The 54,965-nt window shown below is 60.9% G+C and carries 60 protein-coding genes and 1 pseudogene (2 of these 61 only partly in view); 23 read left to right on the top strand and 38 right to left on the bottom strand.

The window, feature by feature from the left end; all coding sequences use genetic code 11:
* The 11 genes from PH552_RS10430 to sdhC all read right to left on the bottom strand — a co-directional run.
* Positions 1–2,159, bottom strand: partial view of a 2-oxoglutarate dehydrogenase E1 component gene (locus PH552_RS10430; RefSeq protein ID WP_112341361.1) — the 5' portion only. The gene continues 826 nt to the left of window position 1, outside the view; the window shows 2,159 of its 2,985 coding nt (coding positions 1–2,159); the start codon lies at positions 2,157–2,159; the stop codon falls past the left edge of the window.
* 175 nt (positions 2,160–2,334) lie between these two features.
* Complete coding sequence (gene sucD, locus PH552_RS10425; RefSeq protein ID WP_095432963.1) at positions 2,335–3,237, bottom strand: succinate--CoA ligase subunit alpha; 903 nt, start codon at positions 3,235–3,237, stop codon at positions 2,335–2,337.
* A gap of 12 nt (positions 3,238–3,249) precedes the next feature.
* Positions 3,250–3,741: a DUF1579 family protein gene (locus PH552_RS10420; protein WP_112341362.1), complete on the bottom strand. Its 492-nt coding sequence runs from the start codon at positions 3,739–3,741 to the stop codon at positions 3,250–3,252.
* Positions 3,742–3,746: 5 nt separating this feature from the next.
* Positions 3,747–4,940, bottom strand: a complete 1,194-nt coding sequence (sucC, locus tag PH552_RS10415; protein WP_285165914.1) for an ADP-forming succinate--CoA ligase subunit beta — start codon at positions 4,938–4,940, stop codon at positions 3,747–3,749.
* A gap of 27 nt (positions 4,941–4,967) precedes the next feature.
* Positions 4,968–5,930: a malate dehydrogenase gene (gene mdh, locus PH552_RS10410; RefSeq protein WP_015341411.1), complete on the bottom strand. Its 963-nt coding sequence runs from the start codon at positions 5,928–5,930 to the stop codon at positions 4,968–4,970.
* Positions 5,931–6,110: 180 nt separating this feature from the next.
* The gene (gene zapE, locus PH552_RS10405) at positions 6,111–7,274 is read right to left on the bottom strand and encodes a cell division protein ZapE (RefSeq protein ID WP_113249139.1); all 1,164 of its coding nucleotides are present in this window, start codon (positions 7,272–7,274) and stop codon (positions 6,111–6,113) included.
* Between the two features lie 61 nt (positions 7,275–7,335).
* On the bottom strand, positions 7,336–7,863 hold the full coding sequence (locus tag PH552_RS10400; RefSeq protein WP_112341365.1) for a protease inhibitor Inh/omp19 family protein: 528 nt from the start codon (positions 7,861–7,863) through the stop codon (positions 7,336–7,338).
* A gap of 325 nt (positions 7,864–8,188) precedes the next feature.
* A complete protein-coding gene (locus PH552_RS10395) occupies positions 8,189–8,968 on the bottom strand; it encodes a succinate dehydrogenase iron-sulfur subunit (protein WP_075853671.1) in 780 nt (259 codons plus the stop codon).
* A 17-nt stretch (positions 8,969–8,985) separates the two neighbouring features.
* Positions 8,986–10,842 carry a succinate dehydrogenase flavoprotein subunit gene (gene sdhA, locus PH552_RS10390; RefSeq protein ID WP_112341366.1) on the bottom strand — a complete coding sequence of 619 codons (1,857 nt, stop codon included), beginning with the start codon at positions 10,840–10,842 and terminating at the stop codon, positions 8,986–8,988.
* 7 nt (positions 10,843–10,849) lie between these two features.
* Positions 10,850–11,230, bottom strand: a complete 381-nt coding sequence (sdhD, locus tag PH552_RS10385) for a succinate dehydrogenase, hydrophobic membrane anchor protein (RefSeq protein WP_112341367.1) — start codon at positions 11,228–11,230, stop codon at positions 10,850–10,852.
* Positions 11,231–11,295: 65 nt separating this feature from the next.
* The gene (sdhC, locus tag PH552_RS10380; RefSeq protein WP_112341368.1) at positions 11,296–11,694 is read right to left on the bottom strand and encodes a succinate dehydrogenase, cytochrome b556 subunit; all 399 of its coding nucleotides are present in this window, start codon (positions 11,692–11,694) and stop codon (positions 11,296–11,298) included.
* A gap of 302 nt (positions 11,695–11,996) precedes the next feature.
* Between sdhC and PH552_RS10375 the strand changes: the two genes are divergently transcribed.
* Positions 11,997–12,395, top strand: a complete 399-nt coding sequence (locus tag PH552_RS10375; RefSeq protein ID WP_113249140.1) for a hypothetical protein — start codon at positions 11,997–11,999, stop codon at positions 12,393–12,395.
* Between the two features lie 6 nt (positions 12,396–12,401).
* Here PH552_RS10375 and PH552_RS10370 read toward each other — a convergent pair.
* The 7 genes and pseudogenes from PH552_RS10370 to tsaD all read right to left on the bottom strand — a co-directional run.
* A pseudogene (locus tag PH552_RS10370) lies at positions 12,402–13,052 on the bottom strand (class I SAM-dependent methyltransferase); the annotation flags it as partial.
* Positions 13,053–13,068: 16 nt separating this feature from the next.
* The gene (locus PH552_RS10365; RefSeq protein ID WP_113249142.1) at positions 13,069–13,500 is read right to left on the bottom strand and encodes an EVE domain-containing protein; all 432 of its coding nucleotides are present in this window, start codon (positions 13,498–13,500) and stop codon (positions 13,069–13,071) included.
* Positions 13,501–13,503: 3 nt separating this feature from the next.
* On the bottom strand, positions 13,504–13,797 hold the full coding sequence (locus tag PH552_RS10360) for a YciI-like protein (RefSeq protein ID WP_112341372.1): 294 nt from the start codon (positions 13,795–13,797) through the stop codon (positions 13,504–13,506).
* 65 nt (positions 13,798–13,862) lie between these two features.
* Positions 13,863–14,297 carry a PIN domain-containing protein gene (locus tag PH552_RS10355; protein WP_113249143.1) on the bottom strand — a complete coding sequence of 145 codons (435 nt, stop codon included), beginning with the start codon at positions 14,295–14,297 and terminating at the stop codon, positions 13,863–13,865.
* Positions 14,294–14,593, bottom strand: coding sequence for a hypothetical protein (locus tag PH552_RS10350; RefSeq protein WP_113249144.1), 300 nt, complete (start codon positions 14,591–14,593; stop codon positions 14,294–14,296). The genes PH552_RS10355 and PH552_RS10350 overlap by 4 nt, the downstream gene beginning before the upstream one ends.
* 52 nt (positions 14,594–14,645) lie before the next feature.
* The gene (locus PH552_RS10345; protein ID WP_113249147.1) at positions 14,646–15,635 is read right to left on the bottom strand and encodes an NAD(P)H-dependent glycerol-3-phosphate dehydrogenase; all 990 of its coding nucleotides are present in this window, start codon (positions 15,633–15,635) and stop codon (positions 14,646–14,648) included.
* On the bottom strand, positions 15,632–16,729 hold the full coding sequence (gene tsaD, locus PH552_RS10340; protein WP_113249148.1) for a tRNA (adenosine(37)-N6)-threonylcarbamoyltransferase complex transferase subunit TsaD: 1,098 nt from the start codon (positions 16,727–16,729) through the stop codon (positions 15,632–15,634). Before tsaD ends, PH552_RS10345 begins: the two co-directional genes overlap by 4 nt.
* Positions 16,730–16,813: 84 nt before the next feature.
* Between tsaD and hemC the strand changes: the two genes are divergently transcribed.
* The 6 genes from hemC to PH552_RS10310 all read left to right on the top strand — a co-directional run bounded on the left by hemC (position 16,814) and on the right by PH552_RS10310 (position 22,764).
* Positions 16,814–17,743 carry a hydroxymethylbilane synthase gene (hemC, locus tag PH552_RS10335; protein WP_113249150.1) on the top strand — a complete coding sequence of 310 codons (930 nt, stop codon included), beginning with the start codon at positions 16,814–16,816 and terminating at the stop codon, positions 17,741–17,743.
* Positions 17,744–17,749: 6 nt separating this feature from the next.
* Entirely contained in the window at positions 17,750–18,478 is a 729-nt protein-coding gene (locus PH552_RS10330; RefSeq protein WP_113249151.1) for a uroporphyrinogen-III synthase, read from the top strand.
* Between the two features lie 80 nt (positions 18,479–18,558).
* Positions 18,559–19,824, top strand: a complete 1,266-nt coding sequence (locus tag PH552_RS10325) for a COG4223 family protein (protein ID WP_113249153.1) — start codon at positions 18,559–18,561, stop codon at positions 19,822–19,824.
* Positions 19,825–19,839: 15 nt separating this feature from the next.
* Complete coding sequence (locus tag PH552_RS10320) at positions 19,840–21,447, top strand: heme biosynthesis protein HemY (RefSeq protein ID WP_113249154.1); 1,608 nt, start codon at positions 19,840–19,842, stop codon at positions 21,445–21,447.
* Between the two features lie 113 nt (positions 21,448–21,560).
* Positions 21,561–22,046, top strand: a complete 486-nt coding sequence (locus PH552_RS10315) for a tellurite resistance TerB family protein (protein ID WP_113249156.1) — start codon at positions 21,561–21,563, stop codon at positions 22,044–22,046.
* Positions 22,039–22,764, top strand: coding sequence for a glutamine amidotransferase (locus PH552_RS10310; protein WP_113249181.1), 726 nt, complete (start codon positions 22,039–22,041; stop codon positions 22,762–22,764). The genes PH552_RS10315 and PH552_RS10310 overlap by 8 nt, the downstream gene beginning before the upstream one ends.
* 67 nt (positions 22,765–22,831) lie before the next feature.
* On the opposite strand, the gene PH552_RS10305 is transcribed toward PH552_RS10310, so the two are convergent.
* Positions 22,832–24,088, bottom strand: a complete 1,257-nt coding sequence (locus tag PH552_RS10305; protein ID WP_113249157.1) for an MFS transporter — start codon at positions 24,086–24,088, stop codon at positions 22,832–22,834.
* Between the two features lie 143 nt (positions 24,089–24,231).
* On the opposite strand from PH552_RS10305, the gene PH552_RS10300 reads away from it, so the two are divergent.
* Positions 24,232–24,525 (top strand): YggT family protein, encoded by a 294-nt coding sequence (locus PH552_RS10300; RefSeq protein ID WP_112341383.1) that lies wholly within the window; start codon positions 24,232–24,234, stop codon positions 24,523–24,525.
* A complete protein-coding gene (locus tag PH552_RS10295) occupies positions 24,522–24,836 on the top strand; it encodes a DUF167 domain-containing protein (RefSeq protein WP_112341384.1) in 315 nt (104 codons plus the stop codon). Before PH552_RS10300 ends, PH552_RS10295 begins: the two co-directional genes overlap by 4 nt.
* On the opposite strand, the gene ppa is transcribed toward PH552_RS10295, so the two are convergent.
* The 4 genes from ppa to PH552_RS10275 all read right to left on the bottom strand — a co-directional run bounded on the left by ppa (position 24,837) and on the right by PH552_RS10275 (position 28,954).
* Positions 24,837–25,373, bottom strand: a complete 537-nt coding sequence (gene ppa / locus PH552_RS10290; protein WP_112341385.1) for an inorganic diphosphatase — start codon at positions 25,371–25,373, stop codon at positions 24,837–24,839.
* Positions 25,374–25,506: 133 nt separating this feature from the next.
* Complete coding sequence (locus tag PH552_RS10285) at positions 25,507–26,013, bottom strand: GNAT family N-acetyltransferase (protein WP_113249159.1); 507 nt, start codon at positions 26,011–26,013, stop codon at positions 25,507–25,509.
* Positions 26,014–26,214: 201 nt separating this feature from the next.
* Entirely contained in the window at positions 26,215–28,032 is a 1,818-nt protein-coding gene (gene typA / locus PH552_RS10280) for a translational GTPase TypA (protein ID WP_069613361.1), read from the bottom strand.
* Between the two features lie 238 nt (positions 28,033–28,270).
* Positions 28,271–28,954, bottom strand: coding sequence for a glutathione S-transferase family protein (locus PH552_RS10275; RefSeq protein WP_113249160.1), 684 nt, complete (start codon positions 28,952–28,954; stop codon positions 28,271–28,273).
* 92 nt (positions 28,955–29,046) lie between these two features.
* On the opposite strand from PH552_RS10275, the gene PH552_RS10270 reads away from it, so the two are divergent.
* Complete coding sequence (locus tag PH552_RS10270; protein ID WP_113249162.1) at positions 29,047–29,511, top strand: MarR family winged helix-turn-helix transcriptional regulator; 465 nt, start codon at positions 29,047–29,049, stop codon at positions 29,509–29,511.
* 76 nt (positions 29,512–29,587) lie between these two features.
* On the opposite strand, the gene PH552_RS10265 is transcribed toward PH552_RS10270, so the two are convergent.
* The gene (locus PH552_RS10265; RefSeq protein WP_113249163.1) at positions 29,588–31,651 is read right to left on the bottom strand and encodes a M3 family metallopeptidase; all 2,064 of its coding nucleotides are present in this window, start codon (positions 31,649–31,651) and stop codon (positions 29,588–29,590) included.
* A 98-nt stretch (positions 31,652–31,749) separates the two neighbouring features.
* Positions 31,750–32,391 (bottom strand): LysE family translocator, encoded by a 642-nt coding sequence (locus PH552_RS10260; protein WP_112341391.1) that lies wholly within the window; start codon positions 32,389–32,391, stop codon positions 31,750–31,752.
* A 158-nt stretch (positions 32,392–32,549) separates the two neighbouring features.
* Between PH552_RS10260 and PH552_RS10255 the strand changes: the two genes are divergently transcribed.
* A complete protein-coding gene (locus PH552_RS10255; protein WP_112341392.1) occupies positions 32,550–33,032 on the top strand; it encodes a MarR family winged helix-turn-helix transcriptional regulator in 483 nt (160 codons plus the stop codon).
* A 78-nt stretch (positions 33,033–33,110) separates the two neighbouring features.
* Here the strand turns inward: PH552_RS10255 and PH552_RS10250 are convergent, their stop codons facing one another.
* From PH552_RS10250 to PH552_RS10240, 3 genes are all read right to left on the bottom strand, one after another.
* Positions 33,111–34,334: an argininosuccinate synthase gene (locus tag PH552_RS10250; protein WP_113249183.1), complete on the bottom strand. Its 1,224-nt coding sequence runs from the start codon at positions 34,332–34,334 to the stop codon at positions 33,111–33,113.
* 117 nt (positions 34,335–34,451) lie between these two features.
* Entirely contained in the window at positions 34,452–34,739 is a 288-nt protein-coding gene (locus PH552_RS10245) for a type II toxin-antitoxin system RelE/ParE family toxin (RefSeq protein WP_112341393.1), read from the bottom strand.
* Positions 34,729–34,971 (bottom strand): type II toxin-antitoxin system ParD family antitoxin, encoded by a 243-nt coding sequence (locus PH552_RS10240; protein ID WP_112341394.1) that lies wholly within the window; start codon positions 34,969–34,971, stop codon positions 34,729–34,731. Before PH552_RS10240 ends, PH552_RS10245 begins: the two co-directional genes overlap by 11 nt.
* Positions 34,972–35,056: 85 nt before the next feature.
* Between PH552_RS10240 and PH552_RS10235 the strand changes: the two genes are divergently transcribed.
* Both PH552_RS10235 and PH552_RS10230 read left to right on the top strand, forming a co-directional pair.
* Complete coding sequence (locus PH552_RS10235) at positions 35,057–35,911, top strand: SDR family NAD(P)-dependent oxidoreductase (RefSeq protein ID WP_285165913.1); 855 nt, start codon at positions 35,057–35,059, stop codon at positions 35,909–35,911.
* A gap of 168 nt (positions 35,912–36,079) precedes the next feature.
* On the top strand, positions 36,080–36,721 hold the full coding sequence (locus tag PH552_RS10230) for a LysE family translocator (protein WP_112341396.1): 642 nt from the start codon (positions 36,080–36,082) through the stop codon (positions 36,719–36,721).
* Here PH552_RS10230 and PH552_RS10225 read toward each other — a convergent pair.
* The 5 genes from PH552_RS10225 to PH552_RS10205 form a co-directional block, all read right to left on the bottom strand.
* Positions 36,705–37,133 (bottom strand): hypothetical protein, encoded by a 429-nt coding sequence (locus PH552_RS10225; RefSeq protein WP_112341397.1) that lies wholly within the window; start codon positions 37,131–37,133, stop codon positions 36,705–36,707. The genes PH552_RS10230 and PH552_RS10225 overlap by 17 nt on opposite strands.
* 5 nt (positions 37,134–37,138) lie before the next feature.
* Positions 37,139–38,374, bottom strand: coding sequence for a dual-specificity RNA methyltransferase RlmN (gene rlmN, locus PH552_RS10220; protein WP_112341398.1), 1,236 nt, complete (start codon positions 38,372–38,374; stop codon positions 37,139–37,141).
* Between the two features lie 266 nt (positions 38,375–38,640).
* Positions 38,641–39,195 (bottom strand): invasion associated locus B family protein, encoded by a 555-nt coding sequence (locus PH552_RS10215; protein ID WP_112341399.1) that lies wholly within the window; start codon positions 39,193–39,195, stop codon positions 38,641–38,643.
* 332 nt (positions 39,196–39,527) lie between these two features.
* Entirely contained in the window at positions 39,528–39,917 is a 390-nt protein-coding gene (locus PH552_RS10210) for a YkvA family protein (RefSeq protein WP_112341400.1), read from the bottom strand.
* 66 nt (positions 39,918–39,983) lie between these two features.
* Positions 39,984–40,289, bottom strand: a complete 306-nt coding sequence (locus PH552_RS10205) for a 4a-hydroxytetrahydrobiopterin dehydratase (RefSeq protein ID WP_112341401.1) — start codon at positions 40,287–40,289, stop codon at positions 39,984–39,986.
* 136 nt (positions 40,290–40,425) lie between these two features.
* Here PH552_RS10205 and PH552_RS10200 point away from each other — a divergent pair, with 136 nt between their 5' ends.
* Complete coding sequence (locus tag PH552_RS10200) at positions 40,426–40,908, top strand: low molecular weight protein-tyrosine-phosphatase (RefSeq protein WP_112341402.1); 483 nt, start codon at positions 40,426–40,428, stop codon at positions 40,906–40,908.
* Here the strand turns inward: PH552_RS10200 and thpR are convergent.
* Positions 40,839–41,435, bottom strand: a complete 597-nt coding sequence (gene thpR, locus PH552_RS10195; RefSeq protein WP_112341403.1) for an RNA 2',3'-cyclic phosphodiesterase — start codon at positions 41,433–41,435, stop codon at positions 40,839–40,841. The genes PH552_RS10200 and thpR overlap by 70 nt on opposite strands.
* 68 nt (positions 41,436–41,503) lie before the next feature.
* A complete protein-coding gene (locus PH552_RS10190; RefSeq protein ID WP_112341404.1) occupies positions 41,504–42,154 on the bottom strand; it encodes an arylesterase in 651 nt (216 codons plus the stop codon).
* An 81-nt stretch (positions 42,155–42,235) separates the two neighbouring features.
* On the opposite strand from PH552_RS10190, the gene PH552_RS10185 reads away from it, so the two are divergent.
* The 4 genes from PH552_RS10185 to PH552_RS10170 all read left to right on the top strand — a co-directional run bounded on the left by PH552_RS10185 (position 42,236) and on the right by PH552_RS10170 (position 47,099).
* Positions 42,236–42,946 carry an ABC transporter ATP-binding protein gene (locus PH552_RS10185; RefSeq protein WP_112341405.1) on the top strand — a complete coding sequence of 237 codons (711 nt, stop codon included), beginning with the start codon at positions 42,236–42,238 and terminating at the stop codon, positions 42,944–42,946.
* Positions 42,943–45,489 (top strand): ABC transporter permease, encoded by a 2,547-nt coding sequence (locus PH552_RS10180; RefSeq protein WP_112341406.1) that lies wholly within the window; start codon positions 42,943–42,945, stop codon positions 45,487–45,489. The genes PH552_RS10185 and PH552_RS10180 overlap by 4 nt, the downstream gene beginning before the upstream one ends.
* A 195-nt stretch (positions 45,490–45,684) precedes the next feature.
* On the top strand, positions 45,685–46,425 hold the full coding sequence (locus PH552_RS10175; protein ID WP_095433002.1) for a Bax inhibitor-1/YccA family protein: 741 nt from the start codon (positions 45,685–45,687) through the stop codon (positions 46,423–46,425).
* Between the two features lie 116 nt (positions 46,426–46,541).
* Positions 46,542–47,099 carry a GNAT family N-acetyltransferase gene (locus tag PH552_RS10170; protein WP_112341407.1) on the top strand — a complete coding sequence of 186 codons (558 nt, stop codon included), beginning with the start codon at positions 46,542–46,544 and terminating at the stop codon, positions 47,097–47,099.
* A gap of 100 nt (positions 47,100–47,199) precedes the next feature.
* Here PH552_RS10170 and PH552_RS10165 read toward each other — a convergent pair whose 3' ends face one another.
* From PH552_RS10165 to acnA, 3 genes are all read right to left on the bottom strand, one after another.
* Positions 47,200–47,598, bottom strand: a complete 399-nt coding sequence (locus tag PH552_RS10165) for a DUF2794 domain-containing protein (RefSeq protein WP_112341408.1) — start codon at positions 47,596–47,598, stop codon at positions 47,200–47,202.
* 338 nt (positions 47,599–47,936) lie between these two features.
* The gene (locus PH552_RS10160; RefSeq protein ID WP_112341409.1) at positions 47,937–48,680 is read right to left on the bottom strand and encodes a DUF1223 domain-containing protein; all 744 of its coding nucleotides are present in this window, start codon (positions 48,678–48,680) and stop codon (positions 47,937–47,939) included.
* Positions 48,681–48,939: 259 nt separating this feature from the next.
* On the bottom strand, positions 48,940–51,630 hold the full coding sequence (gene acnA, locus PH552_RS10155) for an aconitate hydratase AcnA (protein WP_112341410.1): 2,691 nt from the start codon (positions 51,628–51,630) through the stop codon (positions 48,940–48,942).
* A gap of 263 nt (positions 51,631–51,893) precedes the next feature.
* Here acnA and ccmA point away from each other — a divergent pair, with 263 nt between their 5' ends.
* The 5 genes from ccmA to PH552_RS10130 form a co-directional block, all read left to right on the top strand.
* Positions 51,894–52,541, top strand: coding sequence for a heme ABC exporter ATP-binding protein CcmA (gene ccmA, locus PH552_RS10150; protein WP_112341411.1), 648 nt, complete (start codon positions 51,894–51,896; stop codon positions 52,539–52,541).
* 352 nt (positions 52,542–52,893) lie between these two features.
* Positions 52,894–53,553, top strand: coding sequence for a heme exporter protein CcmB (gene ccmB, locus PH552_RS10145; protein ID WP_113249165.1), 660 nt, complete (start codon positions 52,894–52,896; stop codon positions 53,551–53,553).
* Positions 53,554–53,632: 79 nt separating this feature from the next.
* The gene (locus PH552_RS10140; protein WP_112341413.1) at positions 53,633–54,391 is read left to right on the top strand and encodes a heme ABC transporter permease; all 759 of its coding nucleotides are present in this window, start codon (positions 53,633–53,635) and stop codon (positions 54,389–54,391) included.
* Position 54,392: 1 nt separating this feature from the next.
* On the top strand, positions 54,393–54,566 hold the full coding sequence (gene ccmD / locus PH552_RS10135) for a heme exporter protein CcmD (protein ID WP_285165912.1): 174 nt from the start codon (positions 54,393–54,395) through the stop codon (positions 54,564–54,566).
* Positions 54,563–54,965: the 5' portion of a DsbE family thiol:disulfide interchange protein gene (locus PH552_RS10130; RefSeq protein ID WP_112341415.1), read on the top strand. The gene runs 209 nt beyond the window's last position; the window shows 403 of its 612 coding nt (coding positions 1–403); the start codon lies at positions 54,563–54,565; its stop codon lies off the right edge, out of view. The genes ccmD and PH552_RS10130 overlap by 4 nt, the downstream gene beginning before the upstream one ends.

Genomic DNA, 54,965 nt, shown 5'->3' with positions numbered 1-54,965 from the left:
TAGCCGTATTCGAAGCCGAGAACCGCTTCTTCCGAGAGCATCGAGTTGATGACTTCGTAGCGGGCCTGGGTGGGCGAAAGATTGGCGAGCGGAATGTAGCGCTCTTCGGTCTCCTGATCGTAGAGAACCGAATGACGCTGCGAGAAGGTGCCGCGTTCGCAATCCTGACCGGACAGGCGGATCTTGTGGCCTTCGACCACGAGCGAACCGAATGCCAGGGCTTCCGCCATTGCCCAGTCGATGCCTTCGCCCGTCTGCACCATGTTGGCGCGGTTTTCCATGAAGCGCTGGATGGTGCGGTGGGCGTGGAAGCCGGCCGGGATTTCCGACAGCTTACGGCCGATTTCCTTCAGCGACTTCATCGGCACGGCGGTCTTGCCGCGGCGCTGCTCGTCGGCATTGTCGGCCGTATGCAGGCCGGACCACTCGCCGTCAAGCCAGTCGGCCTTGTTCGGCTTGTAGGACTGGCCGGCCTCGAACTCCTGCTCGAGGTGGGCGCGCCAATCGGCCTTCATCTTCTCGACTTCGCCTTCGGTCAGCACGCCTTCGCTGATCAGACGCTGCGAATAGATCTGCAGCACCGTCTTGTGGGCGCGGATGACCTTGTACATGTTCGGCTGCGTGAAGGACGGCTCATCGCCTTCATTATGGCCGTACCGGCGGTAGCAGAAGAGGTCCACCACAACGGGCTTGTGGAACTTCATGCGGAATTCGGTCGCGATCTTCGCGGCATAAACAACCGCTTCCGGATCGTCGCCGTTGACGTGGAAGATCGGCGCTTCGATCATCTTGGCGACGTCGGACGGATAGGGCGACGAGCGCGAGAAGGCCGGATTGGTGGTGAAACCGATCTGGTTGTTGATGATGACATGCATCGTGCCGGCAACGCGGTGACCGCGCAGGCCGGAGAGGCCGAGGATTTCGGCAACAACGCCCTGGCCGGCGAAAGCCGCGTCACCATGGATCAGCAGCGGCACGACCTTGGCGCGTTCGGAGAGCGGGATGATATCGCCGTCCCACTGGGTGGCGCCCATGTCCTGCTTGGCGCGGGCCTTGCCCATGACCACCGGATTGACGATTTCCAGATGCGACGGGTTTGCCGTCAACGAGACGTGCACCTTGGCGCCGTCGAAATCGCGGTCCGAGGAGGCGCCGAGATGGTACTTCACGTCGCCCGAACCTTCGACTTCGTCAGGCGCGTAGGAGCCGCCCTTGAACTCGTGGAAGATGGCGCGGTGCGGCTTGCCCATAACCTGGGACAGCACGTTCAGGCGGCCGCGATGGGCCATGCCGAACACGGCTTCCCTGAGACCGAGCTGGCTGCCGCTCTTCAGGATCTGTTCGAGCGCCGGGATCAGCGATTCGCCGCCGTCGAGGCCGAAGCGCTTGGTGCCCTTGAACTTGACGTCGAGGAACTGCTCGTAGCCTTCGGCTTCGATGATCTTCTGGAGGATGGCCTTCTTGCGCTCGGGATTGAAAGCGATGCCCTTGTCCGGCCCTTCGATGCGCTCCTGAATCCAGGCCTTTTCCTCCGGGTTGGAGATGTGCATGAATTCGACGCCGAGGGTGGAGCAATAGGTGCGCTCAAGGATCTCGATCATCTCGCGAAGGGTCGCGAATTCGAGGCCGAGCACGTTGTCGATGAAGATCTTTCGGTCGAGGTCGGCCTCGGTGAAGCCGTAGGCTTCCGGCGACAGCTCCTTGTAGTCTTCAACGGGAGCGGCGATGCCGAGCGGGTCGAGCTTGGCGTGCAGATGGCCGCGCATGCGATAAGCGCGGATCATCATGATGGCGCGCACGGAATCGCGCGTCGCCTGCAGGACATCGGTTGCGCTCGCCGGCGCGCTGGCGGTTTCGGCCTTCGCCTTCAGCTTGGTTTCGATAACCTTCTCGACAACGCCCCAATCGCCGTCGAGCGCGGAAACGAGATCGCCCTTTGCCGGGATCGGCCAGTTCTTACGCTGCCAGGAGGCGCCCTTGGCCGCCCTCTTCACGTCGTCGGGGCTATCCTCGAGCGCCTTGAAGAAAGACCGCCATTCGTCGGTCACCGACGAAGGATCGTCCTCGTAGCGCGCATAAAGCTGCTCGATATAGGCAGCGTTGGCGCCATCCAGGAACGAGGTGATCTGAAATTGCTCGTTGGCTTCTTGCCTTGCCATGGTGAATCTGCGGGCGCTCTCGCCCGTCTCCCAACTTGTTTGCATTGCCGGTTTTCGGGTTCCCGGCGACCGTATTTCATCTGAGGCCATCAAGGCCGTCGGTATGCACTTGCGAATGTCTAAACCGGACGGGACAAGGCGTCTGCCGCCCCGTCCGGCCTTGCTATAGGTAGGCTCAGCCCTTCAGGACTTCCACCAGCGTCTTGCCGAGACGCGCCGGCGACGGCGACACGCGGATGCCTGCCGATTCCATCGCCGCGATCTTGTCTTCCGCGCCGCCCTTGCCGCCGGAGATGACAGCGCCGGCATGGCCCATCGTGCGGCCGGGAGGTGCCGTGCGGCCGGCGATGAAGCCGACCATCGGCTTCTTGCGGCCCTTCTTGGCTTCGTCCTTGAGGAACTGTGCGGCGTCTTCTTCCGCCGAGCCGCCGATTTCGCCGATCATGATGATCGACTTGGTTTCGTCGTCGGCAAGGAACATTTCCAGGACGTCGATGAATTCGGTGCCCTTGACGGGGTCGCCGCCGATGCCGACAGCCGTTGTCTGGCCAAGGCCTTCATTGGTGGTCTGGAACACGGCTTCATAGGTCAGCGTGCCGGAACGCGAGAGAACGCCGACGGAGCCCTTCTTGAAGATGGAGCCCGGCATGATGCCGATCTTGCACTCGTTCGGGGTCAGGACGCCCGGGCAGTTCGGTCCGATCAGGCGCGACTTCGACTTGATCAGGCGATCCTTGACCTTGACCATGTCGGCGACCGGAATGCCTTCCGTGATGCAGACGATGAGCGGGATCTCGGCGTCGATCGCTTCGAGGATCGCAGCTGCGGCGCCCGCCGGCGGAACGTAGATGACCGAGGCGTTGGCGCCGGTAGCGTCCTTGCCTTCGGCGACGGACTTGAAGATCGGCAGCTTTTCGCCGTCCTTGCCGGTCCAGGTTTCACCGCCCTTGGAAGGATGGATACCGCCGACCATCTTCGTGCCGTGATAGGCAAGCGCCTGTTCGGTGTGGAAGGTACCGGTCTTGCCGGTCAGGCCCTGAACCAGAACCTTGGTGTCTTTGTTGATGAGAATAGACATGCGAGGCCTTTGTTACGAGAGGTTGGAAGACGCGGAGGCAACGCGACGGTACAAGCCGCTGACGACCTCCTGCCATGTATCGCTGCCGGCGGGCGAGAACGTGACGCCCATGCGGTAGCAGTCTTCATTTTCGAACTGAAAGAGAGTGCGTTGTTGACCGCGCGGCGAGACCTTGGTCAGCACAAGCTTGTCGTCGATCCATTCGCCGGAAGCCGGCGCGGCAGGCGTAAAGCCCACCGTATCGAACTGATAGAGCTTGTAGGCCTGATCCGCAGCGTCGAAGCCGAGAATGTTCCGGGCTTCGAACGATGTGGCGCCGTCCCGCTTCTGGACATAGCGCTGTTCGACGAAAAATCCGCCGAACAGACACTCGGCCGTGAGCTGCGCGGTTGCCGTGCCTTCCTTCGTCCAGGCCGAAGCCGCGACACGCTCCTCCCCTTCCCAGGTGCCGGCAAAGGCACCGAGGCGAAGATGAGCAGCCGTTGGAGCGAAGGAAGCAGCCATCCCGATCAGCCCTTGACTGCCTTCACGATCTTCTGGGCGGCATCGTCCAGGTCATCTGCGGAGATGACGTTGAGACCGGATTCGTTGATGATCTTCTTGCCGAGCTCGACATTGGTGCCCTCGAGGCGCACGACGAGCGGAACCTTCAGACCGACTTCCTTGACGGCTGCGAGCACGCCTTCGGCAATGACGTCGCACTTCATGATGCCGCCGAAGATGTTGACCAGAATGCCCTGGACAGCCGGATCGGCGGTGATGATCTTGAAGGCGGCCGTGACCTTTTCCTTGGTAGCGCCGCCGCCGACATCGAGGAAGTTCGCCGGCTCAGCGCCGTAGAGCTTGATGATGTCCATGGTTGCCATGGCGAGACCGGCGCCATTGACCATGCAGCCGATGTTGCCGTCGAGGGCGACATAGGCGAGATCATATTCGTGGGCCTGGATTTCCTTCTCGTCTTCTTCCGTCGTGTCGCGCAGCGCGCGGATATCTTCATGGCGGAAGAGCGCATTGCCGTCGAAGGAAACCTTGGCGTCGAGAACGCGAAGGTGGCCATTGGTCATCACGATCAGCGGGTTGACCTCGAGGAGCGCCATGTCCTTTTCGACGAAGGCCTTGTAGAGGATCGGAAAGAGCTTGGCGGCATCTTCGCGGGCAGCACCCTCGAGCTTCAGCGCGTCGGAAAGGGCAGCCGTGTTGGCAGCCGTCACACCCGTCGACGGTTCGATGGCCACGGTGATGATCTTTTCCGGCGTGTCGTGCGCGACGGTCTCGATGTCCATGCCGCCTTCGGTCGAAACGACGAAAGCAACCTGACCGACGGAGCGGTCGACGAGGATCGAGAGGTAGAGTTCGCGATCAATGTCGGCGCCGTCTTCGATATAGAGGCGGTTGACCTGCTTGCCGGCCGGCCCGGTCTGCTTGGTCACCAGCGTGTGGCCGAGCATTTCCTTGGCGTTGGCGACAACATCGTCAACGGACTTGGCGAGGCGAACGCCGCCCTTGGCGTCCGGGCCGAGTTCCTTGAACTTGCCCTTGCCACGGCCACCAGCGTGAATCTGGCTCTTGACGACGTAGAGCGGGCCGGGGAGCTGCTTGGCAGCGGCGGCGGCTTCATCGGCGGAGAAGATGGCAACGCCGTCCGCGACGGGGGCGCCATAGCTCTTCAACAGCGCCTTGGCCTGGTATTCATGAATGTTCATGGGTCTATCCCTGTTGGAAGGCGGAAATTACTTCAGCGACGGCGCGATCGTGGCGCAAGCTTCGCAAAGACCCGCAACGGCTGCGACCGACTTGTCGAAGGCTTCCTTTTCGGCCTTGTTCAGGTCGATCTCGATAACGCGCTCGATGCCGCCGGCACCGATGACGGTGGGAACGCCGACATACATGTCCTTGACGCCATACTGGCCATCGAGGTGCGCGGCGCAAGGCAGGACGCGCTTCTTGTCCTTGAGGTAGGATTCAGCCATGGCGATGGCGGAAGCGGCCGGAGCGTAATAGGCAGAACCGGTCTTGAGCAGGCCGACGATTTCGGCGCCGCCGTCACGGGTGCGCTGGATGATTTCTTCGAGGCGCTCGGCGGTCAGCCAGCCCATGGTGACGAGGTCGGTCAGCGGAATGCCGGCAACGGTGGAGTAGCGGGCGAGCGGAACCATCGAGTCGCCGTGGCCGCCGAGAACGAAGGCCGTGACGTCTTCGACCGATACGTTGAATTCTTTGGCGAGGAAGAGGCGGAAGCGCGACGAGTCGAGCACGCCGGCCATGCCGACGACCTTGTTGGTCGGCAGGCCCGAGAACTTCTGCAGCGCCCAGACCATGGCGTCGAGCGGATTGGTGATGCAGATCACGAAAGCGTTCGGAGCATACTTCTTGATGCCGGCGCCGACCTGCTCCATGACCTTGAGGTTGATGCCGAGAAGATCGTCGCGGCTCATGCCCGGCTTGCGGGGAACGCCGGCGGTGACGATGCAGACGTCAGCGCCTTCGATCGCGGAATAGTCGCTGGCGCCGGTGAGGTTGGCGTCGAAGCCTTCGACCGGGGAGGACTGGGCGATGTCGAGGCCCTTGCCCTGAGGAATGCCGTCCGCGATGTCGAACAGGACGATGTCGCCCAGTTCCTTCAGGCCGGCGAGATGCGCCAGCGTGCCACCAATCATGCCAGAACCAATAAGTGCGATCTTGTTGCGCGCCATTTCGGTGTATCCTTTGCGATCAAAATCCGTGGCGGGATACCGTGAAAGGCATCCACAATAGCCGCCAATCGCATAGACCCAAAGGGCGAAATTGGCAATTGATTATTTTGAGATCAGGAATTTCAATCGGTTAGATCGAAAATGTCTTACGTAAACGTAAGACATTTCGTCACCGAATTGTTACTCGGCGGCACGTCTGGCCGGAGTCTGAGCCAGATATTCGGCGCTGCGCATCTCGAAAAGCCTCGACGCTGTGCGGTCGAATTCGAAGCCTTCCGTCCCCCGCCGCTCCTCAAGCAAATCTTCCGGCATGGCAGCCGCGGAGACGTAAAGGCGGATATTATGATCGTAGAGCGTATCGATCAAAATGATAAAACGCTTCGTTTGGTTCCGCTTATCCGGACCGAGCTTCGGCACGTGATCGAGGAAGATCGTGTCGAAACGCTCGGCGATGGTGAGGAAATCGGCAGGCCCGAGTGGCGCATCGCAGAGATCGGCGAAGGAGAAGCGCGCCATGCGATCGACGGAAAGCGGCACATGGATGGAGCGCCCCTTCATGGGGATTTCCATCGGCTGCGCCTTGCGCCCGTGCAATGCCTGCATCCAGGAGGCGTCCATCGCCATGTCGGCGCGTTGGTCGAGCGGAGTGAGATAGACAGGCTGGCTGTTCAGCTTCTCCATGCGGTAATCGGTCGGCGAATCCAGCGTCACCACATCGACATGCTTCTTGAGCAGATCGATGAAGGGCAGGAAGAGGCCACGATTGAGCCCGTCGCGATAGAGATTGTCCGGCTCGACATTCGACGTCGCGATCAGCACGCAGCCGAGCGAGAACAGCTCGGAAAACAGCCGTGAGAGGATCATCGCATCGGCAATGTCGGTGACGGTGAATTCATCGAAGCACAGCAGTTCGGCTTCGGCGTAGAGATCGGCTGCAACAGGCGGTATGGGATCGGACTGCTTGGTCTCGCCATTCTTGAATTTCAGCCGCTGCGCCGCAATGCGATTGTGCACATCGGCCATGAACTCGAAGAAATGCGCCCGACGCTTCTTCTGGCAGGGCGCCATCGAGAAGAACATGTCCATCAACATGGTCTTGCCGCGTCCGACGCTGCCGTGAATATAAAGGCCTTTGATCGTCTCGGCGGACTTCTTGCGCGCGGCAAACATCCAGCCGAGCGCGCTGGATTTGGCAGCCGGCCGCTTCCGCTTGAGATCGGCAAGCACTCGGTCCAACATTTTCGCCACATCCATCTGCGCCGAATCCACCTGAAGGGATCCGGACGCCGTCAGCGCCTTTAGCTGTTCGCAGACGCTGAGCGCGTAATCTGGCATGGGCTGCATGGGGAAATATCCGCCTGTGCAAATGGGGCGCATCCAAGGGATGCCGCCCCTTCAAATAAGCTTATCGGCTGAGGCTGAGCGGCTGGCCGGAGGCGGTCGAGCCGTCAAAGCGGGAATCTGCTGTCTTGTAGACCGTGCCGATCGTCGAGCCGTCACGATTTTTCAGGAGAACCTGCTTGCCGGAAACTTCCCACGAACCCATCGAGGTCAGTTCGCCGGCGCAACCGCGCGTACCGCCGCGCGAGCCGCCGCCGAGGTTCGTCAGCGTCAGGAACATGTCGCAGCTCGATCCGCCATTGCTGACCTTCCAGCTGCCGACCATCGATTCCTTCGTAACATCCATGGCGGAAGCCGCCATCGCCTGCTGCTGCGCGGGATTGGCCCCATTCGGCGCGCTCGCCGGAGCAGCCGGGAATTGCGAACCGTTACCGGCGCCTGGGGGCGGAAGCTGGCTGGACTGGACGGAAGGAACAGGCTGAGCCTGCAGTGGTGCCGGAGACGAATAACTGTCGTTATTGTATGCCGTGCGCTGGCAACCGGCAAGCGACAGGCCAATCGCCGCAGCCGTCACTGCATATCTAAACTGCATCATCACACTCCTAGTTGATTGTCCACCGCTGACATCTGCGAAGTCATGTTTAATGATGTCCGAATTATCGTATTTCACTTTGGTTAATCAAGTCGATACCGCTACAAATTGCCGTAGGCGATAGCTGGACAAGAATCGGGTGGTTTCAAGGCTAATCTCTGCCAGCCTCGCCCAAAATGGATGCAGGTGGCAAATTTCGCCGTCCTGACCGATCTCATCCGAGACGGATGATATCTCATCTAGTCTGGCGACCACTCGGGCGCTTCGGCAAATCTGCCGAAGCATTATCTCCTTGTTCGCGGTCAAATGGCCGGAAACGGCGGGCTTAAACCCGCCGCTCGACCATCATCTTCTTGATTTCGGCGATCGCCTTGGCCGGGTTCAGACCCTTCGGGCAGGTCTGGGCGCAGTTCATGATCGTGTGGCAGCGATAGAGGCGGAAGGGATCCTCGAGGTTGTCGAGGCGTTCGCCCTTGGCTTCGTCTCTGGAATCGATCAGCCAGCGATAGGCCTGCAGCAGGACGGCCGGGCCGAGATAGCGGTCGCCGTTCCACCAGTAGCTCGGACAGGAGGTCGAGCAGCAGGCGCAGAGAATGCATTCGTAAAGACCGTCGAGCTTCAGGCGGTCTTCATGGCTTTGCTTCCATTCCTTGGCCGGCGGCGGCGAGACCGTCTTCAGCCAGGGTTCGATCGAGCGGTGCTGCGCGTAGAAGTTCGTCAGATCGGGGACGAGATCCTTGACGACGGGCATATGCGGCAGCGGATAGATCTTCACGGTGCCCTTAATCTCGTCCAGACCCTTTGTGCAGGCGAGCGTGTTGGTACCGTCGATGTTCATCGCGCAGGAGCCGCAAATGCCTTCGCGACAGGAGCGGCGCAGCGTCAGCGTCGGGTCGATCTTGTTCTTGATGTAGAGCAGACCGTCGAGCACCATCGGACCGCAGTCGTCGACATCGATATAATAAGTATCGATGCTCGGGTTCTGGCCATCATCCGGGCTCCAGCGATAGACGCGGAATTCGCGCGTATTCTTGGCGCCGACCGGCTTCGGCCAGACCTTGCCTTCGCGCATCTGAGAGTTCTTGGGGAGAGCGAGTTCAACCATGGTCAGTTCCTCTCAGATCAGTACACGCGTGCCTTCGGCTCGATCTTGTGCGGATCGATGCCTTCGGCGATCAGGTCGGTGTGAACCGGACGATAGTCGAGCTTCACGTCGCCTGCCTCATTGACCCAGGCAAGCGTATGCTTGCGCCAGTTTTCGTCGTCGCGGCCGGCGAACTTGCCCTCCGTATAGTCCTCGCGGGCATGCGAGCCGCGGCTTTCCTTGCGGGCCTCGGCGCCGTAGATCGTCGTGATGGCATTGGCCATCAGATTGTGCAGCTCCAGGGTCTCGACAAGGTCGGAATTCCAGATCAGCGAGCGGTCGGTGACCTTGATGTCAGGCAGCTCCTTCCAGATCTCCGACAGGCGGCGGCAGCCGGATTCCAGCGATTCCTGCGTACGGAACACGGCGGCGTCTTCCTGCATGGCGCGCTGCATCTTCTCGCGCAGTGCTGCCGTCGGCGTCGAGCCGCTGGCATGGCGCAGGCGATCGAAGCGCTCCATGATCTTGTCGCAGGCGGCAACGTTGACCGGCGGAACCGGGCTGTTGCGGTCGATGACCTGACCGGCGCGGATGGCGGCGGCACGGCCGAAGACCACGAGGTCGATCAGCGAGTTGGAGCCGAGGCGGTTGGCGCCGTGCACCGATGCGCAGCCGGCTTCGCCGACGGCCATCAGGCCCGGCAGCACGCGCTCGGGATTGCTGCTGTCGGCATTCAGCACTTCGCCCCAATAGTTCGTGGGAATACCGCCCATATTGTAGTGAACGGTCGGCAGGACAGGAATCGGATCGCGGGTCACGTCGACGCCGGCGAAGATACGCGCGCTCTCGGAAATGCCGGGCAGGCGCTCGTGCAGCACGGCCGGATCGAGATGGTCGAGATGCAGGAAGATATGGTCCTTGTTCTTGCCGACGCCGCGTCCTTCGCGAATTTCCAGCGTCATGCAGCGCGAAACGACGTCGCGCGAGGCAAGGTCCTTCGCCGAGGGAGCATAGCGCTCCATGAAACGCTCGCCCTCGGAATTGACGAGATAACCGCCTTCGCCGCGCGCGCCTTCGGTGATCAGGCAGCCCGACCCGTAGATGCCGGTCGGGTGGAACTGCACGAACTCCATGTCCTGCAACGGCAGGCCGGCGCGAGCCACCATGCCGCCGCCGTCGCCGGTGCAGGTATGGGCAGACGTCGCCGAGAAATAGGCGCGGCCGTAGCCGCCGGTCGCCAGCACCACCATCTTGGCGGCGAAGCGATGGATCGTGCCGTCATCGAGGCACCATGCAACGACGCCGGTGCAGCGGCTGCCATCGTCGGACATGATGAGGTCGAGCGCGAAATACTCAATGAAGAATTCCGCATTGTTGCGCAGCGACTGGCCGTAGAGCGTGTGCAGGATGGCGTGGCCGGTACGGTCGGCGGCAGCACAGGTGCGCTGTACCGGCGGTCCCTCGCCGAAGTTCTGCATGTGGCCGCCGAACGGGCGTTGATAGATCTTGCCTTCTTCGTTACGCGAGAAGGGCACGCCGTAGTGCTCGAGCTCGTAGACGGCCTTCGGCGCTTCCATGACCATGTACTGCATGGCGTCGACATCGCCCAGCCAGTCGGAGCCCTTGACGGTGTCGTAGAGGTGCCACTGCCAGCTGTCCGGCGTCATGTTCTGCAGCGAGGCGGCAATGCCGCCCTGGGCTGCGACGGTGTGCGAACGGGTGGGGAAGACCTTGGTGATGCAGGCGGTGCGGAAGCCCTGTTCGGCCATGCCGAGCGTGGCGCGCAGACCCGCGCCGCCGGCGCCGACGACGATCACGTCATAGGAGTGGTCGATATACTTGTAGGCTTTCCCGTTCTGAGCGGGCCCATTCTGAGCAGAAGAGTTCGGTGCCATGATGCAATTATCCTACGAACGCGATCTTCAGAATGGCGAAAAGACAGAGCCCCGCCACGACGACCGCGAAGAACGTGTTGAGCATGAGAAGGACGATCTTGCCGAATTCGCCGTGGACATAGTCCTCGATGATAACCTGCATGCCGATCTTCATATGAATGATGGCGGAGATCACCATCAGGCCGAAGATGACGGCGACGATCGGGTTCGAGATCGCATGCACGACTTCAGCGTAGGGCGCGCCGGCATAGATTAGCAGGAAGATGACGAAGAAGAGAAAGAGCGGAACGTTGGCAACGGCGGTCAGGCGCTGGCGCCAGAAATGATCGGTACCTTCCTTGGCGGAACCGAGACCGCGGACTTTGCCCAGGGGAGTGCGCATATCCATGAGAAATATCCTTTAAAGCATGATCCCGAAAGGCATCCGAGCGCTTCCGGGAGCGGTCATGCCAATCAACCCAGCCGGATGACGATGCCGATGATCCAGACCAAAGCGGTCAGACAGATCGAGCCGACGAGCGTGGCCTTGGCCATCCTGGTCGAAACGGCGGGATCGAAACCATGCCCGAGATCCCACACGAAATGGCGCAGACCGCCAAGCATGTGGTGCAGCAGCGCCCAGGTGTAGCCAAGCAGGATGATGCGGCCGATGATCGTGCCCATGATCCAGTTGACCAGCTCGAAATAGCCCTGGCCCGTCGCCGCGGCGATCAGCCACCAGGCGACCAACAACGTGCCGAAGTAGAGCGCGCCGCCGGTAATGCGGTGAACGATCGACATGACCATGGTAGGGATGGGTTTGTAAATTTGCAGGTGCGGCGACAGAGGCCGGTTTTGTGTGACGTTCGCCATCAGAACCTCGCGGCGTTACGATACGCTTAGAACCCGGTTATCCGGGGCAACGCCCTTACAAAGACATGTAGTGTGCGTTGCATCATTGCGACCATTAATCACCCGGACGCCTATCGACAAGCACAATTGATGCCTGCCTTGAATTTAATCGATTCGGATCGCTCTGCACTTTAGCGAGTATGCAGAGAAGAGCTTTCCAATCCGGGCCGTTTACCATTTCATCAACCCTGGCGTGGACTTCGTTGCGGTCTTGGGGCAATCTGTCGTTAAGATTTCATTAACCGGCCGAAGCGGAGCGAATCATGAAGCCGCATCTTTTCAAGGCAGCAGCGCTCGTTTTGGCGGCAGCAGCCACTCTTTCCTTCGCCCCGGCCTCGGCGGGCGACTACCGCCACTGGCATCATCACGATCGCTCCGGCTTGGTGCACCTGAGCCAAATATCCCAGCCCCAGAGGCGCGAGCAGCAACCTGCCCGGATCGTCATCATGGAACGGCATGACGCGGCAAACGCCGGCAGCTATGCCGGCTCGGCCGATGTCTATCGGGCTGATGGCGGCACCTATGTTATCGGCTATGGCGGCTACAATCCCTATGCCCGCCCCGCCGCGATTCAGCCGAGGCCAAAGGCGAAAGTCATCGATGTCCGCTATGCCGCCAACCCCTGCTCATACGAAGCGGGCGTCTGCGTCATCCGGCACTGACGATCTTTACCCGGCAAGAAATCGCCAAACCGTCGTTTTCTTGACTTCGCTATCCTCAAGTGCCCGCGTGACCGGCACTTGATAGGTGGCCTGTGCCTCCAGACGATCCTTCGGAAGATAGGCCCTGCCGGGATCGCCGACCAGAACGGTCTTCCCGTCGCCCGCCAAACGTCTTAGCCAGGGAACGAGGCTCGCGGCAAAATCGCGATCATAGAAGACATCGCCGGCAAGAATGACGCCCTCATCCACGGCCTGCCCGATCATATCGTCGCCGGAAAAATCCAGGGCCACACCATTTTCAGCAGCATTGAGCCGGATCGCCGTGCCGGCCCATGGATCGATATCGACGGCCAACACATGTCGCGCACCCGCACGTTTGGCAGCAATCGCGACAAGCCCGGAGCCGCTCGCAAAATCCAGCACTGTTCTGCCGGCAACGATCTCCGGATGATCGAGTATATAGCGCGCCAGACCCTGGCCGCCGGCCCAGGCAAAAGCCCAGAAGGGCGGCGGCAGGCCGATCGCTTCCAACTCCTCCTCCGTCTTCAGCCACAGCTCATGCGCCTCGCTTGCCAGCTGCAGCCGGATTTCCGGCACATGCGGCGGCGCCATGAGGCTGGTATTAGCACGGATGAAGCTCTCGGGATCGGTTTTCACTCAACCTCCAGTCGGATCAGACCGGCGGATTGTCCAGACCGCCCATGCGGCAGACTTCCAGCCATTCCTCATCCTTCACGGGCTGCACCGAAAGCCGCATGGAGGTGACGAGCGACATTTGCGAGAGCTTCGGATTGGCCTTGATATCCTTGAGCGACACCGGGTTCGGCATATCACGGACGGCGCGGATGTCGACACATTCCCAGCGCGGATCGTCCTTGGCGGTCGAATCCGGATGCGCGAGTGCGCAGACCTCGACGATACCAACGATTTCGAGCCCGTCATTGGAATGATAGAAGAAGCCCTTGTCGCCGATCTGCATGGCCCGCATGTTGTTCCGGGCGAGATAGTTGCGCACGCCGGTCCATTCGGTGCCTTTTGCGCCGGCATCCTTCTGCTGCTGCCAGGACCAGGAGGACGGCTCGGATTTATAAAGCCAGTGCGCCATCTCTCATGCCTCCGGATTGTTGAAGACCCAGTTGAACGGCTTGATTTCGACGCTCTCGAACAGGCCGGCCTTCGTATAGGGATCGGCATCGGCAAGCGCCTTGGCCGCCTCGATGTTCTCGGCATCGACGACCACGAGGCTGCCGTTCGGCTTGCCCTCCGCGTCCAGGAAGGGACCGGCCATCTTCAGCGTCCCTTCGGCATTGAGCTTGTTCAGATGCTCCAGATGCGCCGGACGCGTCTCCATGCGAACATTCAGATGACCGGGCTTGTCCTTGCAGACAAAGGCAAACAGCATGGTTTAATTCTCCCAAGAAAATCGAAACTATTGATGGCGATGGATAAGGCCTTACTTGCGGCACGTCATCCTGTTTCTGCGCGAAGGGGGTTGATGATATCGAGGCCCCAAAAGTCTTTTTCGTTGTCCGTGGCCAAAACACAATCGTTCACGACAGCTATAGAGGCGATAATCATATCAAAGGCATTTCTTGGGCGCCCAATCGACCGCCCTTCGGCCATGAGTTGCGCCCAGATCAATCCAGCGCGCTCGTCAAAAGGAAGGATTCGCCCGGCAAATACTGTCTGCGGTCCTGCAAAGCTTGAAAACCATGCTTCCAGCAAACTGCGCCTGCGACCCACCGGCATGATTAAAATACCGCGCCGAATCTCGGCCACCACGAGAGATGGAACAAATAAATCGTCATCCGCTTGCTCCGCATACCATGCCAAAAGCGCCTGCGAAGGCTCCGGTTTGATCGCATTGCTAACAATGTTGGTATCCAGCAGGTAGCGCGTCACAGATCGATCTCACGCGGCTCGGTCCGCAGCCGTTCGAGATCCAGTTCAGCGTCTTCGAGAGGAAAACTTCGGAGCGCGGCAATGACACCGCCCTTTTTTGAAGGCTCTTTCGAGATCGTCTTGGTGACGACATCGCGAATGCGGGCCGCTTCGGCACCATCCTCGGCTAAATGCCGTGCCAGCGAGCGAAGGAGCGCCTTATCCTCATCGAGCCCCAGCACCTCGAAGCGTGCCAGACCGCGCTCGCCAAGACGGGAGCGGTAATTCTGCACTGCGCGTTTCTGCGAGCTGGTCATCAGGGTCTCCTATATATCCAGTAATATATCCAGAGACGCCCTGTTATTCAATCTATTCCGTGGTGATCGGCCGCGTCATCAATTGCCCGATGGCTGTGGCTATGTCGAGCTTGCCGTCGATAATGGCGGACACCGCGTCGGTGATCGGCATGTCGATGCCGAGTTCGTGGGCGAGCCGCGAAGCGATGGAAGCGGCATAGGCGCCTTCGACCAGCGCGCCATGCGTCGGATCGCCGGCCTTGCCTTCACCCAGCGCGATACCGAATCGCAGGTTGCGTGATTGATGGCTGGTAGCCGTCAGCACGAGATCGCCAAGACCGGAAAGCCCGCGCACGGTCTCGGCTTTGCCGCCCTTGGCCGCAACGAAGCGAGACATCTCGGCAAGACCGCGGCTGATCAGCGCCGCACGGGCGGAATCGCCGATCCCGCGGCCCTCGACGATGCCGCAGGCAATCGCGAGCACATTCTTCAAGGCACCGCCGAGCTGCACGCCAATGCGGTCATCCGAGGCGTAGAGGCGGAAGGTCGGGCCGGAAATCGCCTGGGCAAGCCGTTCCGCCACCGCCATGTCTGCGGCAGCGATCGCCATGGCAGTCGGCAGGCCCTTGGCGATGTCGGCGGCAAAGCCCGGCCCGGAAAGAACGGCGATGGCATGCTCCGGCAGCTCCCGCTCCAGCATGTCGGTCAGCAGATCGCCGGAAACCTTGTCGATACCCTTGGCGCAGGTGACGACGACGGCATCCTTGGTGAGATAAGGACCATAATGGCGGGCAGCATCGGCCTGCGCCTGCGAGGGCATGGCGAAGAGAATGATGCCGGCATTGGAAACGGCATCCGCCTCGGCCGAAAACCCCAGCGAATCCGGCAGCTCGACCCCGGGCAACACGGCATCATGCATGCGATCGGCGGCGAGATCCGCCATCAAACCGGCCTTGCGGCCGACGAGGGTGACGTCGCTGCGGCCGGTCAACGCGATGACGGCGGCAAGCGCCGTGCCGAAAGCGCCGGCGCCGATGACTGCGATCCGCTCGTTGCCGCTCATGCCTTTGCTCCTCGTTTGCCGTGTCCGAGCAGGGTTTCCGCCTTCTGATCCAGCGGCCAGCGCGAGCGCGGCTGCACATCGAGATCGTCAGGCACCGCTCCCGTTGCCATGCGCTCCAGTCCCGCCCAGGCGATCATGACGGCATTGTCCGTACACAATCTCAATGGCGGCGCGATGAAGCGGAAGCCATTGGCATCGCAAAGCTCCTGCAGCGTGCGGCGCAGTTCGAGATTGGCGGCGACACCGCCGGCCACGACAAGCGACGGCTTTTCCTCGGTCTTCGGGAACTCCGTCTTGAAGCGTTGCAGGCCTCGGCCGATGCGATCCTTCAGCGTGCGCGAGATTGCCTTCTGGAAGGAGGCGCAGATATCGGCAATATCCTGCTCGGTGACAGGAGCAATCGCAGTGGCCGCCTGCCGCACCGCCGTTTTCAGCCCGGAAAAGGAAAAATCGAGACGCGTCTCGCCGACCAGCGGCCGCGGAAGATCGAAACGGTCCGGATTGCCGTTTTTCGCGGCTGCTTCCACGGCCGGGCCGCCGGGATAGGGCAGTCCCAGAAGTTTGGCCGTTTTGTCGAAAGCTTCGCCGAGCGCATCGTCAATGGTCGTACCCCAGCGCTCGTATTGGCCGACACCGCGCACCAGGATCAGCTGCGTGTGGCCGCCGGACACGAGCAGCATCAGATAGGGAAACGCAAGTCCGTCCGTCAGCCGCGCCGTCAGGGCATGGCCTTCGAGATGGTTGATGGCGTATAATGGCTTGCCTATCGCCCGCGAGATCGCCTTGCCGGTCATCAGCCCGACGAGCAGGCCGCCGATGAGGCCGGGACCGGATGTGGCGGCAATGGCATCGACGTCCGAGAGCGACACATTGGCGCGTTTCAATGCTTCGTCGATCAGCGTATCGAGCGCCTCGACATGCGCCCGCGCGGCGATTTCCGGCACGACGCCGCCATAGGCGCTATGCTCGTCCAATTGGCTGAGGACGACATCGGAACAGACCATGGGCGTGCCGTCATCCCGGCGCTCGACAATGGCCGCGGCGGTTTCGTCGCAGCTTGTTTCGATGCCGAGAATACGAAGAACGGATGCCATGGAGAAAGTTCGTTGCCTACAGGTCGATTGCGGTAAAGCGGAAATATGGTTACGGGAACTGTCGGTAACAACGGATCAAAGCGGATGCAAACAAAACCTTTCCGGATCGGCACGCGCGGCAGCCCGCTGGCGCTCGCCCAGGCGCGAGAAGCGCGCGACCGCCTGATGGCGGCCCACGGCCTTCCGGAGGAGATGTTCGAAATCGTCGTTCTCACCACCAAGGGCGACCGCATCACCGACCGCTCGCTCGCGGCAATCGGCGGCAAGGGCCTGTTCACCGAGGAGCTGGAAGAAAAACTGACGTCGGGCGAGCTCGACTTCGCCGTGCATTCGGCCAAGGATATGGCGACGAAGCTGCCCCAAGGCCTCGGGCTTACCGCTTATCTGCCGCGTGAAGATATCCGCGATTCCGTCATCGGCCGCACCGCGCCGAAACTGATCGAGCTGCCGTACGGCGCCACCGTCGGCTCGGCATCGCTGCGCCGCCAGGCGCTGATCCGCCGTCTGCGCCCGGATATCAATGTCATCACCTTCCGCGGCTCCGTCCAGACGCGTCTGCGCAAGCTGGAAGAGGGACAGGCCGACGCCACCTTGCTGGCGCTTGCCGGGCTGAAGCGGCTTGGCATGGTCGAGGTCATCACCGATATTCTCGACCCCGATGATTTTCCGCCGGCACCCGCGCAAGGCGCAATCGCCATCGAAAGCCGGATCGACGATCAGCGGATGAATAACCTGCTCGCCGCCATCAATGACGGGCCGACCTTCGACGCCGTATCCTGCGAACGTGCCTTCCTGGCGGCACTTGACGGTTCATGTCGCACGCCAATAGCCGGCTACGCAATTTGCGAAGGCGATCATCTGCGCTTCTTCGGCATGATCCTCACTCCGGATGGCAGGCAGGTACACACAACAACTATCGAGGGCCACCGGCGCGATGCCGAGGCACTCGGCGTCAATGCCGGCCAGGCGATTCGGGCCGAGGCCGGCAGCACCTTCTTCGAAGACTGGACCTGATGAAAGATGCGCGTCGTCGTCACCCGCCCCCAGCATTCGGGTGAACGCACCGTGCGGCGACTGGCGCAGATGGGGCACGAAGCCCTCCTGCTGCCGCTCGCGGAGCCCGTGCATCATGTCGCAGAAGCAGGGCGGGCGCTCCTGAGCACGCGCGGCGCCATCGCCGTCACCAGTGCCGAAGCAATCCGCACGCTTGCATCATTAGGCGCGGATCTGGCGCCGCATTTAGGTCGCCGTCTTTTTGCTGTCGGAAAGGCCACAGCAAAGGAAGCCGCCGATCTCGGATTCAGCAATGTCGCCGTGTCCGAAGGTGGCGGCGCCGAGCTTGCCACCTTGATATCAGGCCATCCGGCCAGCCCAGGTGGGAACCCCCTGCTCTATCTCGCCGGCTCTCCGCGCGCGCCCGGTTTCGAAGCCGGATTGACGGAGCTGCAGCTGCCTTTCGTCACTGTAGAATGCTACCGGATGCATGACATCACTCCCGAAAATGCCGTTCTTCGCCGGCTTTTTACAGACGCCCGCGCCGATGCCGTGCTGCTTTACTCCCGTCAAACGGCACAGCGCTTTTTCGGCCTACCCTTCGTCCGGCAAAATCCGGAAGCCTTCACCGAAACGCGATTCCTCTGCCTGAGCGAAGCGATCGCCGAAGCCGTTCCGGCGCGGATGCATTCCCAAACCGACATCGCCGACATGCCGAACGAAGACCGTCTTCTGTCGTTCCTGATCCAGGCGTAACGCCGCAATTTTGATCTAAGGCCTTTCCATAATCGTCTTGTCTGTCTAACTTCGTTGCAGCGCATGATAAAGAGGACCTCATGGTATCGCGAAAACCGCCTAACCATTCGAAGCCCAACGACGAACCGGTCACGATCGACCTGGAAGCCGAAAAAACAGCGCAGGACGCAGCTTCGGAAGACGTGACGGAGCGCAGTCATGATGAACCTGGCTCCTCCTCCGCCAATGAAGTGGAAATGCCGCTCGAAACGGACAAGGAGCCGCTTCCCGAGGAATCCAAGGAGTCCATCTTCGCCGCCACTCCGCAAGAACGGCAAACGACGACACAGCAGGCAGAGCCTGAGCCTCCTCACGCCGACCGGCCGCGGCAGCCGCCGCGCGAAGGCTCGACCTCGGGCCTTATTGCGGCCGGCATTGTCGGCGGCTTGATTGCCCTCATCTGTGCCGGCGCCTTGCAATATGCCGGTTTCCTGCCCGGCAGCCGCGCCGCCAAGGACAATTCCGCCGACATAGCCGCATTGAATGCCGAGATCGACGGGCTGAAGCAGAGCATCGCCAATCTCGCTGCCGCGCCGGCGGCCAAGCCCGACGAGACCCTAACAGCCCGCGTCGCAGCGCTGGAGACAAGCGTAGCCAACGGCACGTCTGCGGGCGGATCGGGTGGGGCTGCAGGCGCAGCATCCGACCAGAAGATCGCGTCGCTGACCGGCGAAGTCGAGCAGCTAAAGGCGGACCTCAGCAAGGCGACCCAGAGCCAGGCAACCTCGGATGCCGAAGTCAACAAACGTCTCGACGACGCCGAAAAGAAGCTGAGCGGACCGAGCCAGGAAAGCGCTGTGGCCCGCGCCATCGCCGCAGCTGCGTTGAAGGCGGCGATTGACCGCGGCGGTCCCTTCCAGCCCGAGCTTGATACCTTCGCCAATGTCGCGCCGGACGATCCTGCCGTTGCCGATCTCAAGAATTTCGCCCAAACCGGCGTGCCCTCCCGCGCCGACCTGATCCGCCAGGTCTCCGATGTTGCAACCGCAATCGTCGCAACGGCACAGACGGACGATCCGAACCAGAGCTGGAGCAGCCGCCTGATGGCGGGCGCCAAGTCGTTGGTGCAGGTCCGCCCCGTTGGTAATGTCCCCGGCGACAGCATCGATGCCATCGCCGCCCGCTTCGAGGATAAGGTCAGGAATGGCGATCTGCCGGGCGCGGTTACCGAATGGAACGGCCTGCCCGATGCGGCCAAATCGGCCTCGGCCGCCTTCAAGCAATCGCTGGAGGCCCGCATCCGCGTCGAGGATCTGGTAAGCGACGCCCTGTCGAAGGCGATCGCCAATACCGGGAAACAGAATTAAGGACGGAGTATAGCAATGATCAGACTGCTTATCTTCGCCATTCTTGTCCTGGCCCTCGGCTATGGTTTCTCCTGGCTCGCGGATCGTCCCGGCGATCTCTCGCTGGTCTGGGAAGGCCAGCTTTATCAGACGAAGCTGATCGTCGCCGCCGCGATCCTGATTGCGATCGTGGCGACTGTCATGATCGTCTGGTGGTTCGTGCGGCTGATCTGGACCTCGCCGCATTCCATCACCCGCTATTTCCGCGCCCGCAAGCGCGATCGCGGCTATCAGGCGCTGTCGACGGGCCTGATTGCAGCCGGCGCCGGCAATTCGCTGCTCGCCCGCAAGATGGCGGCCCGCACGCGCGGCCTTATCCGCGCCGATCAGGAGCCGCTCATCAACCTGCTTGAGGCCCAGGCCGCCTTGATTGAAGGTAAGCATGACGAGGCCCGTCAGAAGTTCGAGCAGATGGCCAATGATCCCGAAACGCGCGAACTCGGCCTGCGCGGCCTCTATCTCGAAGCCAAGCGCCTCGGCGCACACGAAGCAGCGCGGCAATATGCCGAGAAGGCGGCCGACCAGGCGCCCTACCTGCCCTGGGCGGCTCAGGCGACGCTGGAATATCGCAGCCAGGCCGGCCGTTGGGATGATGCCATCAAGCTGCTCGATCAGCAGAAGGTTGCCCATGTCGTCGACAAGGCAACCGCCAATCGTCAACGCGCCGTGCTGCTGACGGCCCGCGCCGACGAGAAATTGGAAAGCGATCCCGCCGGCGCGCGCGACGATGCGCTTGCGGCATTGAAGCTCGTGGACGATTTTGTGCCCGCAGCGTTGATCGCCGCCAAGGCGCTCTTCCGCGAAGACAAGGTGCGCAAGGCCGCCTCCATCCTTGAGCAGGTCTGGAAGGCGCATCCGCACCCCGAGATCGGCAGGGCCTATGTACGAGCCCGTAGCGGCGATTCCGTGACCGATCGCCTGAAGCGCGCCGAACGGCTGGAAGCGATCCGCCCCAACAATGTCGAGGCGCTGCTGCTGACCGCCAAGGCGGCGATGGACGCCGGCGATTTCGCAAAGGCCCGCGCCAAGGCCGAAGCCGCCGCGCGGATCGATGCGCGCGAAGGCGCCTTCTTGCTTCTTGCCGACATCGAAGAGGCCGAAACCGGCGATCAGGGCCGCGTCCGCCACTGGATGGCACAGGCATTGCGCGCGCCGCGCGATCCGGCCTGGGTCGCCGACGGTTTCGTCTCGGACAAGTGGCTGCCGCTGTCTCCGGTCACCGGCCGTCTCGATGCGTTCGAGTGGAAGGCACCCTTCGGCCAGATCGAAGGTCCCGTGGAAGAGGGTTCGGCCGTTTCGGTCGATGCGGCACTGAAGTCGCTGCCGCCGGTGCGCGAGGCCGCCTCCACAACCTCGCCGGCGAGGCCAAGTTCACCGAAAGTTGCATCGCCGGCGCGCGATACTTATGTCATGGAATTGGAGCCCGCCGTGGCGAAGGCCGCGCCGAGCGCACCCGGGGCAGCGCCGAAACCGGCGCAGCAGGACGAGGAACCTCGGCCTTTCTTCGGCGGTGCGCCGGACGATCCGGGTGTCAAGGATCACAAGCCTGAACCGGAACCCAAGACACGGCTCAAGCTGTTTTAAGGCAATTCCGGTAAAACCGCGCAGCGGTTTTGTGTCCGGAATTGCGTAAATGCAAAAAGATGGGGCATGGTGACCCAAGCACCCTGCTCGGCCTGCTTTGAGAATGGAAACGCATGTTCGAACGCTTTCAGGAATTTCTTCATAACCTGACCCAAGACCATCCCAGATCCGGCTTTGCACCCGACGACCCACGTGTCGCGGTGGCGGCGCTCTGTATCCAGGTGATGGAGGCGGACGGCAAGATCGAGAACAGCGAGAAGAAAAGGCTGCGCAAGCTCCTGAAGGAACAATATGGTCTCGATGGCCGCCAGCTTGATGCGCTGATCGCCGCCGGTGAGGAAGCCGAAAGCGAGGCGGTTGATTACTATCGTTTCACCTCGGATCTGAAGCGTCATCTCGATAGCACGCAACGCCTCGAACTGCTCGGCATTCTCTGGGATATCGTCTATGCCGATGGAGAACGCAGCGAGATGGAAGACCATGCGATCTGGCGCATCGCCGACCTCATGGGCATTTCCGACCGCGAGCGCATCATGAAGCGCCAGGAAGCAGCCGCACGCGCACCCGGTTCCAGGGTGGAGACAGGCAATGATGATTGAAGCGCCGAGGAACACCGGCCGCCCGATATTGATCGTCCTGCATCAGGAGCGCTCCAGCCCCGGCCGCGTGGGCCAGATGCTGCTGCAAAAAGGCTTCGATCTCGATATCCGCCGTCCGGCCCTCGGCGATCCGCTGCCTCCGACACTTGAGGCCCATGCCGGCGCCGTGGTCTTCGGCGGCCCGATGAGCGCCAACGACCCGGACGAGTTCATCAGGACCGAGACCGACTGGCTGAAGGTTCCCCTTAAGGAAAACCGGCCCTATCTCGGCATCTGCCTTGGCGCGCAGCTGCTCGCCCGCCATCTCGGCGCCAAGGTCAAGGCCCGCGACGACGGCAAGACCGAGATCGGCTGGTATGCCCTGCAGCCGACGGAAAAGGGCCGGCTGCTGATGCACTGGCCGCAGATGGTCTATCATTTCCACCGCGAAGGCTTCGAGCTGCCGCACGGCGCCGACCTGCTGGCGACGGGCGAGACCTATCCCAACCAGGCCTATCGCTATGGCGCCAATGCCTGGGGCCTGCAATTCCATGCGGAGCTCACCCGCGCCATGATGCAGCGCTGGGTCGTGCACGGCGAACATCGCTTCTGCATGCCGAACGCCCAGCAGGGCCGCGAGCATCTCGAAGGCCGCATGATCTTCGACGCAGCCCTCAAGACCTGGCTGTCGGAATTCCTCGATCTCGTCTTCGAGGGCAAGCAGGCAATGGCCGCCTAAGGGCCTTCGCCTGACGAAAATGCTCGCTCGACATCATCGAAAATTTCGATGAGCCGATTGCAGCAGCTCAAACCGGCTGCGGCTCGCTCTCGCGGTCGGGCGCATTGAGGCTATCGATCCGGCGGAGCTGCGGGAAACCCGTGGCCCAGAGGATGGCGACCGTCAGTGTACCCAGCCCGCCAATCACCACGGCGGGGATCGCGCCGAAATAATGCGCCATGGTGCCGGCGCGGAATTCGCCAAGCTCGTTCGACGCACCCACGAACACCATGTTGACGGCATTGACGCGGCCACGGACATGATCCGGCGTCCAGAGCGTAATCAGCGTTTCGCGCACATAGACGGAGATCAGGTCGGATGCACCCATGATGGCCAGAGCTGTTATCGACAGCCATGGCGTATGCGAGATGCCGAAGATCAGCGTGCCCACGCCGAACATGGCGACGCCGGCAAACATGCAGATACCGGCGCGATTGCGGATCGGATAGGTTGCCAGGAAAAGGCCCATGGCGATCGCGCCGAAGCTTGGCGCCGCGCGCAGCATGCCGAGACCCCACGGCCCGAGCGTCAGGATATCGCGCGCGTAGATGGGCATCAGCGCGACGGCGCCGCCGAGCAGCACGGCGAAAAGATCAAGCGAGATCGCACCGAGCACCACTTTCTCCGACCAGATGAAGCGGAAGCCGGCGAGCATCTCATTCAGGCTGCGCCGCTCATGCGCGGTGCGCTGCTGCGGCTTCGGGATCAGGAAGGTCAGCACCGAACCGGCTGCAAAGAAAAGCACGGCTACGGTATAGGCGACATTGGCCCCGATGCCATAAAGCAGGCCGCCGGCAACAGGACCGAGGATGGCGGCCGCATCCCATGACATCGAGTTCCAGGTGATGGCATTCGTCAGGTCTTCGGGCGGGATCAGATTGGGCGCCAGCGACTGCATGGCCGGCGTCATGAAGGCGCGTTCTATGCCGAAGACCGTGAGGATCAGAAAGACCGGCAGCGGCGCGAAGGTGCCCGATACGGTCAGGAACAGCAGGGCAGCCGCACAGAGGGTGCCGACGAAAATGCAGATCGCGGAAATCCGCCGCCTGTTGTAGCGGTCCGCAGCCGTGCCCGTCACCAGGATCAGCAGCAGCGACGGCAGGAACTGAACGAGGCCGATGAGACCGAGATAGATCGGTTGGCCGGTGTGCTCATACATCTGCCAGCCAACGGAGACACTGACGACCTGCGTGGCGAAGGCCGTCAGAAACCGCGCAAAGAAGAAATAAGTATAGGCAATGTGCCTGAAGGCGGCAAACCGGTCGCCGCTGGCGGCAAATGACATGGGACGAGACTTTCCGACGCGAAGACCAGCGTAAACGCCTTCATCCGCCTTTTAAACATGATTCAACATGCTTCGGAGCATGGGACTTGCCCGTTTAGTCGCCAATGTCTACATGTCTGTCAACCGCGAATTTGGAGACGGACATGCTCGCCTTATTTCAAACCATTGATCTGGCTTTGAATCTTTATACCTGGGTGCTGATCGCCAGCGCTATCTTTTCCTGGCTCTATGCGTTCAACGTCATCAATTCGAGCAACCAGTTCGTCAATTCCGTCGGCAACTTCCTCTATGCAGTCACCGAGCCAGCCCTGCGCCCGATCCGCCGCATCCTGCCGGATCTCGGCGGCATCGACATCTCGCCGGTCATCCTGCTGCTGATCATCTTCTTCATCCGCTCGCTGATGTGGAATTCGATCGTCCCGTTGTTCCTGCGGTGAACAAGCCTTGGCAGGCCTTTCCGGATCATGTCAGGCTTTCCGTGCGGCTCACGCCCAATGGCGGGCGTGATGCGATCGATGGGCTGGAAGCCGGCAGCGACGGCGAATGCTATTTGAAGGCGCGCGTCTCGGCAGCACCTGAAAAGGGCAAGGCCAACAAGGCGCTGATCGTGCTGCTTGCCAAGAGCCTCAGCATTCCCAAATCTTCGCTTAGCCTGGTCAGCGGCGACACGGCGCGCAAAAAAATCCTCCGGATCGAGGGCGAACCGGAGGATTTGATGAAGAAGCTTGGAGCTTTGGTAGAGGCCTGATCAGGCCTTTGCCTTCTTGGCGCGGGCGATGGCTTCGACGATGAGCTCACCGGCTTCCTTGGAGCCGCCCCAGCCAAAAATCTTGACCCACTTGCCGGGCTCGAGATCCTTGTAGTGCTCGAAGAAATGCTCGATCTGCTTCACCGTGATCTCCGGCAGATCGGTATATTCCTTGACCTTCTCGTAACGCAGCGTCAGCTTCGGCGAGGGAACGGCGATGATCTTCTCGTCCTTGCCGGAATTGTCTTCCATCTTCAGCACGCCGATCGGGCGGACATTGATGACGCAGCCAGGAACCAGCGGACGCGTGCTGGCGATCAGCACGTCGATCGGGTCGCCGTCTTCGGAGAGCGTGTGCGGAACGAAGCCGTAATTGCCCGGATAGGTCATCGGCGTGTAGAGGAAACGGTCAACGACCAGCGTGCCGGCCTCCTTGTCCATTTCATACTTGATCGGATGGCCGCCGACCGGCACTTCAACGATGACGTTGACGTCTTCGGGCGGGTTCTTGCCAATGGAAATCGCGTCGATACGCATACTTGTCCCCTAGATAAGGATGGTTGCCGCCAGCCAAATAATAGGATTCATGCCGCAACGCAACAACACATCGGGAAAGAGGCGGATTTACTGCATGATTCCTTAAATCGGAATCGATGCGCTACAGCGCCGCTCAAGGCCAGACGAAACCGATCTTGCGAAGCTGCCTGTGATCGAAGGTTTCGATGCCTTCGCAGAAATCCGCGCCGCCCTGCCCGCGATAGAAGCGGTAGGCATTCTCGTTTTCCTCAAGGCACCAGACGACAAGCCCCTTGCAGCCGAGCGACTTCAACAGCCGGCGCGCTTCGCCGAACAACATGCGCCCGAGGCCAAGTCCCTGATATTGCGGGCGAAGATAGAGTTCGTAAACTTCGCCTTCCTGCGGCAGCGCGCGGGCACGGTTGAGGCCGAGCGTGGCATAGCCCGCGATCTCGCCGGCGACATCCAGAACCAGCAGCGTCGCCGGACCGCTGGTCGCCTTGCGCCACCAGTTTTCGCCGCGACGCTCGATCATTTGCCCGAGGGCGCGATGCGGAATGATGCCGGCATAGGTGTACTGCCACGATTGGCGGTGCACCTCCGAAATGGCTCGGGCATCATGGGGTTCTGCCCGCCGAACATCGATCGACAACGTCTTCATAACGTCTACTCTGGTCTTACCTACGCGAATTAACCATCCTCATTCATAAAGATGGCGAACTTGCCCACAGGCTTTATCCGTGGATCATCGACAAAAATTAACGACTTTTTAACCTTTAGGACAAGGGCTCAAAAACCGAACACGCAAATAAAAACCCCGGCACAATGGCCGGGGTCGAATGGCTCGAAGCGAAACAGCCTATCAGGCGAGGCGTGCCTTCTCGTAACGCTTGCGCTCGTTCGGATCGAGATACATCTTGCGGAGGCGGATCGACTTCGGCGTCACTTCCACCAGCTCGTCGTCCTGGATCCAGGATAGAGCGCGGTCCAGCGTCATGCGGATCGGCGGCGTCAGCTTCACGGCTTCGTCCTTGCCGGCGGCGCGGATGTTGGTGAGCTTCTTGCCCTTCAGCACGTTGACTTCGAGATCGTTGTCGCGCGAGTGGATGCCGATGATCATGCCGGCATAGACCTTCTCGCCGGCGTCGATGATCATCGGGCCGCGGTCTTCCAAATTGAACAGGGCATAGGCCACGGCTTCGCCGGCTTCGTTGGCGAGCAGCACGCCGTTCACACGGCCGCCGATTTCGCCCTTGTACGGCTGGTAGTCATGGAACAGACGGTTCATGACGGCCGTGCCGCGCGTGTCGGTCAGAAGTTCCGACTGATAGCCGATGAGGCCGCGCGTCGGCGCCAAGAACACCAGACGGACGCGATTGCCGCCTGAAGGACGCAGCTCGGACATTTCAGCCTTACGCTCAGACATCTTCTGCACGACGATTCCGGAATGCTCTTCATCGACGTCGATGACGACTTCTTCGATCGGCTCGAGCAGCTGGCCGTTTTCATCCTTGTGCATGACGACGCGCGGACGCGAGACGGCAAGCTCGAAGCCTTCGCGGCGCATGGTTTCGATGAGAACTGCGAGCTGCAATTCGCCACGGCCGGAGACATAGAACGAATCCTTGCCTTCGGCTTCCTCGATCTTCAGCGCGACGTTGCCTTCGGCTTCCTTGAAGAGGCGGTCGCGGATGACGCGCGAGGTGACCTTGTCGCCTTCGGTGCCCGCATAGGGGCTGTCGTTGACGATGAAGGACATGGTGACGGTCGGCGGGTCGATCGGCTGTGCGACCAGCGGCTCACTGACCTGCGGGTCGCAGAAGGTGTCGGCAACCGTGCCCTTGGAAAGGCCGGCAATGGCGACGATGTCGCCTGCCTGCGCTTCTTCGATCGGCTGACGCTCGATGCCGCGGAAGGCGAGGATCTTGGAGATACGGCCGGTTTCGATGAGGTTGCCGTCGGCACCCAGAACCTTGACAGCCTGGTTCGGCTTGATCGAGCCGGAGTGGATGCGGCCGGTGATGATGCGGCCGAGGAAGGGGTTGGCTTCCAGGATCGTGCCGATCATGCGGAACGGGCCTTCGCCGACGGTCGGCTCGGGAACGTGCTTGACAACGAGATCGAGAAGCGGACCGAGGCCCTCTTCCTTCGGGCCGTCAGGCGAATAGTTCATCCAGCCGTTACGGCCGGAACCGTAGAGGATCGGGAAATCGAGCTGTTCGTCGGTCGCGTCGAGATTGGCGAAGAGATCGAAGACTTCGTTGATGACTTCGTCTGCGCGGGCGTCCGGACGGTCGATCTTGTTGATCGCAACGATCGGGCGCAGGCCGACCTTGAGCGCCTTGCCGACGACGAACTTGGTCTGCGGCATCGGGCCTTCGGCGGCGTCGACGAGAACGATCGCGCCGTCCACCATCGAGAGAATGCGCTCGACTTCACCGCCAAAGTCGGCGTGGCCGGGGGTGTCGACGATATTGATGCGGGTGTCCTTCCAGACGACCGAGGTCGCCTTGGCAAGAATGGTGATCCCGCGCTCCTTTTCCAGATCGTTGGAGTCCATGACGCGCTCGGCAACGCGCTGGTTCTCGCGGAACGAGCCGGACTGCTTCAAGAGCTCGTCGACGAGGGTGGTTTTCCCATGGTCAACGTGCGCGATGATCGCGATGTTGCGAAGTGCCATATGTCTTAATCTCTGAGGCTGGGGCGCAGTGTTTCAGTAACACGCCAATTGCATTTGGCGCGCTCATACCCTTTTTTTCGCGAATGCGAAAGGGGGGAGGCAAGAAAGGGGCTGAAAGCTTGCCCTTGCGCCCCCACGAATACATCAATCTCGCGTTGGCCGGCGGCAAAGCCTCTGCTGACCCATGCCGCCAACATAAACGGCATGCGGTGCCTTAGCCGGTATTTTTGTGCCCTCCTCAGGCAGCCAGCTTCAGCAACCACGCGTCATGATTCACCAGGAAAGCCTTGAGGCGCTCGGGGTAGTCCTGCGTCACCGCATCTCGCACGCTTTGCCGCGATGCCAGCTCTGTGCGCCATGTCTTGACACGCGGTAGGCCGTCGAAAACGCCGGTCGATGTGATGGTGTCGAACACATCGAAGTAACGAAAGATCGGCGCAAAAACCGCATCGACCAGGCTGAACGCTTCTCCGGCAAAAAAAGGCCCGTTTCTCAATTCCGCCTCGACACGAGCAAATTTATCGATCAGCGCTCTGCGCTTGGCCTCATAGGTCCCCTCGTCCTTCGCGGTCTCGAACCCCCACAAGTCCGAAAGGATGGAAGAGCCGAATTCCATCCAGCCGCGATGGCGGGCACGCGCGAGCAGATCGGCGGGGTGGAGCCGAGCGCCGGATTGGGTTTCCTCGAGATATTCGCAGATTACCGCGCTTTCGAACAATACCGTTTCTGATCCGTCACCCTGCCGCACGATCAGGAGGGGCACCTTGCCGAGCGGAGAAATGGCAAGAAACCAGTCGGGCTTTGCAGACAGGTCGACATAGCGGATCTCGAATGGCGCGGCCTTTTCAGCGAGCGTGATGGCTGCCCGCTGGACGTAGGGGCAGAGATAGTGGCTGACGAGGATCAGCCTTCCGTCGGACATGATCAAATCTCCCAGAGGCTCCGTTTCAGATAGATGTAATTGCATCTATATTCAGACTTGTCGCAGTCGTCAATATAGATGTAATTGCATCCATGTCCGATGATTCAGATGCCGCCCCTTCAAAACCCTCCGCCGCGGTGACGCGAGCATGGGTGCGCCTCGTGCGCACCCAGCAAATCGTCCTTGCGGCGATCGAACAGGATTTGAAGGCAGCCGGCCTGCCGCCACTCGGTTGGTACGACGTACTATGGGAACTGACGCAGGCCACGGACGGGAAATTGCGGCCCTATGAGATCGAGGAGCGCACGCTGCTCGCCCAGCATAATCTCTCCCGCCTTCTCGACCGGATGGAAAAGGCCGGTCTTGTTCATCGTGAAATATTTTCCGAGGACGGACGAGGCCGCTGGGTGGTTATCACCGAGGCAGGGAGTGCCATGCGCAGCCGCATATGGACCGTCTATGCTGCGGCGCTCCAGCGCTACGTGGGCGATAAGCTCGACGACGCCCAAGCCGATCAGCTCACCGAGTTGTTAGATCTGCTTTCGCGCAAGCCTTGATTGACCGGGAAAGATCAACTCAGTCGCGAAAGTGGACCTTCCGCGACCGATCTTGTGACACACCGAAGGTGGGGAATCAGGCCGCCAGCCCCTTCTTCTTCAGCATCGCATCTGCACTCGGCAGCTTGCCGCGGAAGGCCTTGTAGGCGTCTTCCGGATCGATCGAGCCGCCGACGGAGTAGATGTTGGCCTTCAATTTTCCGGCCATGTCGGAATTGAAGGCATCGCCGGTTTCCTCGAAGGCGGCGAAGGCATCGGCATCGAGCACCTCCGACCACATGTAGGAATAATAGCCGGCCGAATAGCCGTCGCCGGAAAACACATGCTGGAAGTGCGGCGTCGCATGGCGCATGACGATGGATTTCGGCATGCCGATCTCCGCAAGCACCTGTGCTTGTACCGCCATAGGATCCTCGACGGCGCCGCGCGTATGGAAGGCCATGTCGACCAGAGCCGAGGAGGTGAACTCGACCGTGTTGAAACCGGCATTGAAGGTGCGGGCCGCCAGAACCTTGTCGAGCAGCGCCTGCGGGATCGGCGCGCCAGTCTCGTAGTGGACGGCATATTCCTTAAGGATGGCGGGTACCGTCAGCCAATGCTCGTAGAGCTGCGACGGCAGTTCGACGAAATCGCGCGAGACGCCGGTGCCCGATACCGAGGGATAGGTGACGTTGGAAAGCATTCCGTGCAGCGCATGGCCGAATTCGTGAAACAGCGTCCGCGCATCGTCGAGCGACAAGAGCGCCGGCTTCCCTTCCGCCGGCTTGGCGAAGTTGCAGACATTGTAGATGATCGGCAGTTCACCGACCTTACCGTTCTTCAGCGGCAACTTGTGCTGCGACTGGAACGAGCTCATCCAGGCGCCGGAGCGCTTCGAGCTGCGCGCGAAATAGTCGCCGAGGAACAGGGCGACGAGCTTGTCGGAACGGTCACGGATCTCGAAGACGCGGACGTCGGGATGATAGGCGGGAATGCCCTTCTGCTCGACTGCCTTGATGCCGAAGAGGCGGCCGGCAACGTCGAAGCAGGCGGCAATGATCTTTTCGAGCTGCAGATAGGGCTTCAATTCAGTTTCGGAGAAATCGAACTTCCGCGTCCGGATCTTCTCGGCATAGTGCCGCCAGTCCCAGGGCATGACCTCGTGATTGCGGCCTTCCTCGGCAATCAGCGCCGCAATATCCCTTTCCTCTTCCGCTGCACGCGCGGCCGCCTTGGCCCAAACGGTCATCAGAAGATCGTTCACCGCATTCGGCGTCTTCGCCATGGTATTGTCGAGCTTGAGTTCGGCGAAATTGGCATAGCCGAGCAGCTTTGCCTTCTCTGCCCGGAGCGCCAGCGTCTTGCGGACGATCTCGCGGTTGTCGGTCTCGCCGCCATTGGCGCCGCGCGCCACCCAGGCGTTGAAGGCTTGTTCGCGCAGATCGCGGCGCTCGGATGAGGCGAGAAACGGTTCGATGATCGAGCGCGACAGCGTGACGGCGTATTTGCCTTCGTCGCCGCGTTCGCGGGCCGCCGCCGCCATGGCATCGCGCAGATAGTCTGGAAGACCTGCAAGATCGGCCTCCTCAGACAGCAGCAGCGCCCAGTTCTTCTCATCCGCCAGCACGTTTTGGCCGAACTGCGCGCCGAGGCCCGCAAGCGTCTCGTTGATTGCAGAAAGCCGCTCCTGCTCCACCTTCGGCAGCTTTGCGCCCGACTTGACGAAGCCTTTCCAGTGCCGCTCCAGAACGCGGGTCTCTTCGAGCGTCAGCCCGAGCGCTTCGCGGCCCTCCCACAGAGCGTCGAGACGGGCAAAGAGCGCCGCATTCGTGCCGATCTTCGAGTAATGCCGCGCCATCTTCGGCGCGATCTCGCGCTCGAGTGCCTGGATGATCTCGTTCGTGTGCGCACCCGCCTTGTTCCAGAAGAGCGCGGAAATGCGCGAGAGTTCATCGCCGGCGATTTCGAGCGCGATCACGGTATTGGCGAAGGTCGGCGCCTCGCTATTGCCGGCAATCGCATCGATCTCGGCCTCATGCGATGCGAGCGCCGCATCGAAGGCAGCGGCAAAATCCGTATCCTTCACCGCATCGAAACGCGGCAGCCCCTGATGTCCGGTCCATTCGGTGAGCGCAGGATTGACGGCGGCAAGAGAAGACATGCAAGGCATCCTTTCGACAGCATCTGATCGAAGCACGATATAAGGCTGCTCTCGCCGAATTGGTATGGCGGGGGAGCGAACAAATTGAACGAGGATGGTCAGGCCTTGCGCCAGCCAAGCAGGCCGGGCGTGGCGTGCCAGAGCGCCTGCGCCGCAAAGCCCATAAAGAGCACGCCCGAGCAGCGCACGATCAGCCGCTCATGTGCGCGATAGAAACGCCGGACAGCGCTGGCGCCGATGATGCTGATCAGGATAAGATCGGCAGTGATAAAACCCGCAAGGGAAACGGCTAGCAGCAGCGGCAACGCGCTGAAGGTCAATGCGCCGGCGGAACCCGCGACAAGAGCCGTGAAAGTCGCCAGGGCCACGGGATATCCCTTGGGATTGGTGACGCCGAAGATCAGGCCGCGACGGAACGGGCGGTTAACATTGACGAGTGCCTTACCGTCACCCTTCGGCTTGGCGGTCACGGCGCTCCAGCCGATCCAGGCAAGATAGAAGCCGCACAGCAAACCGAGCAGATCGAAGACGAAGGTGCCGATAGTCTTGGCACCGACGATGGCGACCAATGCGAGCGTCGACCAGACGAGATCACCAAGCAGATGGCCGCTGACGAAGAATGCACCCGCCTTGCGGCCCTGGCCGGCGCCAATGCCGAGCAGCGCCAGGAATGCGGGACCGGGAATAAGGACGTAGAAAAGCGCGGCCAGAAAGGCACCGACAACAAGCGATTGCGTCATGATGAGTGTTCCCGCTGTTAATCGCGCGAGAGTAGCAATCTGCTGAACCCGGTCAAGCAGCAGCGCGTTTTCGGACAGAAGTCGTTGTGTTCATAGAACGAAATCAATAAGAACGTTGTGGGGCCTAAAAATTAAAGAGCGTAGGTAGGGAAGCGCTTATGAGCAGCAGGATTAATACGGATTCACTTGCCTTTCTTGTGACCGACTGCGCCCGACTGATCAGGGCGGCCTTCGAGCGACGTATTCTTGTCGCGGGGCTCGGACTGACGGCGGGCGAAGCGCGGACGCTGATGCAGGTGGCCGCCATCAACGGCAGCCGCCAGCTCGACATCGCCTCCCGGATGGGGCTGGAGCCGATGACGGTCAGCGCCTTTCTGGACAAGCTGCAGGCGCGCGGCTTGATCGAACGCCAACCCGACCCGCTCGATCGCCGCGCCAAGCGGATCGTGCTTTCGGAATCCGCCGACGCCAAATTGAAGCAGATCGACAGGGAAATCTGCGAAGTTGAACGCAACGCGACGCAAGGCTTCGACAAAGACCTTCAAGTTCAGCTGCATGACGCACTCTGCGCCTTCCGCAGCAATCTGCAGAAAGCCGAAGCACCTGCCGAAGTCGAACGTGAATTGAGACCGGTCGATTAACTCCGGCCGCCACTTTCCACATAAGAAAGCCCGCCTCCGGCGACCGGAAGCGGGCCCTTCAGCATCTGGAAATGTCGATTATTTCGACATATTGCGCTTGGCGAGCGTGCGCAGGCGCAGCGCGTTCAGCTTGATGAAGCCAGCGGCATCCTTCTGGTCGTAGGCGCCCTGGTCGTCCTCGAAGGTGACCAGCTTGTCGGAATAGAGCGACTTCGGGCTTTCGCGGCCGATGACCATGACATTGCCCTTGTAGAGCTTCAGCGTCACTTCGCCTTCGACGTGCTCCTGGCTCTTGTCGATCAGTGCCTGCAACATTTCGCGCTCCGGCGAAAACCAGAAGCCGTAGTAGATCAGCTCGGCATAGCGCGGCATCAGCTCGTCCTTGAGGTGTGCGGCGCCGCGATCGAGCGTGATGGACTCGATGGCGCGATGGGCTGCAAGCAGGATCGTACCGCCGGGCGTTTCGTAGACGCCGCGCGACTTCATGCCGACGAAGCGGTTCTCGACGAGGTCGAGACGGCCGATGCCGTTGTCGCGGCCATACTCGTTCAACTTCGCAAGCAGCGTTGCCGGGCTCAGACGCTCGCCATTGACCGAAACGGCATCACCCTTTTCGAAGCCGACCTTGATGACCGTGGCCTTATCGGGAGCAGCTTCCGGCGAGATCGTGCGCATATGCACATACTCAGGCGCCTCCTGCGACGGATCTTCCAGAACCTTGCCTTCGGAAGAGGAGTGCAACAGGTTGGCATCGACGGAGAACGGCGCTTCGCCCTTCTTGTCCTTGGCAACCGGAATCTGGTGCTTCTCGGCGAATTCGAGGAGGTCGGTACGGCTCTTGAACGACCAGTCGCGCCAGGGGGCGATGATCTTGATATCCGGGTTCAACGCATAGGCCGAAAGCTCGAAACGAACCTGGTCGTTGCCCTTGCCGGTCGCGCCATGCGCGATGGCGTCGGCACCGGTTTTCCTGGCGATATCGATGAGGTGCTTGGAGATCAGCGGACGGGCGATCGAGGTGCCGAGCAGGTAGACGCCTTCGTAAACGGCATTGGCGCGGAACATCGGGAAGACGAAATCGCGCACGAATTCCTCGCGCACGTCCTCGATATAGATTTCCTTGATGCCGAGCATTTCAGCCTTCTTGCGCGCCGGCTCCAGCTCTTCGCCCTGGCCGAGATCGGCGGTAAAGGTGACGACTTCGGCGCCGAGCTCCGTCTGCAGCCACTTCAGGATAATCGAGGTGTCGAGACCGCCGGAATAGGCGAGAACGACTTTCTTCACGTCTTTATGTGATGCCATGATGAGTTCCGTTTCAAGGCGGACCAGAGAAAAGGCCCGCAAAGCTGTATCGCGGAACTTTTAGCGAGATTATCGTGCGGCGCAAGGGGAAGCGCGGCGGGACCTCTCAGGACGGCATCAGAGATGAGCGCCGATGTTCATCCGCCGATGCAGGATGCGGATGATCGTGACCGTTTGGGCGCTATCCTTATAGCCGGAGGCGAGAGCAAGATAATCTCGTTTGATGCCGCTGACCTTGCGACCACGTGCGGTCCCAGCTGCCAGTTCCGGAAAACAACCAATCAGCTCTTTATAATAAGTATTTGCCTGCTGAAGAGACCAAGCCTCAAATGTATATCGCCAAATAGCTTCCAAATCCTGTCGTGCTTTCGGCAAGAGCTTATAGGATCGGCCTTTAACGGACATGTTTGCGGTGCAGCTCGGTCAGAAACGCTTCACCGTCAAACTCCTCCGGCTCGCCCGAGGCTTCGCCTTCGGCGATCGCCGCCGCAATCGCTTCTATTTCCGCCCGGCTGCGCAGCAATTTCAGCGCAGCATCGATGACCTCGCTTGGCGAATCGTAATTGCCGTGGCTGATCTGCTCGCCGATAAAGGCGTCCATCTGCTCGTCGATCTCTACGGACATATGTTTTGTCACGGGCGCGACCTCCAGCGGTTTGACTTGATTGCCGAAAGTACCATATTCGGCGGCGACCGAACAATGCCTGAGGAGGGCGCCGCTCGTGACCGATATTCAAACCATTTTCAAGAAATCCAATGTTGCCGTCATCACCGGAGGTGCATCCGGCATCGGTTTTGCCGCGGCGAAATATTTCGCCTCGCTGGGCATGAGCGTCGTTATCGCCGACCTCGCGGGCGAACGGCTGGCCGACGCTAGCGCTGAACTCAAGGCAATCACCGGCGAAGAGCATGTCATGGCCATCGAGACCGATGTCGCCAGCAAAGACGCGCTGGAAGCGCTGGAGCGCGCTGTCCTGCAGCGTTTCGGCCGCGTACATGTGTTGATGAACAATGCCGGCATCGGCCCGGACACCTCGATCTTCAGCGGCCAGGCCGGCTGGGACGCCATCCTTGGCGTCAATCTGCTCGGCGTCATCAACGGCACACGCACCTTTGGACCCGGTATGCTGGCGCATGGCGAACCGGGTGTCATCATCAACACCGGCTCGAAACAGGGCATCACCACCCCTCCCGGCAATCCTGCCTACAATGTCTCGAAGGCCGGCGTGAAGGTCTTCACCGAGGCGCTGCAGCACGAACTGCGCAATACGGAAGGCGCCAAGATTTCGGCCCACCTCCTCATCCCCGGCTTCGTCTTCACCGGTCTGACCAAAGGTGATCGAAGGGAAAAGCCTGCCGGAGCCTGGACGCCGGAGCAGACTGTCGAGTTCATGGTGGAAAGCCTGAAGCGCGGCGACTTCTATATTCTCTGCCCCGATAACGACGTGGCCCGGCCGGTCGACGAACGTCGCATGCTCTGGGCCGCCGGCGATATCGTCGAGAACCGGCCGCCGCTATCGCGCTGGCACCCCGACTATGCCGATCAATTCAAGGCCTTCCTCGAAAAGAATGATTGATTTGCAATCAACCGAAAGCCGGATAACAACGGGCAGACCCTAAAGCACGTCGCGATCTTTCAGGTTCGCTTCCTGTGCTTTAGGTCGTTAATTTTGTGCATGTCGTTCTGCAAAACCGCTACACACTTTTGCGCGACATGCTTTAATCCGGCTTGCGGAGCGACTTTCATGGATTTCATACCGAGCCTGCCGACCCTCCTTGCCTTTGCGGCAGCGAGCCTGTTGCTGGCCATGACCCCAGGTCCCGACATGACGCTGTCGATCAGCCGGGCACTGGCACAGGGCAAGAAGCCGGCGCTCTTCGTCGTACTTGGCACCAGCCTCGGCGTCATCGTCCACACCTGCCTGGTGGCCTTCGGCATTTCGGCGCTGATAACAGCCTCCCCGCTTGCCTTCACCATGCTCAAGACCGGTGGCGCTGCCTATCTGCTTTGGCTGGCGATCCAGGCAATCCGCTTCGGCTCAAGCCTGTCGGTCAAAAAGGTCGATGCCATCAGGGGCACGCCGCTTGCCAACATTTCAACCGGCTTCTGGGTCAATCTGCTGAACCCGAAGGTCATCATCTTCTTCATGACCTTCCTGCCGCAGTTCGTCACGGCGGGCGATCCGGCCGTCACGCACAAGCTGCTCTTCCTCGGCTTCTTCTTCATCGTCATCGGCATGCCGGTAAACATGCTCGTCGTCCTTGCCGCCGATGGCCTGTCGTCGTGGCTGCAGAGGAACCGCGGCGTGATGCGCGGCCTCGACTATGCCTTCGCCGGAGTCTTCTCAATCTTCGCGGTGAAGATCTTCTTCACTCAGGCTCGTTGAGTATGGTGCAACGGCCGGCAAACCGGCCGGCAATCCACCAATAGACGGTGGCGCTGGCCATGCCCAGGAATGCGAAGCAGACCGCAATGGTGATCAGATTGAGGGTCTGCGGTCGTTCAATGCCGCCGGAAATCAGGGTGGAAGCCACGGCAGACAGACTGGCCCCGTAGATCGCATAGCCGTACCAGCGACGGACCCGCCGCCATTCGAGGATGGGGATCACGACCAGGGACGGCAGGATGCTGACGATCATGGCGACCTTCGTCAACCCGACGGTCAGAACGAAAAGCTCGGGCGCCGCAGTCTCCGGCACTGTCCATACGGCAGCGCAGGCCAGCACGAAGCCCATCAGAACGCAAGCGGCGAGATAGCCCCATAAGAGCCGTATCGGCTTGCGCAGTCCAAGAAGCATCAATCTCAATCCTCGCCGTGGTTGGCGATCATCATTGCTTCGAAAGCCAACCGCTCCGTCTTGCGCATGCGCTCCGACTCCGATTTCAGCTGACCGCAGGCGGCAAGAATGTCACGCCCGCGCGGCGTGCGGATCGGAGAGGCATAACCGGCCGAATTGATGAAATCGGCAAACTTCTCGATCTGCTCCCAATCGGAACACTGATAGTTCGTGCCTGGCCAGGGATTGAAGGGGATCAGGTTGATCTTGGCCGGAATGCCCTTCAGAAGCTGGATCAGCCCCTTGGCGTCTTCGAGGCTGTCGTTGACGCCCTTCAGCATCACATATTCGAAGGTGATGCGGCGCGCATTCGACAGGCCGGGATAGGCGCGGCAGGCATCCATCAGCTCCTTCAGCGGATACTTCTTGTTGATCGGCACCAGCATGTCGCGCAGATCGTCCCGCACGGCATGCAGCGAGATCGCCAGCATGACGCCGATCTCGTCGCCGGTGCGGTAGATTTCCGGCACGACGCCAGAGGTCGAAAGCGTGATGCGGCGCTTGGAGAGCGACAGGCCGTCGCCGTCGGAGGCGATGAGCAACGCCGTCTTGACGCTGTCGAAATTATAAAGCGGCTCGCCCATGCCCATCATCACGATATTGCTGACCTTACGGCCCTCGGCGGGCATGATCGTGCCCTGCGGCGCTTCGCGGTCCGGGAAATCTCCCAAACGATCGCGCGCCAGAAGCAATTGCGACAGGATCTCTTCCGCCGTCAGATTGCGCACCAGCCGCTGCGTGCCGGTATGACAGAAGGAACAGGTGAGCGAACAGCCGACCTGGCTGGAAATGCAGAGCGTGCCGCGCCCTTCTTCCGGAATATAGACGCTCTCGACCTCGACGGGACGGCCGGCGCCACGCGGCGGGAAGCGGAGCAGCCATTTGCGGGTGCCGTCATTGGAGACCTGTTCCTCGACGATTTCGGGACGCGCGATGGTGAAATGCGTCTTCAGCATTTCGCGCATGTCTTTCGACACATTGGCCATGGCATCGAAATCGGAGACGCCGCGCACATAGATCCAGTTCCAGAGCTGGCTGACGCGCATCTTGATCTGCTTGTCGGCTACGCCTTTTTCCTTGAGGGCGGCGCCCATCTCTTCACGCGTCATGCCGATCAGCGACGGCTTCGGCGAAAGCTCGACCGGCTGCGACACGGGCATCGGCTTGAGCCTGGAGGGGGTTATGACATCGGTGGCGGACATAGGATCGTTCCAACGGTTCACATCGGCGATGCCGCAAAAGCTGACCATAGCTGCGGATGCGGGCAAGGCACGGAAATCTGAAGATTCATGCGGTGGCGGGACAAGCTGTCTGCCGGACACCTATCGTTGGCGCGGCCTTTAGCATTAATTTCCGCTCGCGTCATCCCTTTCCCTGAAAAGCAAAAGGCCGGTCGAATTGACCGGCCTTGTCATTACGGTCGTGGCGTTTGGGCGATCACGTTTCCGTGATGCCTCGGCCTTCGATCTTACTTGCAGTTTTCGATCTGCTTGAGCGCAGCGCTGACGCCCTTCAGCGAATAGGTGTAGGAGGTCGCCGTGCCCTTCTTGGAGGTCGCCGAAACCTTCAGCGAATGGCCGGACTTCAACGCTGCGACCAGAGCAGGTTCTTGCGCTGCGTTTTCGACCCAGGCAGCCTTGTCCTTGGTGAACATCACGAAGGTCTTGTTGTCGATGGCGACGTTGACCTTGGAGTTCTCCTTGAGCGAGTAGCCCATCATCGCCTGCGGCTCATACGAGATGTTCTGGCCCGGACGCTGCGACACGATGAAGAAATTGTCGCCGTGATCAATGCCCGTTGCCGGCGTCTTCGCAGTCGGCACGGAGAGGACGTAGCAGACTTTGCCGCCGGCGGACTGGTAGGAATAGGCACCCCAGGCGTCGAACTGCTGAATGCGCGTCGGAGCCGCCGGCGCTGCTGGCGCCGCTGCCTGCGTCTGCGTCTGCTTCTTGGTCTGCGCGGACGCTATGCCGGTTCCGGCCAGAACGAGCGAGAGGGCGATTGCGAAGCTTTTTACAAACATGGTTTCCTGCCGATTTCTTGCGATCCAGAGCGCATGGCGATTCGATTGACGCACGCCTGTGCTCGTGAGCTGCTTTATTTTGACTTTATTCAGGTTACCAAACCGTCAACGGAGCGCTGCCGCCACCGGCCCCGTGCCATTTCAATCCAGTTATCGCGTAAAGCTTGAAACGCATCAGAAGGAATTGGAAAACCCGGATGATGAAGTACCACCCTGCAGGTTCGATTTAAGACAGAAAGATTCAGGCAAGAATTTGACCTCGCTAAAATCAGGGGCGTCTCATAAATCTCTGGAAACCTGAGAGGATTCAGATCGGCTCTTTAAGACAGGCATCAGGCAGTCTTGACAGACTCCGGCTCGTTCTCCAGCGCGCGGTCGGCGGCGTCGTAATGTTCCTGACGGATATGCCCCCTGATCATGCTGAAAGCGAGCGTCAGCACCGCGACATCGTCGGAAAAGCCGATGACGGCAAAGAAATCGGGGATGATATCGACCGGCATGACGAAATAGCCGAGTGCTGCCAGGAGGATGCCGCGAACACGCGTCGGCGTCTGGGGGTCGAACGCACAATAGAAGGCGGCCACGACGTCGCGGGAAAACGGAATATGGCGAGCTGCCTTCCGCAAGGTCGGCCAGAATTTGCTGCGCACCGATTTCTCCTGCTCCCTTTGGGTCTCTTCATCACCAGGCATCAGGATTTCCCCATACTTGATGTCATCCATTCCATTCACCTCTAGCGAGGCCCGTCGCCCGGGCCGGGTAAACATATGGTGATCGCTTGCCGCGATTCAATCGAGCCGGCGTGCAGCCGCCTTCTCCATCGCCTTTGCCAGCTTGACGTCATGGTCGGTCAGGCCACCGACGTCGTGCGTCGTCAGCTTCACCTCGACCCGGGAATAGACGTTGAACCATTCCGGGTGATGGTTGAATTTTTCCGCGGCAAGGGCGGCTTCCGTCATGAAGCCGAAGGCCTCGACGAAATTTCGGAATTTGAAGGTCTTCGAAATCGAAAGGCCGTCATCCGCAAGCGCCCAGCCGGAGAGCTCCGCAAGATTTTCCTCGATTGCCGCGCGGTCCAGCTTGTCGTACTTCATGGCAAGTCACTCCTCTCTAAAGCAATTCCGGGAAAAGTGCGTAGCGGTTTTCCGTCCGGAATTGCGTATAAACAAAAGGATGGAGGGTTTTCGCATTCGAAGAAAAGCTGAAAAGCTCCAGCGGTTGAACGATAACATGGATCGTCACAGGATTCTTTTCGTCTGCGCCGGCAATATCTGCCGGTCGCCCCTTGCCGAAGGCATATTCAAACATCTGGCAGGCGAGGCGGGCCGCACGGCAGAGTTCGAAGTCGATTCGGCCGGTACCGGCGGCTGGCATCAGGGCGAGCGTCCGGATCGGCGTTCGATTGCCGTTGCGGCCAATCACGGAATCGATATCTCGGATCAGCGCGCCCGGCGTATCGAACCCGCCGATTTCGGCAGATTCGATCTGATCCTGGCAATGGATCAAGACAATTTGAAGAACTTGCGCAAGGCGGCATCCGCCGATGCGCTCGGCAAGCTGCATCTCTTCAATGCCCTGGCGCTCGGCAGCAACCAAGACATTCCCGATCCCTACTACGGCGATCGCGGGGATTTCGAGACCGTTTACACCATGCTCTTGGCGGGCTGCAGCATGCTGTTGCCCAAGGCCGGGAAGGTGCCGCGCGGCTCGTGAAGCGGGAATATCTCTTCGGTGAGATAGGGCCCGCCGCCAACCGATTCGCGCGAGGACAGAAGCACGAAACGCCCGACCGTGAACGGCGCGGTATAGAAGTTGCCGCGACCGGAGAGATAGTGGACGACATCATCGACCCGTGAGGATTTCAGCCTGGCGAGCGTCACGTGCGGCGTGAACTTGCGGGGGTCCGGCTGCAGGCCGATACGCTGGCAGATGCGCTCGATCTCGCCTTGCAGCGCGAACATATCCGGTGTCTGCGAGACCCCGGCCCAAACCGAATGCGGTTTCTTGGAGCCGAAGGAACCGATGCCCTCCAGCCGAAGCTGGAATTCAGGCCGATCTATCCGGTCCAGACGGTCGACGATCTCATCCGCAGTACGGCCATCGACATCGCCGATGAAGCGCAAAGTGATGTGATAATTTTCAACGTCGATCCACCTGGCTCCCGGGAGACCACCGCGCAACAATGACAGGCTCATGGCCGCATTGCGCGGAATTTCGAGGGCGGTAAAAAGTCTCGGCATGACGAGCACTCCCCGAATCTCTTGCAGGTACAACTAGGGAATCACGCATTTGCAGTCGGTGCAAGCACCTATTTCGCACCTGCGTCAATCGTCCCTACAAAACTGATAACAGCCGGCAACATATGCTCGACCATCACATCCACGCCCTTAGAGTTCGGATGCATGCCATCGGCGAGCTGCAGATCCGCATGCGTGGCGACGCCATCGAGGAAGAACGGATAGAGCGCAAGCTTATATTTGTCGGCAAGACGCTTGTAGATCGGGTTGAATTTATCGGCATAATCCGGCCCCATGTTCGGCGGCGCCAGCATGCCGACGAGAAAGATCGGAATTTTTCTGCCCTTCAACCGCTCGATCATCATCTCGAGATTCTTTTCCGTCTGCTCCGGCGGAATGCCACGCAGCGCGTCGTTGGCGCCGAGCTCGAGAATGACGCCATCGGTCCCATCCGGCACCGACCAGTCGATGCGTGAAAGCCCGCCCGAGGTCGTATCGCCGGAGACGCCGGCGTCGGCGACGGCAAGATCCAGCCCCTTGGCCTTCAGCGCGGCCTCCAGTTTGGCGGGAAAGCCATCGCCTGATGGCAGCTGGTAGCCCGCCATCAGGCTGTCGCCGAAGCCGACCAGCTGGATCGTCCGTGCGTTTGCAGCAGCAGCCGCGCCAAACAAAAGACCGAAAGTGATGACAGCGAAGTGAAGCGCAGCAACTTTAAAACCCATGATCCATTTCCTAAATTCGCTGCTCGGGCCAGTCGCGCCCGCCATTGTCTCTGATGTTCTCTGATATATAGGGCGTTCGCATTGGCAAAAACCATCATCGAGCTGAAGAAGGCGGATTTGACGCTCGGCAATGCCGCCGCCTCGGTCCATGTGCTGAAGAGCATCGATCTCACGGTCATAGAAGGTGAGGCCGTCGGCATCGTCGGCCCCTCCGGCTCCGGCAAGTCGACCCTGCTGATGGTGCTGGCCGGTCTCGAAAAGCTCGACAGTGGCGAACTACTGATCCGCGACACGCCGCTGCACAGCCTCAGCGAAGACCGCATCGCCGATTTCCGCGGCCGCAATATCGGCATCGTTTTCCAGTCCTTCCATCTCATCGCCAATATGACGGCGCTGGAAAACGTCGCCGTGCCGCTGGAGCTTGCCAATATCCGCAATGCCTTCGACATCGCCCGGCGCGAGCTGGAAGCTGTCGGGCTTAGTGAGCGGCTCAATCACTATCCCGGCCAGCTTTCCGGCGGCGAACAGCAGCGCGTGGCGATCGCCCGCGCGCTTGCCCCCTCGCCAGCCGTCCTGATCGCAGACGAACCCACGGGCAATCTCGACACCGACACCGGCCGGCAGATCGCCGATCTGCTCTTCGCCCAGCAGGCCGAGCGCGGCACGACCATGCTGCTCGTCACCCATGATCCCGCACTTGCCGCCCGCTGCTCGCGCCAGATCCGCGTCCGCTCCGGCGAGATAGAGAACGACGGTACGCGCACACGCACCGGCCAGGCGGCGATTGCATGAGCGGGGCGGGATTTCGCCTGAGGCTCGCCTTCCGCCTTGCCCTGCGCGAATTGCGCGGGGGGCTCGCCGGCTTCTACATCTTCCTCGCCTGCATCGCACTCGGCACCGGCGCGATTGCCGCCGTCAATTCCGTATCCCGCTCGATCACCGATGCTATCGCGACGCAGGGGCAATCGCTGCTGTCAGGGGATGCACGGTTCGAGCTGCGCAACCGCGAGGCGACGCCGGAAGAATTCGCCTATCTCCAAAGCTTGGGGAAAGTCTCCCGCTCCACCGGCCTGCGCTCCATGGCACGCCTGCCCGACGGCTCCGATCAGGCGCTGGTCGAGGTCAAGGCGGTTGACGATGCCTATCCGCTCTACGGCACCTTCGAGGCGGAGCCGGACCAGCCGCTCGCAGCGCTGCTCGCCGCCAGGGACGGCACCTACGGCGCCGTCGTCGCTCCCCTGCTGCTCGAACGCCTGAACCTCAAGATCGGCGATACCCTGCTGCTGGGTAACGCCAAGCTTCGCATATCAGGCACGGTTGAGAGAGAACCGGATGCGGTCTCCGAAGGCTTCGGCTTTGCGCCTCGCGTGATGACGAGCCGCGACGCCCTGATTGCCTCCGGCCTGATCACGACAGGCAGCCTCGTCGAACAGGCTTACCGAATCCGCATGGACAACCCCGCAGCCGGCATTCGCAATCTCACCGACCGCGCCAATGCCGCCTTCCCGCAAGCCGGCTGGTCGATCCGCAGCAGCGACCGCGCCGCACCTCAGCTTGCCGACAACGTCACCCGCTTCTCGCAATTCCTCACGCTCGTCGGCCTGGCCGCTCTCATCGTCGGCGGCGTCGGCGTTGCCAACGCCGTGCGGGCCTTCCTCGATTCGAAGCGCACGACCATTGCCACCTTCAAGTGCCTGGGCGCGCCGGCCTTTGTGGTGGTGCTGATCTATCTCATCCAGATTGCCGTCATTGCGCTCGCCGGCATCGTTATCGGCCTCGCCCTCGGCGCTATTGCGCCGATGATCGCTTCGCAATTCATGGCGGAATTCCTGCCGATTTCGACCGCACCGAGGCTTTACCCCGGCGCATTGACGCTGGCGGCCCTTTTCGGCCTGCTGACGACGCTGGCCTTCGCCATTCCGCCGCTCGGCCACGCTCGTGAAGTGCCGGCAACGGCGCTGTTCCGCGAACAGGGTTTCGAAGCGCGCCGCCTGCCCGGCTGGCCTTATCTGCTGGCTGCCGGTGTCCTGATGGCAGCCCTTGCTGCCCTTGCGATCGTTACCGCCTATGACCGCTTCATCGCGATCGTCTTCGTCGTGTCGATCGCCGGCGCTTTCGTGGTGCTGCGCGCCGTTGCCGCCCTGCTCTCCTGGCTTGCCCGCCGCAGCCCGCGCGTGCGCTCCCCCGCTTTGCGCCTGGCGATCGGCAACATCCACCGGCCAGGCGCTCTCACCTCGTCCGTCGTGCTGTCGCTGGGCCTCGGCCTGGCGCTGCTCGTCACCCTGACGCTGATCGACGGCAATATGCGCCGCGAGCTGATGGGCCGCATGAGCGAACAGGCGCCGAACTTCTTCTTCGTCGACATTCAGGGGCCGGAGCTAGAGGGCTTCCGCAAGATCGTGCTCGCCGAGGATCCGAAAGGCAAACTCGTCGAGGCGCCGATGCTGCGCGGCCGCATCGTCGCCTTCAACGGCGAGGATGTCACCAAGATGAAGGTGCCGGCAGCAGGCCAATGGGTGCTGCGCGGCGACCGCGGCATCACCTATGCCGAAACCGTGCCGGAAAACGCCTCGGTTACGGAAGGCAAATGGTGGGACAAGGATTATAGCGGCGAACCGCTGGTCTCCTTTTCCGAAGAGGAAGGCAAGGCGCTCGGCCTGAAGCTCGGCGACAAGGTCACCGTCAATGTCCTCGGCCGCAACGTCACCGCCAAGATCGCCAGCTTCCGCAAGGTTCAATGGCAATCGCTGTCGATCAATTTCGTGATGATCTTCTCGCCCAATACCTTCAGGGGCGCCCCGCATGCGTGGCTGGCAACATTGACCGACGCTTCGGCCACCTCCGCTCAGGAGGCCGCAATCCTGAGGAAAGTCACCAATACCTACCCGACCATCACAAGCGTCCGCGTAAAGGATGCACTCGATGTCGTCAACACGCTCGTGGGACAGCTGGCGACGGCGATCCGTTCCGCCGCCTCCGTCGCGCTCATCGCATCCGTGCTCGTGCTGGCGGGAGCGCTTGCCGCCGGCAACCGCGCCCGCACGCATGATGCGGTCATCCTCAAGACGCTCGGCGCGACGCGCGCGACACTCATTCGCGCCTTCAGCTACGAATATCTGATCCTCGGCGCGGCGACCGCCATCTTCGCGCTGATCGCCGGCTCCGCATCCGCCTGGTATATCGTCAGCCGCATCATGCGCCTGCCGTCGGCTTTCCTGCCCGACGTCGCCTTCTCGACGCTGATCATCGCCCTGGTGCTGACCGTCGGCATCGGCCTGATCGGCACCTGGCGCATCCTGGGCCAGAAGGCGGCGCCTGTTCTGCGCGAGCTCTGATTCGTTGCGGAGATGAACCGGAAGCCGGCAAAACGGCTCGATATTACATCGATTTAACCTGCGCCGGATCGCTTGACCCTTGTGTATGAGGCCCGAAAGCCTCATATTCTCTGCAGGCATGCTGAGCTCCGCAGCGGCGCCTGGGCCTCGAGAGACCCGACACCGTAATCAAATCGGAGCTTGAAAGAGGAAAACATGGCTGACTTCCGCAATTACCAAAACCGGGCGCAGAGCGGTGCGCAATCCGGTGCGATGATAGACGAGGGCCTTCGAGCCTACATGCTCAAGGTCTATAACCTGATGGCGCTGGGTCTGGCGATCACGGGTGTTGCCGCCTATCTATCCTTCTCGCTCGCCTTTGCAAACGGACAGATCACGGCCTTCGGCCAGGCGATCTATCTCAGCCCGCTGAAGTGGGTTGTCATTCTCGCCCCGCTGGCAATGGTCTTCTTCCTGAGCTTCAGGATCAACCGCATGAGCGTGGCCGCCGCGACGACGACCTTCTGGGTCTACGCCGCACTGGTGGGATTGTCGCTGTCGTCGATCTTCATCATCTACACCGGCCAGAGCGTCGTGCAGACCTTCTTCGTGACCGCCGCCTCCTTCGGCGCGCTGTCGCTGTTCGGATACACGACGAAGCGTGATTTGTCCGCGATGGGCTCGTTCCTGATGATGGGTCTCTTCGGCCTGATCATCGCAACGCTCGTCAACATCTTCCTGGCTTCGTCCGCCCTGCAGTTCGCCATCTCCGTGATCGGCGTCCTGATCTTCGCCGGCCTCACCGCCTGGGATACGCAGCGGATCAAGGAAATGTACTACGAAGCCGACGACGTGACCGTGGCTGGCCGCAAGGCGATCATGGGCGCCCTGTCGCTCTACCTCGACTTCATCAACCTATTCATGTTCCTGCTGCAGTTCATGGGCAACCGCCGTTGATCGCAGCATGAAATGAGTAGCGAAAAGGCGGCCTCGGCCGCCTTTTTATTTGCCTGGCCGATAACCCTGCTATTTGATAGCGGCCTTCGCAAACCGCAGATCAGGCAATGAAAACAATGTCCGTCAGCCTTCGCAACGCTACCGCAGACGACCTTCCCCATATCACAGCAATCTATCGCGACTCCGTTCTCAACGGCACCGCGAGCTATGAGATCACGCCGCCGACCCAGGACGAGATGGCAGACCGTTTCCAGGCAATCTGTGAAAAGGGCTATCCCTATCTCGTCGCCGAAGACGAGACCGGCGCGTTCCTGGGCTATGCCTACGCCTCGGCGTTCCGCACGCGGCCGGCCTATCGCTGGATGGTGGAGGATTCGATCTATCTGGCGCCGGAGGCGCGCGGTCGCGGCATCGGCAGGCTGCTGCTCGACGCGCTCGTCGAACGCTGCGAGGCGCTCGGCTTCCGCCAGATGATCGCCGTCATCGGCGGCGTCCATCCCGCCTCCGTCGCCGTGCATCGCGCCGCAGGCTTCACCGAAACCGGCCTTTTGAAAGGCACCGGCTACAAGCATGGCCGATGGTTGGATACGATGCTGATGCAGAAAGCGCTCGGAGACGGCGCGGAAACCGATCCGGATCCGTCGGTTTATCCGGGGACGTTGTTTGGGGAGTAGTGTCGAGCTGCCTTTATGCCGAACCTCTGGCACCCCCTCTGTCACAAAGTGACAGAGGGGGTGCCACACTCGCCACAAGCGCGTAGCCAATGACGAGAAACTACTTCTCCACCAGCTTCAGCTGCTTGTCGAACACCTTCAGAACCTGCTGCACCTCGTGGCCACGCTTCAGGATCATGCCGTTGGTGTTGACGACGGAAAAGGCGCCCTGCTTGGCGGCGAGCTTCGGATTCTTTTCGATGCGGAAGAGCGGCATCTCACCGGAGCGCTTGAAGACGGAGAAAACCGCCTTGTCCTTCAGATGGTCGATGGCGTAGTCGCGCCACTCACCTTCGCCAACCATGCGGCCGTAGATCCACAAAATCGCGTCCAGCTCCCGGCGATGGAAGGTCACCGGTAGCGGATCCTTGCTTTGTTTGTATTCTCTGAGATCGACGACGGTGGAATTAGTATCGGCGGAAGGGCGTTCGCCGCGTCGCAAATCCGGCTGATCAGTCATCAATCCCCCAAGGGTTATCTCATGACAGGAGAATGACAGTTTGCCTCAGCCGCACCAAATTGCAAGACGGCTGACGGCTCACAATTTTTTTCCCGTGCCCGAAAGCATCTCGGCAACGCCGCATTTCAGACAAAACGACGCCCAATTTACAGGAAGTATAGGCAGCCGTTTGGCGCCGCCGCGTCAAACGGCCCGGCCGGGGCGTATCGATTAAACCCCAGCCCCGAATGCGTCCCCGCCGGGCACCTCCCCTTTTTGGTACAGCCAAAATAGGGCCCTTTTTGGCGCCCGCAAAAATAGGGAGCCTTTCGGCACCAGTCAAAATTCAGAAATGCCGCTCAGCCGTCCGAGCCGATGGTCAGAACCGTCGCTCCAAGAATGGCGGCCGGATCGCCCGAAGGCGTCGACGATTGCAGAAGGACGGCAAGGCCCCTTCGGCCGGCCTTTTCAAGCACGGTGGAGGGCAATACCAGGCTCATGGCCTTGCCATCCCACATGCCCACGGTCTCGACGTCCGATACGGCATGCATGTAGGCAATCTGCTGGCCGGTGTTTTCGCCGCCTTTCGGCGCCACCATCTGTTCCTTGTCGAAATAGACGACAACAACATTGGCCTTGCCGGCGCCGGCGCCGATCTTGATCTCGAGTTCGTCGCCCTTGGTGGCGGCATTCACCGGAACCGTCAGTCCTTCGCCGTCACGCTGGAAATCGTCGAGCTTGACATTGATGGCGTCGAGATCGGCGCCGTTCATATGGTCCCTGCCGTTGACGATCGCCTGTGGCGTATAGACCCCGCTGCGTCCCATCGAGCGGGCATAGGCATATTGGCGCGCCGTATTGTCCTTGGACGCCATTGTATCGTTCCAGCCGAGATAGTTCCAATAGTCGACATGATAGGCGAGCGCGACGACATTGCCCTGGCGGATCAGCTTGCGGAACGCCGCGTCGGCGGGAGGACAGGAGGCGCAGCCCTGCGAGGTGAAGAGTTCGACAACGCCCTTGATCTTCGGGGCTTCCTGCGCATGCAGCGAACTTGCGAGCACGATGCCTGCCAGAAGTGGAGCCGAAAATCGAAGGCGCATTTCCCTTTTACCTCTTTCGCAAAATTCCGGCGCCACTCACGAGTGCACACGCCCGGACCAATCACGCTCCTTGGGGCCGCCCAGCCCACATCAAGCCCGAAAAATCTGAAACAAGAGATAATGGTTTAGCGCGATGACGCAAAGTCACGATGGGGTGAGGCAGAGGACCGGCAACGGCTTGCCGTACACATCACCGTGAAAAACAAGACGCCGCCGGGAGACTTTTCCCGGCGGCGTGCAAGAGGAGTTCAGACGCCTATCAGGCGGCGAGATCGCGCAGAACGGTCTGCAGGATGCCGCCATTGTTGACGTAGACGACCTCATCCAGCGTATCGATACGGCAGATGATGGGAACATCCTTCACGGAACCGTCGCCATAGGTGATCTTGGCGATCTTACGCTCGCGTGGCTTGATGTTTTCCAGGCCTTCGATCGTCACGAGTTCGTCGCCTTTCAGGCCGAGGCTTGCCCAGGTAGTGCCTTCCTCGAAGACGAAGGGGATGACGCCCATTCCCACCAGGTTCGAGCGGTGGATGCGCTCGAAGGACTGGGCGATCACGGCGCGCACGCCGAGCAGGTTCGTGCCCTTGGCAGCCCAGTCGCGCGACGAGCCGTTGCCGTATTCGACACCGGCGAAGATGACGAGCGGGACGCCCTCGGCCTTGTACTGCATGGCCGCATCGTAGATCGACGTCTCTTCCTTGGACGGATAATGGATGGTGTAGCCACCTTCCTTGCCGTTCGGGCCAAGCATGTGATTGCGGATGCGGATGTTGGCAAAGGTGCCGCGCATCATGACTTCATGGTTGCCGCGGCGCGTGCCGTACTGGTTGAAGTCGGCAACGCCGACGCCGTGACCGAGGAGATACGAGCCGGCGGGCGAGGCAGCCTTGATCGAACCGGCCGGAGAAATATGGTCGGTGGTGATCTTGTCGCCGAAGAGGCCGAGAACGCGCGCGCCCTTGATGTCGGAAACGCCGGCGCCCTTCTTGCCCATGCCCACGAAGTAAGGTGGGTTCTGCACATAGGTCGAGTTGTCGTCCCACGCATAGGTCTGGCCCGGAGGAACCTGCACGGCCTGCCAGTTGGCGTCGCCCTTGAAGACGTCGGCATACTTGGTTTCATAAAGCTCGCGGGTGACGTACTTCTGGATGAACTCCTGAACCTCGTGCGAGGTCGGCCAGATGTCCTTCAGATAGACCGGCTTGCCGTTCTGGTCTTCGCCGATCGGCTCCTTCGTTAGGTCGAGCTGCACCGAGCCGGCGAGCGCGTAGGCGACGACGAGCGGCGGCGAAGCAAGATAGTTCGCCTGGACGTCTGGCGAGATGCGGCCTTCGAAGTTGCGGTTACCGGAGAGAACGCCGGCAACGATCAGGCCCTTGTCGTTGATCGTCTTGGAGATCGGCGCCGGCAGCGGGCCGGAATTACCGATGCAGGTGGTGCAGCCGAAGCCGACCAGGTTGAAGCCGAGCTTGTCGAGATCGGCCTGCAGGCCGGACTTGGCGAGATATTCGCCGACGACCTGGGATCCCGGTGCGAGCGAGGTCTTGACCCACGGCTTGCTCTTCAGGCCCTTGGCAACGGCGTTGCGGGCGAGAAGGCCGGCTGCGATCAGCACCGACGGGTTGGAGGTGTTGGTGCAGGAGGTGATGGCAGCGATGGCAACGTCGCCATGGCCGATATCGAAATCCGTGCCTTCGACCGCATAGCGGTTGGAGAGCTGGCCGGGCTTCTTGTATTCGGTTTCGAGCGAGGTTGCGAAGCCGGAAGCGATGTTTTCCAGCGCGATGCGGCCTTCCGGACGCTTCGGGCCGGCCATCGACGGCACGACGTCGCCGAGATCGAGTTCCAGCGTGTCTGTGAAGACGAGATCGGAACCATCATTATCGCGCCACATGCCCTGAGCCTTGGAATAGGCTTCGACGAGCGCGATACGGTCCTTGGCACGGCCGGACATGTTGAGGTAGTTCAGCGTTTCCTTGTCGACCGGGAAGAAGCCGCAGGTCGCGCCATATTCCGGACCCATGTTGCCGATGGTGGCGCGGTCGGCGAGCGGCATGTTGTCGAGGCCGGGGCCGAAGAATTCGACGAACTTGGAAACGACGCCCTTCTTGCGCAGCATCTGCACGACGGTCAGAACGAGGTCGGTCGCGGTAACGCCTTCCTTGAGCTTGCCGGTCAGCTTGAAGCCGATGACTTCAGGCAGCAGCATGGAGACCGGCTGGCCGAGCATGGCGGCTTCAGCTTCGATACCGCCGACACCCCAGCCGAGAACGCCGAGGCCGTTGATCATGGTCGTGTGCGAATCGGTGCCGACGCAGGTGTCGGGATAAGCGATCGTTTCGCCATCCTCTTCCTTCGTCCAGACGGTCTGGCCGAGATATTCGAGGTTCACCTGGTGACAGATGCCGGTGCCGGGAGGAACGACGCGGAAGTTCTTGAATGCCTGCTGGCCCCACTTCAGGAAGCGGTAGCGCTCGCCGTTGCGCTGGTATTCCAGCTCGACGTTCTTGGCGAAAGCCTGCGGTGTGCCGAATTCGTCGACGATGACCGAGTGGTCGATGACGAGATCGACGGGAACGAGCGGATTGATCTTTTCCGGATCGCCACCGAGGGAGACCATCGCGTCGCGCATGGCAGCAAGGTCGACGACGGCCGGAACGCCGGTGAAGTCCTGCATCAGCACGCGCGCCGGGCGATAGGCGATTTCGTTCTCGACGGTGCCCTTGTTGGTCAGCCATTCGGCGACGGCAAGGATATGCTCCTTGGTGACCGACTGCCCGTCTTCAAAACGCAGCAGGTTTTCCAGCAGTACCTTCATGGAGTAAGGCAGCTTGGAAACGCCGGGCAGACCATTGGCTTCAGCCTTGGGAAGGCTGAAATACACATAGTCTTTCCCGCCCACGGTCAGCGTGGAACGACAATTGAAACTGTCAAGAGATTTAGACACGAGATACCCCGTTTCTGATAGCCAACACAGTCGTGCGAACGCCTATGCACTTTATGCACATCAGGATGCGGGTGCGGCCATTTCCGCTGTCCGCACGTAAGGCAGAAAACCTTATGTTCGGCGCAAGGATGAAATTCACGCCGACCGCTGGCGTGGTTGCAGGTCTTATAGATAATTTCGTAAAGACTTGCCAGAGTGGCAAAGCGCAAATTTGGACAATTTTTTGCGCGCTGCGGCAACGACAACGGGGAAAGTCTGAGCGAATGCATCTATGCGCTGAAAATCTGGCGGCAAGGCGGGGCGAAGACCTGATTTTCTCGAATGTTTCCTTTGACTTGGAGGGTGGTGACGCCCTCGTTCTGACCGGGCGCAATGGATCGGGAAAGACAACGCTTCTGCGTGTCGTGGCAGGCCTTCTGAAGCCGGAAAAAGGTCGTGTCACCTTCACCGGAAGTGATGGCGAATCGAGCCGGCCACCGGGCGAAACCAGCCACTATCTCGGCCACCGCAACGCGATGAAATCCGAGCTGACCGTCGCGGAAAATCTGACCTTCTGGAAAACCTTCCTCGGCGATGTGCCGGGCGGCTCCGGCCTGGCTGCCGATGAAGCCGCCGACGCCGTCGGCCTTGCCGGTATCACCCATTTGCCTTTCGGCTATCTCTCCGCCGGCCAGCAGCGGCGAATCGCTTTCGCCAAACTTCTGGTCGCCCACCGCCCCATCTGGATTCTCGACGAGCCGACCGCGGCGCTGGACAGCTCGGCAGACCGGCTGTTTGCGGAGCTAATCATCGCGCATCAGAAGAGTGGCGGCATCGTTCTTGCGGCCACGCATCAGCCCCTGGGGTTGGAGAATGTGCAGGAGATGCGAATGACGGGATTTGCCGGGGTGAGTGAGGGGGTGTGGGGATGATGCAGATATTTCCTCTTATGCCGCACCTTCGTCACCCCCCTCTGTCACTTCGTGACATCTCCCCCACGAGGGGGGAGATCGTTGGGAGTTTGCCGCATCCGCCTACAAAGCCGGCGGACTCCGCTTCTGCTTCTACAGATTCGATGTTGGATCAGGCGATGCGCGCGCCACAAGTTACCAATCTCCCCCCTTGTGGGGGAGATGTCGCGACAGCGACAGAGGGGGGTGAGGAGCGGAGCGACGATCATCTGACGTATATACAAAGTGACGGTTCTTTCCTGGGTAAAAGCCCCCTCATCCGACCCGTCGGGCCACCTTCTCCCCGAGGGGAGAGGGAGATTGGTGCCGCCCGATGACCGCCCTCTTCCTCCGTGACCTCAGACTTTCGGTGCGCGCCGGCGGCGGAGCGTTGATCGGCATCCTGTTCTTCCTCACCGTCGTCGCCGTCATTCCCTTCGGCGTCGGCCCCGACCTGAAGCTCCTCTCGCGCATCGGCCCGGCCATCGTCTGGATCGGCGCGCTGCTCGCAAGCCTGCTTGGCCTCGATCGGCTGTTCCAGGCAGAACGCGATGACGGCTCGCTCGATCTGCTTGTCATGCAGGAAACGCCACTGGTATTGACGGTCTTCATTAAATGCGTGGCGCATTGGGTCGCGACAGGCTTGCCCCTCGTCATCGCCTCGCCGCTGCTCGGCCTCTTTATGAATATGAACGAGACGGCGATCGGCGCGACGGCCCTGACCCTGCTCGTCGGCTCGCCGGCGATCACCTTCATCGGCGCGGTTGGTGCTGCCGTTGCCGTGGCGCTGCCGCGCGGCGGGCTGCTTGTCTCCATTCTGGTGCTACCGCTCACGATCCCCGTGCTGATCTTCGGCGTCAGCGCCACCTATGCCACAGTCGAAGGGCCGCAGCCGTTCCTACCGCCCTTCCTGATCCTGATCGCGCTCACCTTGTTCTTCGCCGTCCTCGGCCCGGCCGCTGCTGCTCTTGCCCTACGGAACACGACTGATTGATCGCAATAAGATACTGTTTCGTCCATCCGGGACAATGCGGTCGATTGCCGGAAAAGCCATATCGGGTTAAACAAGCCGCATGAGCGATATCACTGCGATCAGCCGATTTTCCGACCTTGCCAACCCCACGCGGTTCCTGGCTTTCTCGGCGCGTCTCATTCCCTGGCTCGCGGCCATCTCGGCGATGCTCTTCGCGATCGGCCTCTATCTGTCCTTTACGACCGAGGGCGATTACCAGCAGGGCGATACCGTCCGCATCATGTATATTCACGTTCCGGCCGCCTGGCTGTCGATGATGTGCTACACGATCATGAGCATGTCGGCGATCGGCACACTTGTCTGGCGCCACCCGCTCGCCGATGTCGCCGGTAAGACGGCAGCCCCGCTCGGCGCCGCCTTCACGCTGATCGCGCTGGTCACCGGCTCGCTCTGGGGCAAGCCGATGTGGGGCACCTATTGGGTCTGGGATGCGCGGCTGACCTCGGTCTTCATCCTGTTCCTCATGTATCTCGGCCTGATCGCGCTGAACCGCGCCATGGACGACCCATCAAAAGCTGCCCGTGTCGCCTCGATCCTGACGCTGGTCGGCTTCATCAATATCCCGATTATCAAGTTCTCCGTGGACTGGTGGAACACGCTGCATCAGTCGGAAAGCATCATGCGGATGGATGGCCCGGCCATCGACGCGGAGTTCCTCTGGCCGCTCTTCACCATGGCGCTCGCCTTCACGCTGCTGTTCTTCACGCTGCACCTGATGGCGATTCGCAACGAGATTTGGCGCCGCCGCATCGCCGCGCAGCGCCGCATCGCCGCACGCATGGCAAGCCGGGAGGACTAGCATGACGCATCCCTTCTACGTCTACGGCTCCTACGGCTTTGCTGCCGTCATGATCCTCGCCGTCATCGCCTGTACATGGATCGACGGACGCCTTCGACGTCGTGAGCTCGCCGCATTGGAAGCCTCCGGCATCCGCCGCCGCTCACAGCGCGCGCCGGAAAGCGAGACGAAATGACCACGGATGCCGATAACAAGGATCAGCCGAAATCGAGCGGCACCGCACGCTATCTGCTGGCGCTGATCCCGCTGATCGTCTTTGCCTGCATCGCTTTTGCCGTCGGCAAGGTCATGTATGATCAGGAAGTGCACGGCACCGACATATCGGCCATTCCTTCGGCGCTGATCGGTACGAAGGCGCCGAAGCTCGCGCTCCCACCTCTCGAAGGCTCCAACCTGCGGGCGCTGACCGATGACGCCATCAAGGGCAAGCTTACGCTCGTCAATGTCTTTGCCTCCTGGTGCATTCCCTGTCGCGACGAGCATCCAGTGCTGAAGGAGCTTGCCAAGAGCGGTCAGCTCAATATCGTGGCCATCAATTACAAGGACACGAGCGAGAACGCACTTCGCTTCCTCG

The organism is Rhizobium aureum (assembly GCF_030182495.1).
In the GTDB taxonomy this organism is placed as follows: domain Bacteria; phylum Pseudomonadota; class Alphaproteobacteria; order Rhizobiales; family Rhizobiaceae; genus Rhizobium; species Rhizobium tropici_C.
This window is presented reverse-complemented; position numbering and strand designations above follow the sequence as displayed.

Bases quoted from the DNA above. Each gene is read 5' to 3' on its own strand.
- PH552_RS10255 (WP_112341392.1), top strand. From the start codon at position 32,550: ATGAGCAGCAGGATTAATACGGATTCACTTGCCTTTCTTGTGACCGAC.
- sdhC (WP_112341368.1), bottom strand. From the start codon at position 11,694: ATGGCGAACGTCACACAAAACCGGCCTCTGTCGCCGCACCTGCAAATT.
- PH552_RS10275 (WP_113249160.1), bottom strand. From the start codon at position 28,954: ATGTCCGACGGAAGGCTGATCCTCGTCAGCCACTATCTCTGCCCCTAC.
- PH552_RS10270 (WP_113249162.1), top strand. From the start codon at position 29,047: ATGTCCGATGATTCAGATGCCGCCCCTTCAAAACCCTCCGCCGCGGTG.
- PH552_RS10395 (WP_075853671.1), bottom strand. From the start codon at position 8,968: ATGGTTGAACTCGCTCTCCCCAAGAACTCTCAGATGCGCGAAGGCAAG.
- PH552_RS10325 (WP_113249153.1), top strand. From the start codon at position 18,559: ATGGTATCGCGAAAACCGCCTAACCATTCGAAGCCCAACGACGAACCG.
- ccmB (WP_113249165.1), top strand. From the start codon at position 52,894: ATGACCGCCCTCTTCCTCCGTGACCTCAGACTTTCGGTGCGCGCCGGC.
- PH552_RS10345 (WP_113249147.1), bottom strand. From the start codon at position 15,635: ATGAGCGGCAACGAGCGGATCGCAGTCATCGGCGCCGGCGCTTTCGGC.
- PH552_RS10360 (WP_112341372.1), bottom strand. From the start codon at position 13,797: ATGCTGTTTGCCTTTGTCTGCAAGGACAAGCCCGGTCATCTGAATGTT.
- rlmN (WP_112341398.1), bottom strand. From the start codon at position 38,374: ATGTCCGCCACCGATGTCATAACCCCCTCCAGGCTCAAGCCGATGCCC.
- PH552_RS10140 (WP_112341413.1), top strand. From the start codon at position 53,633: ATGAGCGATATCACTGCGATCAGCCGATTTTCCGACCTTGCCAACCCC.
- PH552_RS10200 (WP_112341402.1), top strand. From the start codon at position 40,426: ATGGATCGTCACAGGATTCTTTTCGTCTGCGCCGGCAATATCTGCCGG.
- PH552_RS10365 (WP_113249142.1), bottom strand. From the start codon at position 13,500: ATGGCGCACTGGCTTTATAAATCCGAGCCGTCCTCCTGGTCCTGGCAG.
- PH552_RS10165 (WP_112341408.1), bottom strand. From the start codon at position 47,598: ATGACTGATCAGCCGGATTTGCGACGCGGCGAACGCCCTTCCGCCGAT.
- mdh (WP_015341411.1), bottom strand. From the start codon at position 5,930: ATGGCGCGCAACAAGATCGCACTTATTGGTTCTGGCATGATTGGTGGC.
- PH552_RS10320 (WP_113249154.1), top strand. From the start codon at position 19,840: ATGATCAGACTGCTTATCTTCGCCATTCTTGTCCTGGCCCTCGGCTAT.
- thpR (WP_112341403.1), bottom strand. From the start codon at position 41,435: ATGCCGAGACTTTTTACCGCCCTCGAAATTCCGCGCAATGCGGCCATG.
- PH552_RS10350 (WP_113249144.1), bottom strand. From the start codon at position 14,593: ATGACCAGCTCGCAGAAACGCGCAGTGCAGAATTACCGCTCCCGTCTT.
- hemC (WP_113249150.1), top strand. From the start codon at position 16,814: ATGCAAACAAAACCTTTCCGGATCGGCACGCGCGGCAGCCCGCTGGCG.
- ccmA (WP_112341411.1), top strand. From the start codon at position 51,894: ATGCATCTATGCGCTGAAAATCTGGCGGCAAGGCGGGGCGAAGACCTG.
- PH552_RS10225 (WP_112341397.1), bottom strand. From the start codon at position 37,133: ATGCTTCTTGGACTGCGCAAGCCGATACGGCTCTTATGGGGCTATCTC.
- PH552_RS10285 (WP_113249159.1), bottom strand. From the start codon at position 26,013: ATGAAGACGTTGTCGATCGATGTTCGGCGGGCAGAACCCCATGATGCC.
- PH552_RS10265 (WP_113249163.1), bottom strand. From the start codon at position 31,651: ATGTCTTCTCTTGCCGCCGTCAATCCTGCGCTCACCGAATGGACCGGA.
- PH552_RS10305 (WP_113249157.1), bottom strand. From the start codon at position 24,088: ATGTCATTTGCCGCCAGCGGCGACCGGTTTGCCGCCTTCAGGCACATT.
- PH552_RS10315 (WP_113249156.1), top strand. From the start codon at position 21,561: ATGTTCGAACGCTTTCAGGAATTTCTTCATAACCTGACCCAAGACCAT.
- PH552_RS10245 (WP_112341393.1), bottom strand. From the start codon at position 34,739: ATGTCCGTTAAAGGCCGATCCTATAAGCTCTTGCCGAAAGCACGACAG.
- sdhA (WP_112341366.1), bottom strand. From the start codon at position 10,842: ATGGCACCGAACTCTTCTGCTCAGAATGGGCCCGCTCAGAACGGGAAA.
- PH552_RS10230 (WP_112341396.1), top strand. From the start codon at position 36,080: ATGGATTTCATACCGAGCCTGCCGACCCTCCTTGCCTTTGCGGCAGCG.
- PH552_RS10205 (WP_112341401.1), bottom strand. From the start codon at position 40,289: ATGAAGTACGACAAGCTGGACCGCGCGGCAATCGAGGAAAATCTTGCG.
- PH552_RS10300 (WP_112341383.1), top strand. From the start codon at position 24,232: ATGCTCGCCTTATTTCAAACCATTGATCTGGCTTTGAATCTTTATACC.
- zapE (WP_113249139.1), bottom strand. From the start codon at position 7,274: ATGCAGCCCATGCCAGATTACGCGCTCAGCGTCTGCGAACAGCTAAAG.
- PH552_RS10260 (WP_112341391.1), bottom strand. From the start codon at position 32,391: ATGACGCAATCGCTTGTTGTCGGTGCCTTTCTGGCCGCGCTTTTCTAC.
- tsaD (WP_113249148.1), bottom strand. From the start codon at position 16,729: ATGGCATCCGTTCTTCGTATTCTCGGCATCGAAACAAGCTGCGACGAA.
- PH552_RS10215 (WP_112341399.1), bottom strand. From the start codon at position 39,195: ATGTTTGTAAAAAGCTTCGCAATCGCCCTCTCGCTCGTTCTGGCCGGA.
- typA (WP_069613361.1), bottom strand. From the start codon at position 28,032: ATGGCACTTCGCAACATCGCGATCATCGCGCACGTTGACCATGGGAAA.
- ccmD (WP_285165912.1), top strand. From the start codon at position 54,393: ATGACGCATCCCTTCTACGTCTACGGCTCCTACGGCTTTGCTGCCGTC.
- ppa (WP_112341385.1), bottom strand. From the start codon at position 25,373: ATGCGTATCGACGCGATTTCCATTGGCAAGAACCCGCCCGAAGACGTC.
- PH552_RS10250 (WP_113249183.1), bottom strand. From the start codon at position 34,334: ATGGCATCACATAAAGACGTGAAGAAAGTCGTTCTCGCCTATTCCGGC.
- PH552_RS10160 (WP_112341409.1), bottom strand. From the start codon at position 48,680: ATGCGCCTTCGATTTTCGGCTCCACTTCTGGCAGGCATCGTGCTCGCA.
- PH552_RS10190 (WP_112341404.1), bottom strand. From the start codon at position 42,154: ATGGGTTTTAAAGTTGCTGCGCTTCACTTCGCTGTCATCACTTTCGGT.
- PH552_RS10375 (WP_113249140.1), top strand. From the start codon at position 11,997: ATGAAGCCGCATCTTTTCAAGGCAGCAGCGCTCGTTTTGGCGGCAGCA.
- PH552_RS10310 (WP_113249181.1), top strand. From the start codon at position 22,039: ATGATTGAAGCGCCGAGGAACACCGGCCGCCCGATATTGATCGTCCTG.
- sucC (WP_285165914.1), bottom strand. From the start codon at position 4,940: ATGAACATTCATGAATACCAGGCCAAGGCGCTGTTGAAGAGCTATGGC.
- sucD (WP_095432963.1), bottom strand. From the start codon at position 3,237: ATGTCTATTCTCATCAACAAAGACACCAAGGTTCTGGTTCAGGGCCTG.
- PH552_RS10175 (WP_095433002.1), top strand. From the start codon at position 45,685: ATGGCTGACTTCCGCAATTACCAAAACCGGGCGCAGAGCGGTGCGCAA.
- PH552_RS10330 (WP_113249151.1), top strand. From the start codon at position 17,750: ATGCGCGTCGTCGTCACCCGCCCCCAGCATTCGGGTGAACGCACCGTG.
- PH552_RS10170 (WP_112341407.1), top strand. From the start codon at position 46,542: ATGTCCGTCAGCCTTCGCAACGCTACCGCAGACGACCTTCCCCATATC.
- sdhD (WP_112341367.1), bottom strand. From the start codon at position 11,230: ATGGATATGCGCACTCCCCTGGGCAAAGTCCGCGGTCTCGGTTCCGCC.
- PH552_RS10400 (WP_112341365.1), bottom strand. From the start codon at position 7,863: ATGCAGTTTAGATATGCAGTGACGGCTGCGGCGATTGGCCTGTCGCTT.
- PH552_RS10180 (WP_112341406.1), top strand. From the start codon at position 42,943: ATGAGCGGGGCGGGATTTCGCCTGAGGCTCGCCTTCCGCCTTGCCCTG.
- PH552_RS10210 (WP_112341400.1), bottom strand. From the start codon at position 39,917: ATGGATGACATCAAGTATGGGGAAATCCTGATGCCTGGTGATGAAGAG.
- PH552_RS10420 (WP_112341362.1), bottom strand. From the start codon at position 3,741: ATGGCTGCTTCCTTCGCTCCAACGGCTGCTCATCTTCGCCTCGGTGCC.